The sequence below is a fragment of the Hymenobacter monticola genome (genome assembly GCF_022811645.1).
GTDB classification, from domain to species: Bacteria; Bacteroidota; Bacteroidia; order Cytophagales; family Hymenobacteraceae; genus Hymenobacter; species Hymenobacter monticola.
The window spans coordinates 284,332-340,748 of sequence record NZ_CP094534.1; the positions used below are offsets into that span (position 1 = coordinate 284,332).

Here is a 56,417-nt window from a genome sequence, read left to right on the forward strand (position 1 = left end):
CCGCGGCTCCTCCAAAGCCAGCGCCCAGCTGCTGCCCAACGGCACCGTGCTGCTGCAAAGCGCCGTCACCGACATCGGCCCCGGCACCGGCACAGCTATGACCCAGATTGCGGCCGACACGCTGGGCTTGGCGCCCGCCAAAATCCGGTTTGAGTGGGGCAATTCCGACTTTGCGCAGGCCCCCACCCAGGGTGGCTCGGCCATTGTAAACACCGTGGGCCCGGCCGTGCAGGAAGCCTGCCTGGCCCTGAAAGACAAGTTGCGTGAGCTAGCCAGCGCCGGCAATGCCGCCTTTGCCTCAGCTAAAAAGGAAGACGTGTTGTTTGCCGACAACCACCTCACGCTGAATGGCAACGACTCTGCCCGCGCCAGCTACACCGACCTGGTGAAGCAGGCCGGTGGCACTGCCGTCACGGTGCAGGCTAAGCCTGATGGCGAGAACAGCCAGAAGTATTCCATGTACTCGTTTTCGGTGCATTTTGCCCAGGTGCGGGTGCACGTCCTCACCGGCGAGGTGCGGGTGAGCAAGCTGGTGAGCTGCGCCGACGCGGGTACCATCATCAACGAGAAAACCGCTGGCAACCAGATGAAGGGCGGCGCCGTGGGCGGCATCGGCATGGCCCTGATGGAGCACGCCATCATCGACGACCGGTTCGGCCGCTACGTGACCAAGGACCTGGCCGACTACCACGTGCCCGTACACGCCGACGCCCCCGACATCCAGGTGGCCTTTGTGAACCAGCCCGACCCGTACGTGAACGCGCTGGGCACCAAGGGAATCGGTGAAATTGCCACCATCGGCGTGGCCCCGGCCATCGCCAATGCGGTGTTCAACGCCACCGGCAAGCGCGTGCGCGAACTGCCCATCACGCCCGACAAGCTGGTGTAGCGGCTGAGCCGGCTTAGCACCTGACAGCCATAAAAAACCAAGTCCCGCTGCGTGCGCGGGACTTGGTGCGAACACCTGCGCCCCCACGCCTGTCTGCAACGACCGGAGCTTCCGGGGAGGCAAGGCAGCCCAAAGCTCCGCTCAGCCAACCCGCACAGTCCGACGAGCAGCAACCGGGCGGTGCGTTGTGCTTTCCAACGTCTTGCTACGGTTTTGGGGCCCTGACGAAGACCAGCGTCGTGACCGTGCTCGAGGCAGTTGGAGTTCCGCTGAAGGTACTCTGCAAGGTATAGCCCGCTTGATAGAGCTTGAGCATTAAGCGGTGGCAACCTTCAGCGGAAGCCATCAGCGACTTATCCCGGACACCGTTGTCAAATTTCAGGATTTCCGTTTTGCCTTCCCCGTACGTGAGGGCCAATTGGGTGGAGGTATCATATTCATGAACCCGTACCACTGCGATATCCGGAGTTGCTGTCTGCGCCAACACCGGATTTACACTCAGCGCCCACAGGCACGCTCCCAGGAAGAGTAGTTTTTTCATGCCGGCGAAAGTAAGGTTGGTCCGACCTTCTGTTGTTCCCCACCGCCACGGCTCTTCGGGGCAGCAGTCTACCCAGTGCGTGCCGCTCACGCCGGGTTGTGCCCGCCGGTGAGCGGCCGTGGGGCACCGCGCTTGGCTTGTTCTCGGAATCATAACCTACGGTACTTGTGTTATACCGGCAGGGCAGCTACTATTGCATTAGTGGACACCAGCTGCTGGCCAAGCTGAGGAAACACCAGAGCCGTACCAAAAGGCCAGCCTCATCCGCTGGCCTTTTGTAATTTTTTGTAATTTTAATTTATGGAAGTAACCAACCACACCCTTGCCGAAGCCACGAGCACCGCGCCGTTCATCGATTACGCCGTGTGTGTAGACGACAGCAACCGCCCCGCCAAGCACGTAGGCGATTGGCCCGTCGAGGGCCAGGTTTACCCCGTGCGCGTCACGGAGGGCAAGGCCGAAGGAACGGACCTGGTGCACGTGCTGGGCTTTCAGGGCGAAGCGCCCTATTTCAACGCCTTCAGCCAGCACCGATTTGAAATCATCGAGCGGGTGTGGCTCAATTAGCCTTTGGCGCCCCGTACGCAAAAGCCCCGGCCGGTTGGTCGGGGCTTTTTGATTTTCTCTTGGAGAGTGGGCGTCACCAGTTCGGGCGCCGAACCTGGTCGGCGCAGACCATAGAATTTTGAGAGGTTGGGCCCATCACAGGAGCACCAGCGGCAGAACCGGGCCAGGCAGGCCAGCGCAATGGGCTGGGTAGCAAGGCGCGAGGCGAAGACACTTAGCGCATTCTTTGCCGCCCGCGCACTTCTCCACATGTTTAGTGAAACCGGGGGCAAAACCGGGCTCGCAAAATAAAAATGCCCAATACGTGATGTATTGGGCATTTTCGTGAAGCGTATTGGGCTCGAACCAACGACCTCCACCGTGTCAGGGTGGCGCTCTGAACCAACTGAGCTAACACTCCGGAATAGGCCTGCCTGAGCGGCGGCGCGGCCCCAAAGGTAGCGCCTGCCGGCGCTTGATGTACCAGCCGGGGCGGCTTTTTTTGCCGGGCGCTGGCAGCAGGGGCAACTTTGCCGGCCTCGGGAAAGTATAGGGGCAAACGGGAATAGTAATCTTCCCGGGCCACTGGCCTCATTTCCTTACCCTCTTTCACCATGAAAAAGATTTTTCTATTTCTGCTGCTTGCCGTGGCCTCCGGGCCGGCTGCTTTTGCCCAAGCTGCCCCCGGCGGCTCTCAATCATCGAAGGACTACACCGGTGGCGCCGTCACGGAATCCGGCAACACCGGCTTCGGCATCAAGGGCGGCTACAACCTCAACGGCCTGCGCGGCGACGGCGTGAAGGGCATCGACCGCCAAGCCCGTAGCGACTTCCATGCCGGTGTTTACGGCCAGTTTGGCTTTGATGACTTCTCGTCCATCCAGGCTGAGCTGCTGTATTCGCGCCAGGGTTTTGAGGCCAACACCGGCCCCAATGGCGGGAGCCAGCGCTTCCGCATGGACTATCTGATGCTGCCCGTGATGTACGTGGGCAACTTTACCGACAACCTGAGCTTCCACGTGGGGCCGCAGGTGTCGCTGCTCAACAACATCCGCAAGGACGAGCAGTCGCTCGACGCGAAAGACAACGGGTTTAACTCGTTTGACTTTGGCGGCGTGGCCGGCCTGGAGGCCCGCATCGGTCCGGCCCGCGTTGGCGCCCGCTACAACCTGTTCCTAGGCAAAGTTTTTGAGGACGGCCCCAGCAAGGTGACGACGGTGGCCAGCCAATTCGCCAACAGCAAGCTCTACAACAACATGCTGCAAGTGTACGTGGGCATCGGCTTCACGCAATAAGCAGCGCTATGCTTCGATTCTTCAAAAAGGAGGCCTTCGGGCCTCCTTTTTTTATTTCTGGTGCATGCCCCAACGGCAACCTTGGCCGAAGGGGCACGTTTCCTCAAGCATTCCAATCATTGCTTTTCGTCATGAAAACAGCCTTATTCACCCTGGCACTGGGCTTGGCGCTGGCCCCGGCCGTGCACGCCCAGCAGGGGCCCGGCGTGGGCTCCTCCACCGACTACGTGGCCACCGACGGCACCGAGTCGCGCAATACCGGCTTCGGCATCAAGGGCGGTTACAACCTGGCCAGCATTCAGGGCACGGGCGCCAGCCTGTTCACCAACCGCGACAACCTGAAAGATTTTCACGCGGGCGTGTATGGCCAATTCGGGTTCAACAACTTCGCCTCGCTGATGGTGGAGCTGCTGTACTCGCGCAAGGGCTACCGCACCGACTACCTCGGCACCGCCACCCGCGACACCCGCCTCGACTACCTGGAGCTGCCCATCCTCTTCGTGGGCAACCTCACCGAAACGCTCAGCATCCACGTGGGGCCGCAGGTGTCGCTGCTCACCAACGTGCGCAACGGCGATGCCACCGTGGACATCGGCGACAACGGCTACAACAGCCTCGACTACGGCGCCATTGCCGGCGCCGAGGCCCGCCTGGGCTTCGCCAAATTGGGCGCCCGCTTCGATTGGAGCCTGGGCAAGGTGTACAAGGACGGCACCGTGCTGCGCTACAACACGAGCACGGGCGCGGCCATCGGCGACAACAACATCCGCAACCAGGTATTCCAAGTGTACCTGGGGCTGGGCTTCAAGCATTAGCCCTGCCAATGCCCGCGCTCGACCTAGCGGCGCTGGACCACGCCCGCGAAATGCTGCTGGGCCGGGCGCTGGCCGTGCTGGCCGCCTGGGCCCTGCTCAATCTGCTGGTGAGCGGCACCTTTGTGAAGCAAGCCGACCGCCGCTTTGCGCCCTACTATTTCCACGGCATGAATGTGGGCTGGGGCCTGGTAAACACCGTGCTGGCCTGCTGGGGCATCCTGCACCTGCGGTTTACCTCCCCGCCGAGCCTGCGACTGGCCGAGCTGGTGGCCGCACAGCTCCACAACGAAAACTTGTTCATGCTAAACACCGGCCTCGACGTGGCTTACGTGATGACGGGGTTTTACCTGCGCGCGCTGGCGGCAACGCCGGGCCGGGCCGATGCCTCGCGCCTGGATGGCTTCGGCCGGTCGTTGTGGGTGCAGGGTGGTTTCCTGCTGGTGTTTGATGCGGCGGTGTGGGGCCTGTTGCACGGGCAAGGCCGGGCGTGGATTCCATTACTTTAACCGCCCGGTAACACATAGCTCATATCTCAATTTGGGAACGAAATCCAGATTGGAGAAAATACCGTTTCTTTCATCGGGCAATTAGGCCAGTAAGTCGGTCAAAGAGGCGGTTTCAACTTATTTATCTTTTAGTAATCACGCTGATAGATGAATTTTGGATTCCTATTAAGGGCACCGGCTTGATAACCATCATTTGCCAGTTAGTACATTTTAGGAATCGTTATGCGCCTTTTTACTCTCGCCGTTTTTTGCTTTTTGTCACTGGCTTCCCTTTCCGGGACGGTCGCCAGCACCCTCGACCGCTCCGAGGCGGTGGCCGTGACCAGCCCCGCCGGTGGCGTGCGCCTCAACGGCATCTTGCGGCTGCCCACAGGCCAGGGGCCTTTCCCGGCAGCGGTGCTGCTGCCCGAGCGCGGCGTGGATGCCAGCAACCCCCACTCGGCCGATAACCAGCTACTGAATGGCCTGGCCGACTATCTGGTACGCCAGGGCGTAGCGGTGTTGCGCCTGCACGAGCGGGGACGCGGCGGCTCGGGCGGCTCGGCGGCCACCACCACGCTAGCCGAGCGGTCGGCCGATGCCATTGCGGCCCTCAACTACCTGCGCACCCGGCCCCAGGTAGACGTTACCCGCCTAGGCCTCATCGGCCACGGCGAGGGGGCCAACGTGGCCCTGCTGGCTGGCGCGCAGCCGCTGGCGCCCACGTTTGTGGTGGCCATGGCCGCCGCGGGCCTGCCCGGCCGCGAAGTGCTGGCCACCCAGCCCGCTATGTACGGCAAGGTGCTGGGCAACGACTCGACCGACGTGCAGCGCGCCCGCAAGTATCGGCTCGACATGCTGGCTGCCGAGCAGGAAGCCGCCAAGATGCGCCTGAACGGCTCCAACGCTGCCCAGGTGCAGACCTACCTCGACCAGCAGCGCCTGCGCCAGAAAGCCGCCATGCGCCGCGACGAAGAAGCCCTCATCAAGCAGCAGCGGGCCATGCTCGAAATCGTGCGCCAAACCCCCGACAACGGCCAGGCACAGGCCATTCTGGGCAACATGCTGCGCCAGCGCTACCCCGGCATCGCCCCTACCGACCTGCAAGCCAGCGTGCAAACCCTTACCACGCCCGCCTACCGCAGCTACCTCAGCTTCGACCCGCAGCCCGATCTGCCCGGCGTGAAGTGCCCCGTGCTGCTGCTGCAGGGCGAGGCCGACCGGGAGGTGAACGCCGCCGCCAACCTCACGGCCCTCCGCAAAGGCCTGCGCAACAACGCCCGCGTGGCCGAGCTGCGCTACCCCAACCTCAACCACGCCTTGCAATTTGCCAGCGACACGCCCGCCGAAGCCGCTTCCGCCGCCTTCAACCCCGATACGCCGGCGGATGTCTACAAGTGGATAAGCAGTCAGAAGTAAGGCCCCGGCTGTTGTTACAGGACGGAACGCCTGTCATTGCGAGGCTGCAGGCCGTGGCAATCCGTCCTCTCAACACCAGACACGCTCTTTTACCAGAAAGCCCCAGTACTGCGCAGTACCGGGGCTTTTTCACTTTATATAGGCTAGTCGCTGAGAACAGGACGGATTGCTGCGCTGCGCTCGCAATGACAAGCGAGGCCTTGCTGCCTGCTTAGTTGTGGCCGCCGTGCTGGGGCTCCAACATTTCTTCTACGATTTTCTTGTTGAAAGCGGGGATGTCTTCGGGCTTGCGGCTGGTGATGAGGCCGTGGTCGGTTACCACTTCGGAATCCTCCCAGAGGGCGCCGGCGTTTTTGAGGTCGGTGTGCACGCTGGGCCAGCTCGTCACGCGCTTGCCGCGCACCACATCGGCCTCCACCAGCAGCCAGGGGCCGTGGCAGATGGCGGCCAGCACCTTGCCCGAGCCGGCAAATTCCTTCACGAAGCTCACCACGTCTTTGTTGGTGCGCAGGATGTCGGGGTTCATCTGGCCGCCGGGCAGCACCAGGGCATCGTAGTCGGCCGGCCGCACTTCGGTGATGACTTTGTCGACGTCGACTTTGCTGCCCCAGTCCTTGCTGGGGCCGTCCCAACCTTTGATGGAGCCGCTTTTGAGGGAGATGACGTGGGTTTCGGCGCCCTCGCCTTCGAGGTATTTTTTGGGTTCGTCGAGTTCGGCCTGCTCGAAGCCGTCGGTGGCGATGATGGCAATTTTCTTGCCTTTGAGTTTGTCGCTGCTGAAAATACTCATGGTGGAAAGGGAGGAGATAAAAAGAAGAAAGCCGGAAACGGTCCGGCTTATTCTGTACGCCCTTTCCAAGGCGGAGGTTGATACAAAATTCGGCCCTCAGCCTTCAAACCAATGGATGGTGAAGGCGGTGCCTTCGCCCACGGTGCTGCTTACTTCGAGGTGGCCGCCGCGGCTGGCCACGATGCGCTGCACGAGGTACATGCCCACGCCGGCCCCGGCAATGTGCGGGTGCTGCCGGGCAAAGGGCTGAAACACTGGCGCCCGGCGGCTGGGTAGCTCCATGCCCATGCCATTGTCCTGCACCACAAGCACGGGTTGGCCGGCGTCGGTGAGGTGGCTGCGCACTTGCAGGTGCAGCGGCCGGTCGGCATCGGCAAACTTGAGGGCGTTGCTGAACAGGTTGTGCAGAATGGAGCGCAGGTGGGCACGGCCATAGGTGAGGGTGGGCGCGGCTTCAAAGTCGAGGCTGACGGTAGCTTCGGCCTCCTGCACCTGGGCCCGCAAACCCAGCAGCACCTCGTCGGCCACGCTGCGTAAGTCCAGTACTTCGACCGGGGCCGACAGGCCCCGCTGCTCCTGCACGGTGGCAGCCAAGTCCAGCAAAGTGGTGTCCAGTTGGGCCAGGGCTTCGTCTACCATGCCCACAATTTCGCCTTCCTCAGGGTCGGCAAACGTGGCGGTGCGGCGCAGCTCGTCGAACAAGCCGCGCAGGTTGAGCACGGGCTGTTTGAGGTCGTGGCTGGCCGTGTACACGAAGGTGTCGAGGTCGCGGTTGGTGCGGGCCAGCTCGTCGTATTGCGTTTGGAGCACTTCGCGCAGGCGGTACTGGTCGTCCACGTCGGTGCAGGTGCCAAACCAGCGCGGGCCGCGCTCGTCGGTGAGCTGCCGCGCCCGGATGATGTGCCAGCGGTAGCGGCCGTCGTGCCGCCGCATGCGGAACAGCCCTTCGTAGGGCTGGCCGCTGGCAATGCTGTGTACCCAGCGCCGGGCCGCGCCGGCCTGCTCGCTGGGCTCCAGCAGGTTTATCCAGCCGGTAGGCCCCAGCTCTTCCTTGGTCAGGCCCGAATACTCGCCGGTGTAGCTATTATAATAATCAATAAACCCTTCGGCCGTGGCCGTCCAGATGAGTTCGGGGATGCTGTCGGCCAGGAAGCGCAGCTCGGCCTCGCCGCGGCGCAGGGCATCGGCCAGCTCGCGCTGGTCGTGCACTTCGGTGAGGGCGCCGTGCCAGAATACGGCCTGGTCGGGGGCGTGCAGCTCGGGCAGGGCGCGGCTCAGCATCCAGCGGTACTGGCCGTCGTGGCGGCGCAGGCGGTACTCGTAACTCCAGCCGATGCCGCTGGCCCGCGCTGTGTCGGACTGATAGAGCACGCGCAGGCGGTCGTCGGGGTGGATGAGCAGCGGCCAGATGGCGTTCAGGTCGGCTGTGGGTGGCTGGCCGGTGAAGTAGTACCACTGCGGGCTCACGTACTCAAACTTGCCTTCGGCGTCGACGGTGAACGTGATTTGGGGCACGGTTTCCGTGAGCACCCGCAGGCGCGTGTCGAGGCGGCGGGTTTCGATGGACAGGTGGTGGGCGCGCTGCCGGGCTTCTTCCTGCGCCGTCACGTCCACGGCGAAGAGCAGCAGGCCGCTCACGGGGCCGTCGCCTTCGCGCACGGGCTCCAGGGCAATGTCGAAATAGCGGGGCGTGGGGGCTTCGCCCTCGGCCGACGGCAGGGGCAGGCAGTAGGCCTTGGCCACGTAGGGCCGCCCGGAGCCGTACACCTGCTGCATCACCTCCAGCAAATCGGCCGGGAAGGCGCCGGCGTGCTCGGCCACGGCTTCGCCTTCCTGCACGGAAGTGCCCAGCACGGCCTGCATGGCCTCATTCACAAAACCATAGCGCAGCTCCTCCCCTTGCAGAGTGGCCACTCCGGCCGGCATGTGCCCTAAAATGTCCCGCAGTTGTTGCTCACGCATGGCCAAAGGTAGGCACGGGAACGGGCTGGGCACTGCCAGCCGGGCGGCTGGCGGAGGGAGCCGGCCGGCTTGTTTTTCCGTGTTTATACATGCTCCACTTCCGCCGCGGTCGGGTTTTGCTCGGCGCCAAATACGGCCAGCTTCACCAAATCGACCAGCATGGCATCGGCAATGCTGAGGGAGCTGGGGGACGGCGGCAAGTGTTGCGGCAGCAGAAAGCCCTGCAGGGCTTCAAACCCGCTGGATTCGATGGGGTGAAAGGCCATCGACCAATCCGAAAAGCTGCGGGCGGTGATGGGCTTGTCCACCAGCTTGACGACGTTGGAGTGGCGGCCGTCGCGGGAAATGACGTCGAAAAGCGGCTCCAACACCTCGGGCTCGCCCTCGATGAGTTGGGCAATGTTGCCGTGGCTATAGAAAAGCACGCCCGTGATGTTGCGCGCGGCGTTGTCGCGGCGGCACTGGTCGAGCAGTTCCTGCAGGTCTTGGTCTGAAAGTGGGCGCACGGCCCGGCTCATGATTTAAACAATGTGTATCATGCAGAACAGTATCGGAAGGCGCCTTGAGGGGGCGGCCTTGAGCAACACCCTACTACGTGCGCTTCCGCAGCAGGTTATTGGCTTTTTTCAAAAACGCCCCAAGGTATGGCTGAGGTTATAAAATGACCCAAAATAAAATATGAATAGGGCTTCGCCATTCAGCCAAGGGCCCCTGCCGCCCTACGGCCCACCGCATGGCACTGTAAAACCACTGTACAAGAAGACATTCCGCTTAGCGGGCCGCTAGCCTGTGCAGCAGGCAGCCAGCAAAAGGGGCGTGGGCACGGCGCCTTCTCCACAGCTCAGATACCGGCCGTGGTGAAGCCCAGCACCGCCGCATCTTCTCCCTCTCCCAGGTAAAACGAGGCCTCGGCCGCCGCCATTTCGTACCGCACAGTGATGTCGGTTTCGAAGGCCACGAAGTACTCGCACAGCAAGGCCAGGGCACTGGCCTGCCAGGTGCCGCTCAGGTAGCCTTCCAGCTCGGCCACGCTCAGGCCGTGCAGGCTGATTTCGAGCGCGGGCAGGGTTTCCTGGTAGTCGCCGCCCAGCGTCAGGTCGCGGCCCAGTTCCAGGTTGCCCAGGGTGTGGCCGGTGGCGGGGCTGCCGGCCGCGCCGGGCTCGGTGGGCAGCGGGTGCCGCAAGGGGGCCACCATGCGCAGCCGCACCGGCAGGCCCAGCACGCTCTCGAAGCACTGCTGCGTGCGCGCCAAATCGCCCACAATGCCGTGCGCCAGCGGCAGCAGATACAGCAGGTTGGTGAGCGGCTCGGGAGGCAGGTTGGCGTCGGCTATGCCCCAGAACCGGGCCATGGCGTGGTTGTACCAGCGGGCCGACAGGTTGGTGAAGTAGTGCCGCTCCTGCTGCTCGATGCGCACGCGGCTGCGAAAGAATTCCTGCTCGAAGGGCAGGAAGAACTGGCGGGTGGCTTTTTCCTTGCGGCGCTGCACCCGGATGTCTTCCACCATGGTGCGCACGCCGGGCGGGCCGTCGGTGCCGCTGCCGGGCTGGTGAAACACCTGCTGCGGCAGCGCGTCGTAGAGCCCTTCGCGGTGCATTTCGAGCACGGTGCGCACCACGGGGCGGTGTCCGCGCTCAAAGGTTTCGTCGCGCACGGTGCCCAGGTCGCGCCGGTAGCGGCGGGCAAACAGTCCCACGGGCTGCACCAGAAAATCGTCGAATGCATACCCGTAGTCCAGCAGCTCGGCTAGGATGACCTCCAGGCGCAGGTCGAACGGCTGGCGGCGCAAGCTGGCCAGCAGCGCGTGAACGGATGTGGTGTCAGGCATTGGTAAGGAAGTGAAAAGGACCGGGCGAAGATAGGAAATGTCCTTTCTAGCCCTTGCGTGTAGCCATTAGCGGATGAGCTTCGTACGAGAGTAAGCCGGTGGCCGACGTTGGCGCCGCCATAAAATTTGACGTACTTTGGGCACTTGCCAAGCACGGGAACGGCAGGCTCAACGACCCTTCCCGTGCGTGTTCCTTTCCACATGCTTCCCGACCCTTCTTCTCAGGCCCGTGGGGCCGCCAACAGTGCGTTATCCAACCTCAGCTCGCGGGTGCAGGGCAGCAAGGTTTTTTTGAGTGTATTTTTCTACGTGCTGGGCACGGTGCTCGCGTTTGGGCTGCTGGGGCTGGCGGCGGTGCGCAGCCCCTGGGGCTTCCCCCCCACCCTGGGCCTGCTCATGCTGGCGCTGGCGCTGCTGGGCTGGCTCTACGCAGCCCAACTGCCCAACTGGCTGAGCTGGCTCAGCGCCGAGCGCCGCGGCCCCATGGCCCTCACGCTGGTGCTCACGGCGGCGCTGGGGGCGGGCGCCATCCTAGCGCTGCGCTGGGTGCCGTGGGCCCGCAACTACCTGCCGCCGGCAGGCTTCACGGCGGCCGTAATACCGTTTTTGCTGCCTTATTTCTTTTGGGAATCGTATCGGGCCTGGCTGGCTATTCCGCACCGGCGCTACAAGCTGTGGCACTACAACCCTTTGGCGCCCAGCCCCGACCTGTCGCGCATGGACCTCAACAATTTCATGGTGGTGCACTTCTGGATGACGCGCCGCTTCGGCGAGGCCCTCTACCACGACTTTTCGTCGAAGGCGCCCTACCAGATGCGGCTGAGCGACCTGTTCGCCATCTTCCTCTCCGACTATAACCAGCTCAAGCCCGACCAGGCCTTGCAGTACCTCGACAACCAGGGCCAAGCATTTGGCTGGCTGTTTTACGCCAAGCAGCCCTGGTGGCGCCGCCGCAAGTACTACGACCCCGACTTCACTTTTCAGGACAACTTCCTGCGCCAGGGCAGCATCATTGTGGCCCAGCGCGTGCCGGCCACGCCCGCCGAGCCCCGGCCCGAATAAGGCCATTTACTTCCCGGGCTGCTCCTTTATTCCTTTCCCTTCTCTTTTGCGCTTATGCTTCCTGAAATTACGCACTACCCGGTGAACTGGGTGGACGGGATGAAAATAGCCCGCCGCCATTTTGCCGAGGCAGACCATTTCACTACCGACCACCTGCGCGATGCCACGGCGTTGCACCTGCGCCCCGACTACTACGGCCTGCTGCCCACCAGCAACGAGCTGGGCAGCCCGGCCTTCGAGCTGCTGCTGAGCGTGGATGCGCAAAACGAAGTGCAGGCCCGCCTCACGCAGTGCCGGGCCGTCACGGCCGGCGGGGTGCGCATCGAGATTACGGCCACCAGCACGCCCCTCAGCGCCCGCACCAACCTAGTGCAGCTGCTGAACACGTTTGGCTTGCCCGCCACCGAAGGGCTGCGCTTCAGCGTGATGCTCACGGTGAACCCCTTTGAGCGGGTGCCCACCGGCACGCCCTCGCCCGACGAGCTGCCGCCCCGCCACCCCTACACCCGCCCGGCCTACGCCCTCAGCTTCGTGCCCACGCAGCAGCTGAACAGCACGTTTGGCGGGGCCTTCGCCCTGCCGGTGGGCGAGCTGCTGCTCACCGAAGGCGAGCTGCGCCCCGTGAGCCACTTCATTCCGCCGAGCACGGCCCTGGCCAGCCACCCGGCGCTGCTACAGGCCCTGCACCAGATTGATTTCCAGCTCAATGAGCTGGAAACCGACGCGTTCAAGATTATTCACAAGGTGAAGCTGCGCACCGACAAGCGCAGCCACCTGGCCGACCTGGTGCGCGAGCTGGCCGAGCGCACGGCCTTTGCCCTGGCCCAGCAGCTCACCACACTGCGCCTGATGGCGGCGGCCCAGCCGCCTATCTACTTCCTCGACGCGCTGCTGCGCGTGGCCAAGCAGTTCAAAACTTCGCTCGACAGCCTCACCGAAGCCGAGCGCGAGGAACTGCTCAAGTACTTTGAGCAATGGTCGGAAACGCTGCCCGCCACGCTGCTTTCGGCCCTGCAAACGGCCGTCACGCTCAGCTACAACCACCAACTGGTGCACGAGCACCTGCGCCAGCAGCAGTATCTGTGGCAGCTGATTGGCAGCATTTTCCGGCAACTCAGCCAGCTGGAGTACATTGGCAAAAACAAGGAGGGCTGGCAGACCTTCATCAACGAAAACCCGGTGGCCGGGTCGGGCCCGGCTCTGGCTCCCGAGCCGGAAAACCGCCCCAGCAGCCCGGTGCGCTGGAATCCTTTTACTTAAGAAGCTGCCGCCCGCTCTTCCCCACCCGCCCGCATGAAACCCCTCAACCAACCCGAACGTCGCACCCGGCTGTGGCAGTTTTCGTTGCTTTACCTCCTGGCGCTGCTCGTGCCGCTGGGGGCCTCGTACTATCTGTTTTCCAACTCCAGCATTGCCGACGAAAATGCCCGACTCAAGCGCGAGCTCGACCAGACCCACCAGGAGCAAGCCCTGCTTACCACCCGGCTCGATACGCTGACCCAGCACCTGCAGCGCATCGACGGCATCGACCTGCGCATGATGGCCGAATCGAACCCCAACGTGCGCAGCGTGCTCTTGCTCAAAAACCAAGACTACAACAACGCCATTGCCGCCCGCCTGAGCGAGCTGCGCAACGACACGGCCCGGATGCAGGTGCCGGCGCACCGCCTAGTGGCCCGCAACGTGCTGCGCGATTTCGACATCTACCGCTCGACCCGCAACTCCATCGACGTGCTGCGGCAGGAAGTAACTAAATCCGGCGAGGGCGCCCGGGGCAGCGAGCGGCTGGTTTCGGAGCTGGCCACCGCCAAGCAGGAAGCCTCGTCGGCCAAGCAGCAGGTGGTGACGCTGCAGGCGGCGCTGGCGGCCGCGTCGGCCCGGGGCGGCGGAGGTGGCGGGGGCGGCGCTCCCGTAGTGGCGCCCCCCAGCAACAACGCAAAGCTTCAGATTGAGCTTCTGCGCGACCAGGTGGCTTTTGCCGAAGCCGATTGCCAGCGCCAGCGCGCCCTCGACCACAAGCCCCGCAGCAAGGAGCGCCGCCAGCTGCTGGAGAGCTCCCGCACGGCCTTTATTCAGATTCTGCAAGACCCCGCCACCGACGACCTCAAGCAGAGCATCGAGCAAACCCTGGCGCCCATCAACGTGGAGCTGGGCCGGGAGCCGCGCTTCTTCGGGCTGCTGCGCTAAGCCAGCACCAAGCTCAGCAACAGCCGTCTAATTCTCGTCGAAGAGTTGCACCTGGGTTTTTAGCAGGGGAATCTGCTGCCGCTCGTTGCGCAGCGTGAGGGTGCCTTTCTTGAAATCCTTGCTTACGTCGACGAACAACGTAATCGGACTTTGTGGATTGGCGCGGCTCAATTGCTCGAAGGCGGCCATTGTTTCGGCTTCGTCAACGGGGTTGAGCCGCACCTGGTAGCGGGCGCCGTGTTCGGCTTGCCCGTAGAGGTGCAGCTTGCAGGGCACCGGCTTCGGGCTGGCGGCTAACAGCTGCTGCCGGTAGGGGCCCAGGTCACGGCTGAGCGGGTCGCGCGTGCGCTCGGCATTCACATAGCTCACACTGTATTTATACAGGGTCATGGGCTGGCTGATTTCAATTTTCCAGGGATAGCGGCGTAGATACTCGTCCCAAGTTCCGGCGCCGGTGCCAGCGGCTGTTTGTTGTTGCGCACCAGGCGGCATCTGCGCCTGCACCTCCTGCAGCAGCTTCGCGCGGTTGGCGGGGCCGTAGAACTCCTTGAAATCTACGTTGGCCGGGTGGCCCTGGAAGCGGCCGATGAGCGTCTGGTTAGTACCACCGAGCCAGAGCACCACCCCGCCCTTCGGAATGGTGCACACAACCAACATATTATAAGTAGCCGGACGCTGTTTTTCCATGTCCCAGTAGCCTTGTTGCAGCAGCTCGTGAATTTTAGCTTGCGGCAGCGCAAAATCGCCTTCGTAAAACTTGTCTTCGGCGTAGGAAAACCATAGCATTCGCAGGTGCGTGGGCGCCGGCTGCTGCTCGTCGCCCACGGCCCAACGCGTGCCCGACGCGCCCCAGCTGCCTTCCAGCAGGTGGCCCGTCGGCACCGGAAAGGTGCGGCCGTCGGGGCGCACGAACTCGCCCGCGTGGATGGTGACAAAGTAGCCGTCGGCGGTGCAGGGCGCGGCCGAGAGCGAAAACAAGTCGGTGGCGGAAGCAGGCAGGGCGGGGACTTTCTGGGCTTTGGCCCCGGCTGGAGCCAAGCCGGGGAGCAGCAGAAGCAGGCGCACAAGCAGGTTCATAGACAAGGGTGTACGCACGCCGCCCTACTCCTGGCTCAACGCGTCAACCTTCGTTTTGGCCAAGGGAATCTGTTTGGCTTCGTTTTGCAGCGTCATCGTGGCTTTTTGAAACGGCTTGTCGAGCGTGAAAAGCAGGGTAAGGGGGCTAGTCGGGCTGGCCGCGGAAAGCGGACAATCTCTCGGCCTCGTCGTAAGCAGCAAAAAAAGTACTACGCAGGAATACTCGATTAGCACCTCAACCCTAATTTGAACCAAAGAATTTACCCGTTATTCGGCGGCAAAGATTTCAGGGGTTGTCTTGGTCAGTGGCAGTTGCTTCAAGCCATTGTCCAGTACCAGTTGTACTTTCCGCACGGGTTTGTCTAGCTCCACCCGCAGCGTGATGGGGGCTTGGGCATCGGCTTGGTGCAATGCTTCAAAGGCGGCCATCGTCTCGGCTTCGTCGAAGGCCACCACCCGGATTTCGTAGCGTTGCCCGGCTTCGGTTTCCACGAACAGGTCCAAGTCGCGCGGAACGGCTTTGGGACTGGGCTCAAGAATGCCCCGGGCATACTGGGCCATATCGCGCGTGGCGGGATAGTTGGTGCGTTCGGCGTTGAGGTAGTCTAGCCCGTAGTTGTAAAGCTTCAACGGTTGGTTGAAGGCCAGCTTCCAAGGGTAGACGCGCAGGTAGTCTTCCCACTTCTTGGCGCTGATGGTGCCCGCGCGGATTTGCTGCTGCACGGCCGACGGCAGCTCGGCCCGTTCTTCCTGCAGTATCTCGGCGTGCTCCTGCGCGCTTTGGTTCGGAAACCGGCTGGTGGTTTCCTGGGCCTGAAAACGGCCGATTAGCACCTTGTTTTTGCCGCCGGCCAGCCACACCACGGCCATGCCCTTAACGCCCACCAGCACGGTTAGCTCATCGTAGGTTTGCTGCTGCTGTTCCTCCGTATTCCAGAAGCCGGTTTTCAGCAAGTTGTAGATGCGCTGCTGGGGCAGGAGGAAATGCCCGGCGTAGAATTTGTCCTCCGTGGTGGAGTACCACACCAGCGACAGGCTGTCGGGGGCCGGCTGTTCGGCGTCGCCCACGGCCCAGGAAATGCTGGAGCTCTCCCAGCTGCTGATGAGGCGGTGGCCCGAAGGCACGGGAAACGTTTCGCCGTCGGAGCGGTGAAACAGGCCCTCGAAAATCACCATCTGATAACCGTCGGGCGCGGCCGGGCTGGCCGACAGCTTGAACTTCTCGGTTTTGTAGTCGCTCATAGTAGAGTGCTGGCACGCAGAAAACGCCCAAGTGCCCGCCAAGAGCCCCCCGAGCAAGAATAAGATGGAATAAGACCGGCGGGCCCAGGCGCGGCCGGCTGGCGAGTGCGGCGGGTGCAGGCTAGCCATCGGTGTCGCGGATGATGCGCCGTTTGGGCAGGCCGTCGACGTATCGGGCGCCTTTGCCAATGGAACCACTGGCCGAGCGGTGCAAGTATTTATTGCGCAGCCATTTTATCTGCGGCACGGTCACGCCCAGGCTGCGGGCGCCGTCGTGCTGCAACGCGAAGTTCAGCAGCTCGGCTTGCACGGGCTTCAGGTCATCGGGCACCGTCACCCGGATTTGGCGTTGCGGGTCGGTCCGGGAAAAGGCGGGCTTGCCGTAAAAGCTCTGCTTTTCAGCCAGCGCTATCATGATGGCCAGCGGGATAAACTGGTAGTTGTACGGAACGGTGCGCAAGCCCACCTCGCGGTCGACCTGGTACGAAGTGCCGCCGTAGCCGTAGGGCGTGGCAATGTAGCGGGTTTCCTTCCAGTGCTTGATGTCTTTTTCGCGGCCGTCGGGCCCCGCGTACCAGCCTTGGTCAATGAGCCATTTTCGCTCCTTGGCGTCGCCCAGCTTGCGTTCTTCTTTCTCCACCTCGGCGTAGCCCCCACCAATGTCGGAGTGCGCACCGGGCATGCGCAGCTCAAAGCCTTTGCCGGCCTGCACGGTGCTGCCAATGGTGGTGAGGGCAAAATTGCTGCGGTATTCGTCGCCAGCGGTGAGGTGCACGGCCTTGCGCACCGTGCCCCCCATGGCCAAATCCAGCTCCGACACGTCGTTGTTGAAGTTGTGGTAGCCCAGGTTGTCGGCAATGGGGTGGCCTTCCTGAAACGAAGAAACCGTGTCGAACAGCCCCACAAACCGGAAGACGATGTCGTTGGGGTCTTCTATTTTGAGGCTCTTGCCCAGCGTGGTGCGGAAGATTTGGAACCGGTGCAGGTTGGTTTTGCGCGACACAAAGTGCCGCGCCGCCGCCGCCCCGCGGCTGAAGCCGTACACGTCGATGACGACGCGCTCGATGTATTCATTTTTTTTCAGCGGCAGTTTTTTCAGTCGCTCGGTGAGCAGGCCAATGCCCTTGATGACCCGCTCGATGACGCCCGTGAAGCCTGAGCCAAAGGCGTAGCCCTGCATGTCGTCGCCGCGGTCGTTGATGGTGCCAATGCCCTCCACGTAGATGGAAACCTGGCGCTTGTTGGCGTCAATGTTCTTGTTGAGAAACTCCAGAATGGCCACGTTGGAGTAGTAATTGGCGTAGCTGTTGTCTGCTTCGCCGTAGCGCTTGTAGATGGCGGCCGCCTGGGCGCTGGGGCGGGCGGCCCCCACGCCGGTGCGGCGCTCGGTGTTGTTGCGGTTGTTCAGGGTGCCGTCGAAAAACACAGCGGCTTCCACGGTTACGCCGGTTCGGTTGGGCCGCTCGGGGGCCTTGCCCACTACCATTTTATCGACGCCCACGCGCTGGGCGGCAAGCATGCTGGAATAGGGGGTAATCATGGGGCGGGTAGTTGGTGAGCAAAAAGGAGACGGGGCTACGCGGGGCCGGCCGAATTAAGCCGGATTGAAAAGCAGCGGGCACAGGCTCATGCTGGCCGTGCGCACGCCTTCGGCCTGGGGCGGCGGCGGCGGCAAGGGCACCGATATCTGCAAGGTGCTCACGATGCTCACCGTGCCGCCCAGCGCGCACTTGATGGTGCTTTTCTCGAGCAGGGGGTGGCAGCCGGGCGCCACCAGGCTCACCTTGTCGAAGTAGTCCTGCCACATCAGCAGCATGGGCACGCAGGGAAGGTTGTTCTTCATCATGCACGTGCCGAACGGCATGAACAGCTTGTCGAGGGTGGTGGCCACCGTCTTGCCCTGCAGGTGCACCGTCTGGTTGGCCACCACTTGCAACATGCTGGGCAGGGAGCCCTTGTCGCAGCGGCACACGGCGTTGTTGCACACGTATTCTTGTCCGGTTTGGCTCATGATGCAGGCAGTTGCTCAAAACGTAAAAAATATTCTTTGCTGTACGCCGCCCCGGCCCGGCAAATCACCGACGCCTCCACCGTCACGGGCCAGCCCGTATCCGGGTTCAGGTCGAAGGAGGCTTCGTAGGTGCCGCTCAGGGCAAACGGGGCGGTGGGCGGGGCGGTGAGGCCGGCCGCGGTAAAAGCGGCGTCTACCTGCCGGGCCACAGTGTCCAAATCGGTGCGTTGGGCATCCAGATTTCCACTGGCCCGCAGCCGGGCTTGCCCCGCGGCCGTGGGCTCCGCCACCTCCAAACGCTCCCGGAACCACAGGCTGGTGTCGGTAAAAAACAGCGGGAATTCCCGGGCTTGTTCGTAGTAGAAACCGCTCTCGAAGCGCTGCTGGTACAAATCGGGCCACAGGAAGGCGAAAGCATAGTCGTGGCGGAGCGAAGCCAGCAGGGCATCGGGCCGCTCCAGCTGGGCGCCCACTGATTGCAGCAGTACCTGCGTCACTTCGTCCTCGCCCCCCGACCGTCGGATTAGCTCTGCCTGCACCTCGGCCCAGGTTTTCAACACCTCGGCGTGGTTGCGCAGCGAAAGCAGCTGCCCGGCGGGCGTGGCGTCTATCTCGAGGCGTTGGTAGAGAGAAGCCAGCAGCAGCAAGGCCTTTTCCAGGGCCGTGAGGCTGGGTTTTTGCAGTACGGGCGGCGCGGTTTCGTACGTTAGAACAGCTTGTTCCAAGGCCGCCGGTTGCGCTTTCCAATGCAGGGTGATGGTTTTGTCGATGGTGGTGCGCTTCACCGCGCCCGCGCAACGCTCCTCCCAAAACGAAACCAGCGCATACCGCAGCCCCTCCGGCGGCGTGGCCTGCCGCCGCAGCTGCACCGGCTTCTGTAGCTGCCGGGGTCGGGCGTGCGAAATAGCTTCTCGCAAGCCTTCCGCCGCCTTTTCAGGCGCGGCACGACGTCCGGCCTCAGGTAAGGAATGATGTTGTACCATAGCAGAAAATGTGCGTCACCGGTCCGCCGCCAAGCAGCGCCCCGACTACTCCCCACAACGAGCGAAACGTTAGCCAGGGTTGTTCAGCTTCACGTCTTGGCCGCTTACCTTGACCACCGCCGAAGAAGTAATTTCGACATTGCTAGCGGCTTGAATGGTCAGTTTCTTACTGGCCGATTCTACGGTAACGTCGTCCGTTACGGCCGTTAGCAGCAGTTCCTTGTGCGCCTGCAACGTGACGTTTTCCTCCTGCGTGGCCACGTTGATGTTCTTCTTGGCTTCAATTGAAATGCTGTCGCCGGCCCGCATGGTGATGTCCTTCTTGGCTTCAATTGAAATGCTGTCGCCGGAATTAATCGTTATCGGGCCGTTGGATTTGATTTCAATGCTGCCGTCGCCCTTGAAACTAAGCTTGATGGCCGTGTTCTTGTTGTTGGAGTTGGAGAGCAGGATGCTTTGCGCCCCGGCCACCTCGCTCATCACAAACTTGTTGCCGCCCGAAGTCTGCATCCCCTTGAGGTTGTTATTCGGCGGGCTGTAGGACTTGCCTTGCTTGTTTTGGGGGTGGAACAGGTTGCCCAGTGCCACCGGGAACTCGGCCAGGCCGTGCTCGTAGCCGATGAGCACCTGCGAGCCCACTTCGGGCGTGAACATCTGCCCTTTGCCATCGCCGCTATACGGCGTGCTCACGCGCAGCCACGCCGACTCGGCGTCGGCCGGCTGGGCCACGGGCCAGTAATAGCGCACCCGCACGCGGCCCAAGCGGCGTGGGTCGTCCAGGTCGATGACTTCGGCCAGCTCGGGCTGGGCGTCGGAGGCGGCGTAGAGGGGGTTGGGCGGGGGGGCCGGGGCCGCGTCGGGCATGGCCTCGAAGTGGTTGGTGTAGTTGCCGTCGCCGTCTACCTCGTGGCGCACGGCCAGCACCCGGAACTTGCCGTAGGCCGCGCCGGCCGCGTCCTGCACGTCGAGCACGCAGCCGGGCACGGTGTCGAAGGCTTCGCCGCTGCCTTCCAGGCTCACCTGGTTGCCGGCGCGCTTGGCGGCCAGCCCGTCCAAGGCGCGCTGCAGCTGGGCCTGGTCGTTGTGCTGGGCGCCGGCCTGCAGGCGGTGGGGCTGGGTGAACAGCTCGTCGGATTTCTGCACGGCAAACTGCCCGAACGGGTGGCCCCCCGCGGGGGCCGCCGCCTTGCCTTTGAGCGGCGCGTGGGTGCGGTAGTTGTAGTGGGCGCCTTCGGTTTTGCCCGGCTGCAGGTGCATCGAGAGCGTGAACACCTGCGCGCTGTTGCTCCGGAACGGAATGGTCTTGCCCGCGCCCCGGCCCAGCTGCAGGGTGGTGCCGTCGTAGTACAGCCACTCGCCCTGCTGCGCGGCCAAGCGGCTCAGGAAGTTGAAGTTGGTTTCGTTGTACTGCACCACGTAGGGCAGCACGTCATTGCCCTGGGCTTTGAGCTGCTTCTGGAGCGGGTTGCCGGGGTAGTCGCCAAGCACCTGCTGGAAGATGGCCTGCAGCGTTTTTTTCACAAACGTGCGGTTCTGGGTGCCGTCTTCCAGCAGGAAAGTGGGGCTGTAGCCGCTGATGTGGTAGTAGTTCACCAAATCGGCATCGGTCTGGATGCTGATGTTGGTGATGATGCCTTTGAACTCGAACGAGCGGCCCGCATCGGCTTGCGCGCCACTGGTCCAGCCAATGGTGATGCCTTTGCCGCTCAGCTGCTCGTGGGCCTGCGAAAACAGCGTTTCGGGCTTGATACCTAAGGCCTTGCCTAAGGCTTCGAACGAGAAGTCGAGCGCGAACGAATGGTGCGTGAGCACGTGCTGGCTTAGCGTGAGCTTGTTGTAGTCGGCCAGGGCAGTGCCGCCTTCAACATGCACGCTAACGTTTACCGGATAAGACATGCGGCAAGGAAAGGGTGGAAAGGAGTAGTTGTAAAAGTAACCCAATTAACCATACTTCGTTACGTAACCCACGCCTTCTAAGGTTGAAGCCCCCGCATCTTGTTCGGCTAAAGGGGCGACGGCCCGCCAACAAATTCAGCGCGCGGCGCTGTATCTTGTTCTGAAACTACTGCTTCGCCCATGAATCCAGGATTTCAAGAGGGCCGCCGGCCCCGCGCCAATGCCGTGGCCTCGCTGGCCAGCACGGGCCATGTGAGCCCGCTGGGCCGCCGCCCCGGCGCGGGCACCGTGCAGCACGCCCACCAGGCGGCAGCTGGCCGGCCGGGGCCCCGGCCCATGTCGGCCCGGCAAACGGCCAGCGTCAACGCCGCTCAGAGCCGCGTCAAGCGCTCGGTCAACCAGTTGGTGCAACTCACCAAGGAGGAAGCCTGGCGCCAGGAATCGGACGCGCGGCTGCGGCGCCAGATGGAGGCGCTGCCTTACGCGAAGTACAACGCCAATAAAATAGACCCGCGCGCCAAAACCGACGTGGTGGACGCCTACGGCAACCCCATGGGGCAGGAGCGCTACGTGGTGGGCCAGCTATGGGTATTTGCCAGCACCGTGAACGATGCCTACGGCACGCGCAGGTATTGGGTATACAACACGCACACGAAAGTGCTGGTATCCTTCGAGCCGGAATACGGTATTGAGGCCAAAAGCCGCACCTACATGTCGGAAAAGGCGCAATTCCAGAACATGGCGGCCGGCACCGGCGTGGTGGGCGGCTACATGGAAAAGGGCTTTCTGGGCATCAGCGCGGGCATGCTTACGGGCGGCCTGCTGTACGAAGTGGGCGCCCTGGTGCCGGTGGCCACGGCCGTGCGGGCCTACGCGGTGAAAGCGGCGGAGGGTGCCGGCACCCGCGTACTGGTTGACCTGACCACGCAGTTTGGCGTGGGCGCCGTGACAGGCAAAGGCTCGTGGAGCCAGCGCGCCCAGGCGTCGTTTATGGACATCAACTGGATGTCGACGCTCGGCGCCGCGGCCGTGAATGCGGAAGGCCTGAAGTGGTACGCCAAGCTGCTGGTGGCCTTTGGCTCGGCGGCGGGCACCAACGCGTACACCGTCAAATTCAACAACCAGGAAAAATATAAGGGCTTTGGCCACCTGGTGAACCTGAACGACGCCAAAGAAACCAAAGACTTCGTCATCAATATCATTGCCGGCACTGTGTTCGACCAGGTGAAGGAATACGGAGCCCCGATAATGGAAAAAGTCATGCGGACGCCCAACACGATGGGCATGCTGACGGCCCTGCGCCACCACCGCGTGATGCCCACGCCCAACCTGAAACTGGTTGACCAAAGCATGGTGGCGTCCCTGAGCTTCCACATCGGGGCCACGCTCGAAACGATTAAGAAAACCGTAGAAAATTATTACGCCGACGAGGACGAAAAAGAAAAGGCCGCGAAAGCAGCGGCTAAGAGAGCAGCCCTGCAAAAGGTGGCACCCAAGTCACTGAAAAAATGAGCCTGTTTGTCTGGATGCAGAAGTATTTGGTTTACATCGTGGTCATTGTTTGCCTGGCGGGCGGCTGGTATGGCATGCGCGCCAAGCAGGCCATGCACACCCGCCCCCGCTACACCATCGGCTATCTCACCGGCGGCATCTACCGGCCCAAAAGCGGCAAAAGCTACAGTTACTACTACCTCGTGAACGGCAAAAAATACGAGGCCACCGACATCAGCGAAACGGGCATGAATACCGAAAATGGGGCACGCTTTGTGGTCGAGTTTGACCGGCTGGACCCCGAAGTCAGCACCGGCCATTTCACGCTCGCCGTGCCCGACAGCATTCAGAGCAGCCCCCCTGGCGGCTGGGAGGTATCGCCGATTCCCCTGCCGGCCCGGTAGCCCGGCTAGGGCTAGGCAAAAGCGGTGCCGCCAGGGCTTGCACCCGCTATTTCGTCGAGCCACAGGCCTCACGCAGCCGAAAACCACACGCTGGCTTCCCCTCGCTGCCACTCCGCCGCCCAAGCATTTTTAGCAATAATGAAACAACGCCTGCTCTTCTTTCTGCCGTTGCTAGCGGCCTGCTCGTCGCCCACCTCGCCCCCCGGCGAAGTATCACAGGCTACTGCGCCCGCGCCGGAAGCCGCCAGCCCCGCTCCTAACGCCATAGTAGATGCCCAGAACGGCTACGGCGGCCACCACCTTGGCGACTCGCTGGGCAGCATCACCGACGTGCAGCTGCAGCTGGTGCCGCGGCCCTTGCCCGCCACCATGTACACCATTCCCAGCCACAGGCTGCGCCTCGACACGGTACCCGTTAATGGCATCAGCTACGAGTTTTGGAAAGATAAACTTTACCGCATCGACTTCAACTCCAAGCGCCCCGGCTTGCTCGCGGCGGGCAAGCGCCTCTACGGCGAGGGCGTGCAGGTGAGCCCCACCGAATACCGGTGGCCGGGCACGCATGCCTCGGCCAGCTACTCCGAAAACGGCGAGTGGACCTACCTGCGCATCTTCGACAACCGGGCCGCCGCGCAGGTTGATTCGGCAACGGCAGCCGCCACGCCTGGCCCTGAATAGGCAGCTGTTTCAAAAAGCAGGCGACAGCGCGCTAGCGCGTCTGCACCCATGCGCTGTCCTTCTCGGTGATGCCCAGCATGAGTTTGGCGGCCGAAATGTGCAATACGCATTGGTAAGCGCCCGCCGTGTTGGAGCCCGCTACGAAAATCTCATCATAGGCCACGCAGAAGCCGTCCTCAAACGTGAGGACTTCGCGGGCAATGGGCCGGTCGGTTTGCTGAAAGGTGAGGTAGCCGCTGTGCTTTTTGTGCGGGTCGGTGGCCCAGGCCAGCAGTTGGTCGCCGTCGGGCACGTCGAGGTGCAGGGTGATGAGGCCGCTGCGCACCTTGGCCGACACCCGGCCCCGCTCGCTGGTGGTTTGGCTAAACTCGTAGGCGCAGTGCACCACCGGATAATCCTGGCCGGCCAGGGAGAGTATGCAGCGAAAAGATGCCATAAAAGGAACCGGGCAGCCCCGGCGAGCTAAGGATTAAGCGGGCCACTTGTTGTCGAGCGTCACCTCGCCACTGCTGAGCCGGTTAGCCGACAGCGTGAGCGTCATGGTCATGCCCATTTCCGAAGCCGAGCCGTCGAATTGCTTGCCCAGGCCCACACAGTAGGCATCCTCGAAGCGGATGGTTTTGCGGCGCGAAAGGCGGTTATGGGCCGCAAACACCACAATTTCCCCACTCATTCTTTTGGTATCGTCCAGGGCCCAGTGGTGCAGCGCCTCGTCGGGCTCCGAATCCAACTCGACCTGCAGCCGGCCGCCCTGCACGCGGGCGTCGGGACGGCCCACCACGTCGGTGTTTTGCTGCACGCCCCAGCTAAAGCGCCGGACGGAATACTGTTTGTTGTTGACGATGAGCGCGGCGCTGAACGACATAAGGGTAGCAGTGAGTGGACGCGTAAACCAGAGAACCAACAAGTCAGCCCCTGGCTTAGGATACGATGGAAGGAAAATAAAGATAGAAGAAAGCGCCAACTCCGCAGGCGCTTTGATGCCGCCGGCCACTTCCGGCCCCGGCCCCCACCCGCATTGCCCCAGCCTTGGAGGCAGGGAAAATTTGCGGCCGCCGACGGCCATAGTGGCCGGAAAACCGTTTATTTGGCCAAACAAAGCAGCCAGCTTCGGCATTTGCCTGGCCACCTGCGTTCGCACTGCCGTATCGTTTTGTATGAGTGCCACCTACTACCGTCTGCCGCTCGATTTGGAAGGGATTCTGGAGCGCCGCCAGCTGCCGCGCTGCTCGGTGCAGGAATCCATTGCCCAGCACCTGTACCTGATGCTCACCACCCACTTCGGCGAGTCGCGCTACGAGCCCGAATTCGGCTGCCAGGTGTGGGAGCAGGACTTTGAAGCTATGACCACCATGCGCTGGAAGGACAGCGTGCAGAAATCCGTAGAGCAAGCCATTCGAGAGTTTGAGCCCCGCCTGGTGCGCGCCCAGGCCCAGGTGGCGGTGATGGATTTTGAGCTCAAAAACGTCAACCAGCGCATTCGCAAACGGCTGGAAGTAACCATCAACGCCGCCCTGCACCGCACCGACGAGCCCTTTGCCTTTCAGGCCAGCCTGTTTGTGGCGCCGCTCTCAGTCGATTAGCTGATTCCTTCTACTCCCCGTTTTTTCACGCCTTCCGGTTCTTTCCCGTGCTGCCTCCGCCGTCTTTCCCCACGCCCGCCGCCACCGATTTCAGCAAAGCCAGCATTAAGAGCCGCCTCACCCGCCAGGCGGCCGAGCTGTGGGGCTACGGCGAGGCCGACCTCGACGGCTTCGACCCGCTGGTGCACGTGCTGCTCGAAGCCTGCGCCGTGGAATTTGAGAAAATTGGCCAAGAGCTGCACAGCACGCAGGACCGGCTGGTGGAGCGCCTGGCCACCCTGCTGAACCCCGACGTGGTGGACGCCCCGCACCCGGCCCACGCCGTGGCGCAGGCCCGCGCCCGCGAGGCGCTGGTGCAGCTGCCCAACGACGCGCAGTTTGTGTTTGCGCCGCCCACCGTGGGCCGCCAGGCCGCCGGCCAGGAACTGTTTTTTTCGCCGCTGCAAGGCACGCGCCTCGTGAGCGGGGCCGTGCGCTGCCTGGCCACCGATGCCACCGTGTGGCAGGTGGAAGCCAACGGCCAGAAGCGCGTGGTGGCCCAGGCCGCCAGCCCCGCCCCCACCGAGCACCGCCGCCTCTGGATAGGCCTGAGCCTCCCGGCCGAAGGCGTCAAAATCAGCGACCTGACGTTTTACTTCGACTGGCTGAACGAGCCGCGTCGGGCCGCCTACGCCGCCTTTTTGCCTGGCGAGCAGTGGCTGCTGGGCCGCTATGAATTGCAAGCCAGCCAGGGCCTGCCCGAGCCGCCCGCCGGCGTTGGCGCCCCGGCCGGCTCCCTCAACGGGGAGTATGATTTCCTGCAGCGCGTAGAGCAGCAGGTGCGGGAGCTGTACGCACCGGCCTTTGTGCAGCTGAGCGGCCCGGCAAGCGCGCTGGCAGCCTACGCGCCCCGCCCCTACCCTGCCGAGCTGGCCGATTCCTTTCAGGCTGCCACCGAGCTGCAGGGCCTCACGCAGCCGCTGACGTGGCTGGAAGTGCGCTTTGCCCACGCCCTGCCGCCCGAGGCGTTCGAGCAGCTGGTGTGTGCCCTCAATTGCTTCCCGGTGCTCAACCGGCGCCTGCACAAGGTGCTGTTTCGGCTGCAGCCGGCCCTCAACCTGTTTCCGCTGGTGAGCGAGGAGCCGTTTCTGGCCATTCGCGACGTCTACAGTCTCAGCAACGTGGCTTACCGCCCCACCACCCTCAGTGACCTGAGCGAGGGCGCCACCGATACCTACACGCTGCGCACCCACGGCGTGGGCCGCTTCGACACCCGCACCGGCCGCGAAGCCCTGCGCGAGCTGCTGGAGCTGCTGCGCGACGAAAGCAGCGCCTTCACGGCCGCCGGCACCGATTTTGTGGGCTCTATCCTGCGCGAGCTCGACCAGAACCTGGCCCGTCTTGAGGAGCGCCTCGACCGCACGCGCGCCGCCGAGCAGCCGGTGCCTTACGTGCTGTTACGCCCCAAAAACGTGAACGACAGCGTATACCTCGAATACTGGTCGAGCAACGGCGAAGCGGCCAACCGCCTGGCTGCCGGCAGCCAGCTGCGCATCCACGACGGCCATTTTATTGACGAAGTGCGCCTGCTCACCACCACCAGCGGCGGGCGCGAGCGGCCCCGCCCCGAGGAACGCACCCACGCCCTGCGCCGCAACCTGCTGGCCCGCAACCGCCTCGTGACCCTGGCCGATATTAAGGCCGCCTGCTGGGCCGAGCTGGGCCCGCAGCTGGCCGCCGTGCACGTCGAAAAGGCTTTCCAGACCGGGAGCACGCCCACGGCGGGCTTTGTGCGCTGCATCCGGGTGATGCTCACGCCGGCCGAGCCCACCCGCCTAAGCGCGCCCGAGTGGCAGCGCGCCAGCCAAGAGCTGCACACGGTGCTATCGGGCCAGTCGGCCCTGAACATGCCGTACGAGGTGGTGGTGAAAACGGCGGGTTGAGGTAATAAACCGGTGGCTACAAGCAAATAGCTTGTAGCCACCGGTTTATCTGTCACAGAACTAAAAATTGCAAATCAGGCATCTGCGGGAGCGATGGCGCTGGCCGGCTCAGCAGGAGCTGCGGTGGCCATGGCCTCATCGGTAGCGTCGGTTTGCGTAGTAGTCCACGTCACGGCGTCGCTGCCTTCGGGTTTGTCCAGGGTGAGCACGGTGCCGGGCCGGGCTTCGCCGCTGATGATGAGCCGCGAGATGGGCCGCCGCAGTTGCTGCCGAATCACGCCGGTGATGGGCCGCGCCCCGTACTTGGGCGTGAAGCCCGACAAGGCCAGGTGCTGCCGGGCCTCGGGGCTGAGCGTGAGCGTGATGCCCTGCCGCCGCAGCTGCTCGGTGAGGGGGCGCAGGTGAATGTCGAAAATGCGGCCCACGTTTTCTTCCGAGATGGGGGCAAAGGGCACGATTTCGGTGAGGCGCGCCAGAAACTCGGGCCGGAAAAAGCGGGCCATGGTTTCCATCAGGTCGGTGGAGGCGGGCACGTTGCCGGCCGCGAAAGACGCCGCAATCTGCTCCGAGCCAATGTTGGAGGTGAATAGAATCACGGCGTTGGAGAAATCGCCCTCGCGGCCCAGCCGGTCGCTGAGCCGGCCCTCGTCCAGAATTTGCAGGAAGATGTCGAACACCGACGGGTGGGCCTTCTCAATCTCGTCAAACAGCACCACCGCGTAGGGCTTCTCCCGGATTTTATTTACCAGCAGGCCGCCCTCCTCATAGCCCACGTAGCCGGGAGGCGCCCCGTAGAGCAGCGCGGCCGAGTGCTCCTCCTTGAACTCCGACATGTCGAAGCGAATGAGGAAGGACTCGTCGTTGAACAGAAAATCGGCCAAGGCCTTGGCCAGCTCGGTTTTGCCGGTACCGGTAGGCCCCAGCAAAAAGAACGAGCCAATGGGCTGTCCGGCCTTGGTGAGGCCCGAGCGCGACTCCAGAATGGCCGCGCACATGGCCTTCACGGCGTAGTCCTGGCCCACCACGCGCTTCTGCAGAATCTGGTCCATGCGCAGCAGCTTTTCGCGCTCGTTGCTTTGCAGCTTGCCCAGCGGGATGCCGGTTTTGCCCGACACGATGGCCGCGATGTCCTGCTTCTCCACGCTGGTTTTCTTGGTATCGGCCAGGCCCAGCACCGCCGTCAGAATCTCGCGCAGGTAGGTTTCCAGCTCGGCGCTGGTTTCCAGGGTTTCGGGCTGCTGCTCGTTCTCCAGCTGGTTGAGCCAGAGCTGGCTCACCTGGCTTTGCACCTGGTACAGAAACCAGCGTAGCTCGCGCAGGTAGTCGGCTTCTTCCAGCTCCTCGCGGCGCGCAGCCAGGGCCTCAAACTCGGTTTGCAGCTGCGTGAGGCCGGCCACCGCCTGCTCGTCCAGCATTCGGATGGCGGCCATGGTTCGGTCCACCAGGTCGATGGCCGAATCGGGAAGCTGCCGGTCTTTCAGGTAGCGCTTGGCCAAGCGCACGGCCTCGCCAATGGTGCCCTCGCCGATGAGCAGGTCGTGGTGGGTGGCGTAGATGGGCAGCACGCGCTCCAGCATGCGCTCCGCCACCACCATCGTGGGCTCCTCCACCCGCACGATGTCGAAGCGACGGTTGAATGCCTCGTCCTTTTCAATGTACTGCCGGTACTCGTCGTTGGTCGTAGCGCCGATTACCGTGAGTTCCCCGCGGGCCAGCTCCGGTTTCAGCAGCTGCGCAATGCCGCTGCCGGCGCTGCCCTTGGGGTCGAGCAGCACGTGGATTTCATCAATGAATAAGATGGCGCGGGTGTATTGCTTGATTTCGGTGAGGACCTTTTTGATGCGGTCTTCCACCTCGCCTTTGTAAGAGGCGCCGGCCACCAGCGTGCCCAGGTCCAGCTCAAACAGCGTCACCTCGCGCAAATGCACCGGCACCAGCCCTTGCGCAATCTGCTGGGCAAAGCCCTCCACCAGCGCCGACTTACCCACGCCCGGCTCGCCGATGAGCAGCACGTTGGGCTTGGTGCGCCGGCCCAGAATCTCGGCCATGAGCCGCACTTCGCGGTCGCGCCCCACAATGGGGTCGAGCTGGCCCGCGCGGGCCTGGGCGGTTTTGTCGGTGCAGTACGTGGCAATGGCGCCGCCCTTGCCGCCGGCAGCGGCGGCCGGTTTGGCGCTGGCAGCATTATTGTCGTCGGTTTCGGTGGCCGCCGGGGCCGGCATTTCGGCCTGGGCCGCGTCCAGCACCTCCTTTTGGGTGAGCGGGAAAGATTTCAGCTGCTCGGCCGTGAAGGCCAGGCCCGGCCGGAGCAGGGCGGCCAGCGCCGCCAGCGGGTCGGTTTGGTCGCGCGAGAGCTGCAGGGCCACCAAATCGGCCATTTCCAGCACCTGCTGCACCCCAGGGTCGGGGGTGGGCATTTCGGGTGGGCGGGCGGCCTTGGGCTGGTCTTCGAGGCGCACCTCGGCCCACTCACGCAAGTAATGGATGTCCTTATCCAACACGGCCACCAGCCAGGAGGCCAAGCCTATCTCGTTGTGCAGCAACGCCGTGAGCAAGTGCGGAGCCGCGTAGTATTGCTGACGGTATTCGTGGGCCACGGCCTGGGCGATGTGCAGGCTGCGTTTCAGATTGTCGGAGTACGCCATAGAAGCGGGAAAGGGGACGAGAAGTGGAAAGGAAGAAAAAACCGGCGGGCCTAAAGCCAGAGGGGCGCGCCCGTATTGGTTGGGTGGTGCTGGCCTTGGGTGGGCAAGGTGCATACGCCCCGCCGTAGGCCCTGGTTTAAGCCGCCGTAGCAGTGTTATGTAATTGTTTTGTTCTACATTAGCCCAACTCAAGTGCGGACCTGGCCGTAACGCTAACGGAAGCCCTACTTCAGTTGAAAACCTTCATTGGCTGGTTGCTGCGTTTTACCCCGCGCGTAACCACACCTCCTTCCCTTCCTCCCATGTACTCCTACGGAATTGGCGGCCAAGAGCGCAAGCTCGACAATGCATCCGAAGCCATCTCGGATATCCCCCTCAACCGCACGCTGCTCGTACAAAAGCTCACCACCAACGCGCCCCTGCGGCCGGTGGTGGTAGAGGGGCTCAAAACCCCCGAAGCGGTATTCGCGCACTTCAAGCCCGAAGTAGCCGTCGAGTTCGAAAACGCCCAGGGCGGCACCGTGGCCGAAAAGCTGCATTTCGCGTCGTTGGGCGACTTTGGCAAGAAGGGCATCATCAACCAGAGCAACTTTCTGCAGGGCCTGGCCTCGGAAACCGACGATATGCAAAAGCTGCTGCGGCAGCTCAAGTCGAACAAGATTCTGAAAACGGCCCTCGAGAACCCCGAAACCAAAGCCGCTTTCCTCGCCGCCATTCAGGCCATGATGGATGAGCTAGAATAAGCCCAGGCATCCTTTCCTTTTTATTGCCGCATAGCGAACCTACCTATGGCTCCCGAACAGCAAGACACCGCTGCCAATTACCGTGCCCGTGAGGGTGCCGCGCCCAGCCTGGAACAAAGCACCCAGGCGCTCCTGAAAGTGGGCGGTTTCGACTTGCTCGAAACCACCATCGACGGGGCTTCAAACCTGAATCCGGAGAAGAAGGCCCGGAAAAAAATCTTCCTTTCCGAAGAAAACAAGAAAGCCGACCGCGCGCAGCTCAAGAAGCGCCTGGCGCTGTGGCACTCGCTGCTCAGCGAGGCCGATACCGTGGCCGATGCCATTGAAAAAGGCTCGCAGCGCGTGGAAGACACGCAGCAGCAACTGACGGACAACCTGAAAACGGCCGTGGAGGCCACCCACGAGTTGGAGCAGGCTTACCGCTCGGTGGCGCTGTTTTTCCGCAACACCGACCAGGATGAGGTGAAAAACGTGTCCATCCTCAACGCCGACAAAGACCAGCTGAAAGACCTGGACAACACCACCTTCGTGGATGCCGTGGCCGACGAGCTGGAACAGAACTACGACCGCCTCGACCTGCGCGACAACTACTCCCTGCTGGTGGTGCCCGGCTACCTGGGCTCCAACAAAGTGGTGGACAAGTGGGCCAAAATTGCCCACAAAAACAAGGTGATGCTCGTGACCGACTTTGAGCATTACGACACCCCCGAGGACGTCATCGAGCTGTTCGACGAGGCCAACCTGACGGGCGCCGAGCCCCACAAGGCCAACGTGGTGATGGCTGCCAACTGGCTGGTGGGCCGGGGCAAGATTGAGGAAATCGGGGAAGAGGAAGACATGTTCGTGCCGCCTTCGTCGGCGCTGGCAGGCCGCATCTATTCCACGCTGGCGTCGCAGGTCACGGCCGGCCGCAAGCACGGCACCCTGAACGAGGTGGAAGGCGTCAAGTTTCCCCTGCGCAAGAGCGAAATCGCCAACATGGAGAAAATCGGCCTGGTGCCGATGGTGAACGAGTACGGCCGCGTGATGGCTTTCTCGGCCAAAACGCTCTTCAACGGCGACAACATCGGCCTGCAGACCTACTCCGTGGTGCGCGTGTTCGACTACGTGACCAAGGTGCTGATTGACTTCCTCAACCGCCGCGCCTTCGAGAACTGGGACCACAACATGCGCATGGACATTCAGAACCAGATTGTGCGCTTCCTCGACGGCATCGCGGGCCCGGGCAAACTGATTGAAAAATTCTCCATCAAGAAATTCGAGCGCGACCCCGACCAAAAAGACCGCATCAACCTCGATATTCACATGGTGCCTTATTTCCCGGCCAAAACCTTCCTGGTGTCGCTGGATGGCACAAAAGGCGACGACCCGGACAACCCCGGCCGCGACTGGAGCGCCGAATATGCTCAACAATAATGCCCTGAGTGGGCACTTATTTCCCCTTTCCCCTTGTCTTTCAGAGACTACTCCTGATTGCCTCGGTTGAATAACCGATATTTTTTTGCCTTTCCTTTTTTTTCACCAACAACCAAATTTACCCTATGGCCTCTTTCAGTGCTGTTTTTGACGCTGCTGGCAGCGAAAATTGCGAAGTAGTTAGCTGCAGCTACTCCTTCAACCAGACCACCGATGACAAGGGTCGCCCTTCGTCTGTTGTGCAAGGCGGTACCATCAAGGTGACCATTGTGTCGACTGATAGCGTGAAGCTCATCAGCTGGATGCTGGACCCCTACAAACGGGCCGATGGCAAAATCGTGTTCAAGCGCGGTGACCAGGATTCGAAAATGAAGGAGATTTCCTTCAAGGAAGCCTACTGCGTGGGCTACAGCGAAAGCTTTGATGCCCGGGGCGGCGAAACGCAGGCTTCGATGCTTCTGAGCCTGGTCATCTCGGCCAACAAGATTGATGTCAATGGCGCATCGCTCGATAACAAGTGGGTATAACCCCCAATAAATAGATTTGGAAAGCCCCGCCGGTGATACCGGCGGGGCTTTTTTTATGAAATAGCCCCGGCGTGTGGGTGTTTTCCTGCTTCTGATTTTGAGTGTGGTGAGCTATTACCAGGTCCGGAGGCAATGCACCTACGCTTGAGGCCGCAACCGGTCGACACTGACAGCCCAATGCCAACTGCGCTTTCGAAGCTTCTTTCGGTTTACCGTTTTTCCTTCAGCCCCGTCACCAGCCGCTGCATGGCGTGCTGCCGGAAGGGCGAGGGCGAATCGAGGCCCGTAGTGAAATTGTAGCGCACCATCACGATGTCCAGATTCCGAAAACGGTCCAGATACGACGGCACGGCCCGAAACAGCGCCAGCACCTCGTAGCTCTCATACACCAGAAAGGTGCGGCGCTGGCTGCCGTGAAACAGCCGCTCTTTTTTGGCCAGGTCGAAGTAGCCGGTGAGCGGCGAGGAGTTGAAGGCGAATACCTTTTCGATGCGCGGGCAGGTGTAGCCGGCGTGCTGGGCCAGCCCGCCGCCCAGCGAGTGCCCCGCCGCCATGATGCGCGCCCGGCCCCCATAAGCCGCATCGAGCCGGGCCACCACGGCGGGCGTGAGGGCGCGGGCTTGCTCGTACTGGTCCCACAGGGCGGGCCAGTTGGTAACGGGCCGCGTGTTAGCCACCCAGTCGGCAAACTCCAGGTAGTTGGTGCCCCGAAACACCAGCACCGCCAGCGGCCGGGCGCCGGGCCGCTGCTGCACCCACACGTCGTACACCATGCCGCCCAGCCGATGCTGCCGCGCCGGAGTGGCCAAGGTGTCGGTGAACGGAAACGGCTGCCAGCCGCGCCGGGCCAGTTCGCGCCGCTCCACGGCGTACTTGGCGGTGTCCTGGCGGTAGTTGGGGCGGTGGTTGGTCGTTTTTACGCCCGAATAGACGATGGCGCTGAGCATGGCCATGTCGCTTACCAGCTGGTAGTCGGCATCTTTTAAACGGGGCGTGAGTTGGCCCTGCGCCAGCTCGGCCGGAGTGCGGTGGTATTGCTGGCCTTTGATGCTGACCACCGCGTCATCGGGCCGCTGGCAGGTGGCAAGGAACGGCATTAGAAACAGCCAGCCCGGAAACCAGGCCCCGGCCCTTCGTTTTGAAAACCGCATGCGCATAAGGAAGCTGCCGGGCAGGTTAATGGCCTTCACCGGCTGGCGGGGGTGTGGGCGCGCCGGCAGGTACCACGAAAGTAGCAGTGGCTCGTTTCCTCAAAAGGCCCGAGTCGTTGTCTTAGCCCGCGGTTAGCTTCGGGCCGAGGATGCGGCAACCGTTGGCCACGTGAATTTTCTGCGCGTCGTCGAGCGTGGCGGTGGGCGGCAGGGCCGCCAGCTGCTTGAACAGCATTTCGGTGCCGGCGCTTGGGTGCGTCATGAACACCATGCGGCCCGTGTCGCTCAGCGTGAGGAAGGCGTGGGGGATGTTGCGCGGCAGGAAAATCAAATCGCCGACGCGCAGCGTGAACTTCTCCTCCCCTACTTGCACCAAGAATTCGCCTTCGGTGATGTAGAACTCCTCGTCCTGCTCGTAGTGCACGTGCAGGGGCGGGCCGTCGTGCTTGCGGTAGGCGCCCGAGAACATGGCCAGCTGCCCGTCGGTGTCCTTGCCCGACACTTTCAAATACAAGTCAAAGCCCATCATGTGGTAATGCTCGGCGGCGCGGGCATCGGCGTGCCGCACCACGAAGGGCTTTTTCTGGGCCGCCGGGGCCGCGCCCAGCGTGTGATGAGGAGAGAGGGCCATACCAATTGCCGTAGCTGAAAGAGTTTTGAGGGCCGCGCGGCGCGATGCTGTATCCATGGCGTGTACTGAAATAGCGAATTATTTCAGCAAACCTATGCTTAGGCAGCACCGGCCCGGTGGTCAAAAAACGACAACTTTAGCGCAGCAGCAAAATGTGCTCCGGCGAGCGCGCCTCGGCCTCCACAAAAAGCGTGGGCGTGACGCCGGCAAACTGCTTAAAATCCTTCACCATGTGCTGGTAATCGGCGTAGCCGCAGGCCAGCGCAATGTCGAGCCAGTCGCGGGCCGGCGTTTTTTCTTTCAGCGCATACGCCCGGTTGAAGCGCGCAATGCGCATAAACAGCTTGGGGCTCACCCCCATTCGCTCCCGAAACTTGCGCTCGAACTGCCGGAAGCTCAGGCACGACTGCCGGGCGAGGTAGTCGAGCGATACGGCCGGACTGCCCGCCTGCAGCCAACGCCCCAGCTGGTCGATGGGCTCGCGGCGCAGGCGCAGCCGCCCGAACTTCTGCACCAGATATGCGTCCACCACCGCCAGCATCTTGGCGTAGCGCGCCGTGTTCATCAGCTGCTGAATGACCTCGCCCATCTCCTTGCCAAACACGCTTTCCGCGTCGATGGCCGCGTCGGTAAACTCGGCCATCGGGGCGCCCCCCAGCAAATGAAACAGCCCGCCCGGCTGAAAAATCACCTTCACCAGGCTGAACGTGCGCGGGTAATGGTGGTGCCACACCGTGAGCGGCTGGCCCTGCATCAGGGTGTGCGGCATCAGACGCCGCTGGTTCCGGTCGGGGCTGACTTTGGTAAACGCCTCGCCGGGGTAAAAGATGATGCTTTGCTCGGCCCGCGCCGGCAGCAGCTTGGTCGGAATTTCGCGCAGCCCCCTGAAATCGAAGTCGCAGAGCAAATACTCCTTCACGTAGGGCTGCAGGGCGGGGTGCGGCTGCGTTGCCTGGTATATCATACGGATAGCAAAGGGGGACCGTGACGCCGGTTGCTTTCAGCAAAAGCTTTGGCCGAGGTTAAGATACGTAGCGGCCCGTGCATCCCAACGCTACATCATTCCCCGGCAAACGCTGTCACCAGTGGGTAGCCGGCAGCCTGCAACCCGGCCGTCAGCTGGCCCTTGACGCCGACCACCGCGTCGTCGGGCCGCCGGGCAGTTTTTTGATGGCTGGATGAGGCTACGGGGCAAGGTAGGCGCCCCGGAGCCTCAGCCTCTAGCTCAGCATCAGCCCCTCGGCCGTGAAGCGGCGGTAAATGCCGGCCAGAATCTCGCTCTTGGTGAGCTGCTCCTGCCGGATGTTGGTAATCCAGAACAGCACTTTGAGCTCGTACACCTGACCGTTGATGCTGCTGAGCAGGATTTCGGGCGCCAGGTTGTGCAAAGTGTAGGGGCTGGTTTTGATTTCTTCTTGGATGAGTTCGCGGGCGGTTTGCAGGCTGGCCTGCAAATCGGCGGTGCCGGGCGTCATTTTCAAAGAGAGGTCGGTGCGGATATGGTCGTTGGTGCGCGTCCAGTTGATGACGTGGTTGGAGAGCAGGTCGCCGTTGGGCACGATGATTTCGGAGCCCGTGAGCGAGGTGAGCTTGCTGGACCGGATGCCGATGTCGTGCACGCGGCCCGATTTGCCGGCCACCTCAATGTAGTCGCCCACGTGAAAAGGCCGCTCGAAAATCAGGATGATGCCCGATACCAGGTTGTTGACGATGCTCTGCAAGCCCAGGCCGATGCCCACGCTGAGCGCCCCAAACACGATGGCGATTTTGCTCAGCGGCAGGCCCGTGGCGGCCGTGGCCAGCGCAAAACCCACCAGCACCAGCAGCAGCCGCAGCGCCACCAGCCACGAGCCCCGCTGCCGCGCATCCACGCTGTCGTCGTTGCCCACATCGCCGAAAAAGTAGCCGATGTAGCGCTGCAGCAGGGCCGAAACGTAGAGAATGACGAAGAACAGCAGGATGTTGCCGTAGGTGAATTCGGTGCTGCCAAGCACGTGCGTGGTGGTGAGCAGGCGCTCGAAGAAGCCGTAGATGAGGCTGTAGATATTGAGGTTGGAAGTAAAAACCACCAGCCACAGCGCCCCGGCCAGCACCGTGAGCAGGCGGAGCAGGTTGGCTTCAATCTTGTCGTAGTCGAAGGCCGAAGCGGCGCCCGTGGCGCCCCGGCTGCACAGAATCTGCAGGTGGAAGGCTTCGGTGAACAGCTCGATGAACACCGCCAGCCCGATGCCCTGCGTGAGCCCGAAAATGGCCGCCGTGCTGCACATCTTGGCCAGACTCAGGCGCCCCACCACGTTGCAAAACACGGCCAGCGCATTGAGCCCGATGAACAGGCCCGTCACCGGAATCAGAAAGCGCAGCTTGGCCAGCGTTTGGCGCAGCCGCCACAACAGCCAGACGCCAATGCCCACCGCCAGCGCGTTGAGCCCCAACAGGCCCCAGCGGGCCAGCAAGCCGGTGGTGGCGTTGGCGTTGGTGATGCTCAGCCACACAAAAAACGCCACCAGCCCCAGCCACCCAAAGAAATGCCGCCGCGGCCAGCTCCGCGCAAATACCGCCGTGAGTGCCACCAAGAGCAGCAGCTGCAACAAGGCTAGGTAGATGGGAGGCGGGTGCAGCTCCAGGGCCGGCGCCAGGCTGAACATGACCACCAGCGTGGCCGCCACCGGCCCCGGCCGCAGGTAGCGAAACGGCTCGGTGATGACCAGCCCCTCGGCCCGCGCCCGGCGGTAGTTGAACGTGACCCAGCCGTAGAACACCAGCCCGATGAGGGCCATGTAGGCCCAGTTGTCCCAGTTGTGGGCGAAGTAGAAGGCGATAATTTCGCGGCGGTACTGGCCGGCTTTGCGGGCTTTGGGGTCGGGCGGCACGGGGGGCGTGGCCGCGGCATCCCACAGCGGCGGGTAGTTGAGCTTGGCGCTGGTGCGGCTGTAGCGGCGCATCTGGTCGCCCACCTCGTCCTGCAGTTCCATGCCCTGGATGTAGCTGGCGGCCACCTGCGTCTGCAGCTGCTTCACCTTGAGATAGCGCTTTTCGAGCAGGCCGGCAATGCGCTGGCGCCGCGCCCACAGCGCCGAGTCGGAGCGGGCCAGGGCCAGCGCGGTGGCATCAAGCGAGGCTGCCCGGGCGGGCGGCGGGGCAATGGTTTTAAGCCGGGCCTGCATGGCGGCCAGCTGCTGGTTGGCCTCGGCCAGTTCAGCGCGCCACTCCCCCAGCTCGTCCTGGATGGTGCTGAGCATGAGCTGGCACATCTGTAGCTGCTTGATGTCGACCACCTGGCCCTTCTGCTTGAGCGTGTACTGAATGGCCTTGAGGTTCTCCACTACGTCGGGCAGCTCCTCGGCCAGCCCGCGCGTGTCGAATACCTTGCGCACCTGCCCCGAAATGCTGCTGAGCGTGGTATAGCCCACTTCGAGGCGGTAGGAGTCGTCGCGGGTGGCAGTGGTGTCCACGGCCATCGTGTCTTCCTTCGTCACGGTGGTTTGGGCCGCGGCGGGGGCTAGCAGCAAAACCCAGCAAAGCAGGCTGAGCCAGGATGTTTTCAGATTTGGAACGGGCATAGAGCAGCTTTAAGCCGGAAAAATACGGGCGTAGCGTTGGCCGGTTTTTTAGCAAAAGATGCAGCCGGGCGTTGTGCCGCCGAATGGGGGCATTGCATCGACCGAGCATGTAGCGTGGACTCTGCGAGTCCGCGCCTGGGCGCACGTCCTCCGGATGCGCGGACTCGCAGAGTCCACGCTACATGCAACGTCCGTCTCATTCCCTGCGTCTGTCCCTGCTATGATTAAACCCCTCCTCACTGCGCTCCTGCTCGCCGGCCTGGCCGATACGGCCGCTGCCCAAACCACGCCGCTCTACATGCCGCGCGACATCAAAGCCGCCTTCGCCAAAGGCACTCGCAGCCCCGACGGCCGCCCCGGCCCCCGCTACTGGCAAAACCGCGCCCGCTACGACATCACCGTGCAGGCCGCCCCGCCCGCCCGCGACATCCGCGGCCGCGAAACCATCACCTATTACAACAACAGCCCCGACACGCTGCGTCAGGTGGTGCTGCGCATCATGCAGAACATCCACAAGCCCGGCGCCTCCCGCGACGGCGACGCTTCGCCCGACTACCTCACCTCCGGCGTGGTGATTGACACGTTTCTGGTGGCGGGCCAGTCGAAGCCCCTACCCCAAAACCTCGGCACTGCGCCAGGCGTGCGCCTGCCTAAGGCGCTGGCCCCGCACGATTCGGTGAAATTTGCTGTAGCCTGGCATTTCCCCATTTCCAAGGAAAGCGGGCGCGAGGGCATGATTGACCCCACCACCTACTTCTTGGCCTATTTCTACCCGCGAATTGCCGTGTACGACGACTACGCCGGCTGGGACCGCCTGCCCTTTGTCGACAGCAAGGAGTTCTACAACGACTTTAACGACTACACCTTGCGCGTGAAAGCGCCGGCCAACTACATCGTGTGGGCCACTGGCACCCTGCAAAACCCCGACCAGGTGCTGCAAAAAGCCGCCGCCAAGCGCCTCAAGCAATCGATGACCAGCGACGCCGTCATTCACGTGGCCACGGCCGCTGATTTGGCCAAGAAGAGCATTACGGCCCAACAGGCGATAAATACCTGGGTGTGGACGGCCAAGGACATCTCGGACGTGACCGTGGGGCTGAGCGACCATTACGTGTGGGACGCCGCCAGCGTGATTGTGGATGCCAAAGCCAAGCGCCGCGCCAGCATGCAGGCCGCCTACGCCGACTCGACGGTGGACTTCCGCGAATCGGTGAAGAACGGGCAGTTTGCGCTGGGCTGGTTTTCAAACCCCAAAAACTGGCCGGGCGTGGCCTATCCGTTTCCCAAAATGACGGCTTTCCAGGGCTTTGCCGACATGGAATACCCGATGATGGTGAACGACAGCCCACAGAAAGACCCCAAGTTCGCGCAGTTTGTGCAGGACCACGAAATCGCGCACACTTGGTTCCCATTCTACATGGGCATCAACGAAAGCCGCTACGCCTACATGGACGAGGGCTGGGCCACCACGTTTGAGCGCCTCATCAACACGGCCGAAAACGGGGCCGAAACGGCCGACAGGTTCTACAAGCAGTTCCGCGTAAGCAGCTGGATTAACAACATTGCTACGCCCCAGGATTTGCCCATTATCACGCCCAGCAGCGAGTTGAAGTCGGGCTACGGCAACAACGCCTACGGCAAGCCCTCGCTCAGCTACTTCGCCCTGAAAGACATGCTCGGCGACGAGCTATTCAAGAAAAGCCTGCACGAGTACATGGACCGCTGGCACGGCAAGCACCCCATTCCGTGGGACTACTTCAACTCGATGAGCAGCGCCAGCGGCCAGGATTTGAATTGGTTTTTCAACAACTGGTTTTTCACGAACGGCTACATCGACCTGGCCGTGACGGCCAGCGGCAACACGGTGACGGTGCAGAACATCGGCGGCTTCGTGGTGCCCTTCGATATGCTGGTGGAGTACGCCGACGGCAGCAAGGCCACCCTGCACCAGTCGCCCGCCGTGTGGCAGGCCAACCAGAAGCAAGCAACGCTCACCCTGCCCAAGGCCGTGAAATCGGTGCGCGTGGACGGCGGCATTTTCATGGATGCCAACGAGAAAGACAACGCCACCGCAGCGCGCTGATAACCCGGCGGGTAGTGGCGCCAGCGGCGGCTCTCGGGTAATGATTTCTTAACACTGACGCATCAATCGCCCAAAGCCGACCGTAATTTGTACTCCAAAGCCCCGGGCTGCTGGTCAGCGCGGGGCTTTTTGCAACCCTCCGCATTCAACGCGCCCGGCCTTTTTGGCCGGCGCCGGGTGCGGCAAGCAGCCGGGCGCTGGCCCGGCTATTCTGTTCGCTTTCTCCCACCGCTACGGCCCGCCCCGCTGTAGCTACCTGCCTTTCCGTTTGATGTTATCAGTACTACCGCGTAGCAGCGCCGCTCATTTCTCCAAAGCCGTTCTTCTGGCCTTGCTGCTGGGGGGCACCGGCCCGGCCGTGGCCCAGGTGGCGCCTACGCTCCCGCCGCCCACGGTGCCGCCGGGCATCCGCGACGGCCTGAAAACCTACCTCTCGCCCGACAGCAGCACTTACCTCAAGCTCAACTTCCTGGCCCAAACCTGGGCGCGCCTCAACGAAAGCAACCCGGGCACCACCGTGAACGGGGAGCCGGAGCCGCATACCGTGGACGTGGGCATCCGGCGGGTGCGCCTGGTGCTGAGCGGGCAGCTCACGCCGCGGCTCTACGTGTTTCTGCAGTTCGGCCAAAACAACTTTTCGTACCTGTCGCCGCGCAAAACGGGCGCGTTTTTTCACGACGTCACGGCCGATTACGCCCTCATCAAAAAGCACCTGAGCCTGGGCTTCGGCCTCAACGGCTGGAACGGGCCCTCGCGCTTTGCCAACTCGTCCACGGCCTCCATTCTGGGCCTCGACCTGCCCGTCTTTCAGGAAGCCAACATCGACGTGAACGACCAGTTTTTGCGCCGCATGGGCGGCTACGCCAAGGGCAAGCTGGGCAAACTCGACTACCGGGCGTCGGTGGGCCAGCCTTTCATCACGCAGACGGCTTCGGCCGTGCCCGAGCCGATTTCGCGCAACTCCACATACTCGACGCGCAACCCGCGTGCCGCCGTGCACAGCTACCTGATGTACCAGTTTCTGGACCAGGAAAGCAACGCCGGGGCCGGCAACGCGGGCTCGTACCTGGGCAAAAAGCGCGTGCTCAACCTCGGCGCGGGCCTGGTGCACCAGTCCCGCGCCATGTGGCACCGCGGGCCCGCGGGCGACACCATCAGCACCGACATGAACCTGTGGGCGGTCGACGTGTACTATGATGCGCCGGTAAGCCGCGCCGCCGGCACGGCCATTACCGCGTACGGTGGGTACTACCGCTACGATTTTGGCCCCGGCTACATTCGCAACGTGGGCGTCATGAACCCGGCCAACGGCGTGCGCGCCGGCCAGGGCTCCTTCAACGGGCCCGGCAACAACGTCCCGCTCACCGGCACCGGCCACATCCTGTACGCCCAGGCCGGCTACCTGCTCCGGCAGGGGCTCCTCGGCGGGCTCGGCACGCTGCAGCCCTACGCCCAGGCCCAATGGGCGCGCTACGAGCGCCTCGCCGACCCCCTGATGGTGTATAACGTGGGCGTGAACTGGCTCATCCTCGGCAACCTCAGCAAGCTGTCGGTGAACTACCAGAACCGGCCCATTTACACCGCCCAGTCCAACGGCGACGTCAAGGCCACCAGCCGGCGCGGGGAGTACATACTGCAATATCAGGTGGCGTTTTAGAGGAGCATCAAAAACGGTCATGCCGAGCGCAGCCGAGGCATCTCGCGTGCGATAGTAATCCGGATGTTAGGGTTTACTTTCACACGCGAGATGCCTCGGCTGCGCTCGGCATGACCGTTTTCGCTTTACTCGTCGCTGCCCGCGTTGCGGCGCTGCTTCTTCAGCTCCTGGCGCACCTCTTTCACCCGCTCGTCGAAGCCGTCGGGGTCGTAGTCCACGGTATCCACGTCGAGTTGGTCGAGCAGGTCCATCATGGCGTTGGAGTGGTCGGTGCGGGTGCCGGCGGGCATGCTCACGAAGGCCATTTCCGACCACAGCAGGGCCAGCAGGCGCAGGCCGTCCTCGCTGCGCATCTGCATTTCGAGCACCAGGTTGGAGTTGTCGAAATGGATGAGCTGGCTCAGGATGCGCACCCGCGCGCCCTGCCGCGCCGGCTTGAGGTAGCTGATGTGGTGTTTGGTGATGACCCAGCCAGCCTTTTGCTCGCGGGCAATTTCGCCCATGTTCAGCTGGTAATGCTCGGTGGTGTGGTCTTCGCGGGCGTTGAGGAAGTAGTCGAAGTAGCGCGCGTTGTTGAGGTGGCCCAGCATGTCGCAGTCCTGAAAATGGACGCGGTAGGTGGTTTCGGGCGTTTGGATGAGCTTGGGCATGGGGTGCTTTAGGGCAGGAGGATATGGGGCAAAGGTCGGCACATTGAACGTGATGCAGCGTCAGGCGCCGGAACCCCACCCCGGCCCTCTCCTTGGGTACAGGGGCCGGGGTGAGGTTCCACCGTCCGAACTACTCGGCACGCCTAACACTTTGCGGAAAATTTCCTACCTTTTACCACCCAAATTCCCGCCGCATGTTTTCGCTCACGCCCAACCGCTCCCTCGTTCTAAAAGCTCTGGCTGACACCTTCATCCCCTCTCTGCCCGACGGCAGCCCGCCCGGCTCCGAAGGCGTGAACCTGGAGAAGCTTGAGGCCGCTATTAGGGAGCAGCCCGAGGGCGCGCAAAAAGAGTTTGGCCAGTTGCTCGATTTGCTGGAAAAGCCACTGCTGGGCCTCACCTGGTTTGGCCCCCTGAAGCCTTTTCGTAAGCTCGATGCCGCGCACCGCGAGCAGCTGCTGCAAAGCTGGGCCGCCAGCAACGTGCCGCAGCTGCGCAAGGGCTTTCAGGCGCTGCGCAAGCTGTGCACGCTGCTCTACTACGGCGGCAGCATGGCTGAGGTGCCGGCCGCCTGGGACCTGCTGGGCTACCCCGGGCCCGACGAAATGCCCGTAGACTCGCCCAAGCCCATTCGCACCCTGAAGCCCACGGAGGCCACTACCTACGAGTGCGACGTGCTGGTGATTGGCAGCGGCGCGGGCGGCGGCGTGGTAGCCGGCGAGCTGGCCGAGGCGGGCTTCGACGTGCTGGTGCTGGAAAAAGGCCCCTACTGCCACGGCTGCGACTTTACCCAGCGCGAAGTCGACATGCTGGGCACGCTCTACGACGCCAAGGGCACGCTCTGCACCCAGGACGGCAGCATCGGCATCCTGGCCGGGGCTTGCCTGGGCGGGGGCACCACCGTGAACTGGGCCGGCGCTTTCCGCACGCCCGACTACGTGCTGCAGGAATGGGCCCGCGAGCACGCCGCGCCCCATTTCATCACCCCCGAATTCAAGGCCAGCCTCGACGCCGTGGCCCGCACCATCGGCGTGAACACCAACTACACCCGCCACAACGGCCAGAACCAGGCCCTCTGGAACGGCTCAACCAAGCTGGGCCAGGAAGTGAAGCTGATTCCGCGCAACGAAAAGGGCCTCACCGATTCGGATGCCCACTTCCGCAGCCTGGGCTACACCACCCTGGGCGATGCCCACGGCATCAAGCAGGGCACTCTGAATACCTATTTGCTCACCGCCTTCGAGCACGGCGCCCGCATTCTGGCCGACACTAAAGTAGACCGCGTCACCATCAGCCAGGACCGCGCCACCGGCGCGGAGGCCGTGCACACCGCCGCCGACGGCCGGCAAATCCCCATTACCGTGCGGGCGAAGCGCGTGGTGGTGGCCGGCGGCGCCATCCAGACGCCCGCGCTGCTGCTGCGCTCGGGCCTGAAGCACCCGCACCTGGGCCGCCACCTGCACCTGCACCCCACCGTGGTGGTAGGCGCCCGCTATCCGCAGGCCATGAACTCCTGGCACGGCCCCAGCATGAGCGTGGTGAACGACACCTACACCCGCCTGCACGACACCAACTTCGGCGCCAAGCTCGAAACGCCCCCCACCCACCCCGGCCTGCTGAGCATGGTGCTGCCCTGGCGCTCGGGCCGGCAGCACCACGAGCTGCTGCGCGACGCCAGCCACCTGGGCTCCTTCATCGTCCTCACCCGCGACCGCGACGGCGGCCGCGTAACCATCGACAAAAACGGCGCCCCGCTGATTGACTACGTGCTGTCGGATTTCGACCGGGCCAACATGCTGGAAGGCGTGCGCGCCGCCGCCGAAATCCACGTGGCGGCCGGGGCCGAGAAGGTGTACCTGCCCCACGGCACGCTGCCCACGCTGGAAGCCCAGGACGGCGTGCTGCTCAACCCCCAGCTGCTCGACCAGTTGCCGCACCTGAGCTGGAAGCCCAACCAGTTCGGCCTCTACAGCGCCCACCAGATGAGCACCTGCCGCATGGGCGGCGACGCGGCCACCCACCCGCTCCGAACCACCGGCGAAACCGTGGAAGTACAGGGCCTTTTCGTGGCCGACGGCTCGGCCTTCCCGGCCTGCAGCGGCGTCAACCCCATGCTCACCATCATGGCCCTGGCTCACTTCACGGCGCAGGGCATCAAGGCCGGCCGGGCGGTAGCAGCGCCGGCGGCAGTGGAAGCCTGAGGGGCCCCGTCGGGTCCTACCTTTGAAGTCAATTTTAGGCACTTCATGGGGAAGCTTGACGATAGAAGACGGCGGATTGCGGCCGGCCTGTTTTTCGGAATTTTGCTGCTGCTCGGCCCGCTGCTGGTGCGCGATTACGGCATGGGCTGGGACGAGCGCGCCGACCGCATGGTGGGCTATATGAGCCTGCGCTATGTGGCCCAGGTGCTGGCTCCGCAGGTGCTGGCGGCCGGCCACTTCACCAACATTCACGAGCTGGCCACCCACGGCGACGCCGACCACGGCCCCGTATTCCAGATGCTGCTGGCGGTGCTGGAAATCGCCTTTTTTCGCCACGACCCGCGCGGCGCCGGCTGGATGCGGCATCTGCTCACCTTTGGCGTGTTTGTGGCCGGCGCGTGGGCCGTGTACCGGCTGGGCCGGGCGCGCTTCACCAGCTGGCGGTGGGGGCTGGTGGGCGCGGGGCTGCTGGTGCTCTCGCCCCGCATCTTCGCCGAGGCGTTTTACAACTACAAAGACATTGTGTTCATGAGCCTGTTTGCGCTGGCCGTGCTCACGCTCGGGCGGCTGCTGCACCGGCCCACCGCGCGCGGCGCGCTGGGGCACGCGCTGGTGTGCGCGCTGGCCACCGACGTGCGCACGATGGGCATTCTGCTGCCGGGCCTCACCGTGGCCTTCGGGGGGCTGGAAATGTGGGCGCGGCCGGCGCGGCGGGCGGCCCTCACGCGGGCGCTGGGGTGGTACCTGGGGGCACTGGCCCCGCTGGTGGTGCTGTTCTGGCCGTTTTTGTGGGAAGCGCCGGTGGCGCGGTTCTGGGAGTGCTTCGGCAGCTTCCGGCGCTACCGGCAGACCATGAACGTCTTTTACCTGGGCGAGTTGACCTCCTGCCAGCGGCTGCCGTGGCACTACCTGCCGGTGTGGCTGCTGGTGACCACGCCGGTAACCCACACGGCGCTGGCCCTAAGCGGCGCCTGGGCGGTGCTGCGTGGGCTGCTGGCCCGCCCCACGGCCTGGCTGCGCCACACCACCAACCGCCAGGACCTGCTGTTTGGGGCCTGGCTCTTGGGGCCATTGGTGGTAATAGTTGCCATTAAATCAGTCGTCTACGATGGCTGGCGGCACGTTTATTTCATCTACCCGGCCTTCGTGCTGCTGGCCGTGCGCGGGCTGCGGGCGGGCGTGCAGGCTTGGCAGGCTGCCCCTGCCGCCTCGGGAGGCCGGCGCCTGGGCTGGCTGGCCGGCGGGCTGCTGGTGTTGGGCGGCGTGCACACGCTTGTGCGCCAGGTGCACGACCACCCCTACCAATACGGCTACTTCAGCTTTCTGCCCGGGTCGGTGGCGCAGCGCTTGTTCGAGCGCGACTACTGGGGCGTCTCGGGCCGCGACGGCCTGGCCTGGGTGCTGGCCCACGACCCCGGCGCCACCGTGGCCGTCAGCGATACGCTGTCGCAGCAAATTGCCCTGCGCAATAACTCCTTGCTGCTGCCAGCCGCGCAACGCGCCCGCCTGCGCTTTGTGCCTCACGCGCAGGCCCGGTATTTTCTGGGCATCTACCGCTGGCATCCCGGGCCCTACGAGCCGCCGTTTGGCACGCCGGTGCACGACATCCGAGTCAATGGCATGACCATTCTGACCATTTTCCAGCGCGCAGCTAATTAACTCAAAGCTTGTTACTTTAGGCAGATGAAACAGTCATCGTCGCCCACGTATCTACTGTTGCTGCCGCTGCTGGCGGTACTGCTGTTTGGCAACTGCGGCGGGGGCGGCGTGCGCGGCGTGGTGACAGCCATGACCACGGAGCGCCACCAACGCTTTCGCGCCATTGTGGCGCAGCAGCAGGCCCGGCGCGCCCAGGCCCGACAGCAGCTGCGCGGCGGCGCCCGGCGCACCCAGCTCCGCCGCATCGACTCGCTTCGTACGGCCCGCATCGACAGCTTTTTCCGCCCGGCTCCGTCTTCGCGCTACGAAGAATACATCTACCCCGGTGCGCAAACGGCCCGGGAACGAGCCAAGTACCAGCACCGCCGCCGCAAGATGACGCGCCAGCTGCTCTCCCCCGACAACCGCCCGCTCATTCCGCCCATCCGCTTCAACATTGACACGCGCTAAGCCGGCTGCCCTGGCCATGCCGCCGCTTTTTGCGTACTGTGGAAATATTGCCGTTTCCCAATTATGCGCGCTTCCCGTTTTTCCCTGCTGCTGTCCCTGAGCCTGACCGCCGCTAGCTGCTCCCTTTTCCACCGCGACAAGCCGGCCCCGGTGGTCGAAACCGTGCGCACCGCCGACTCGCCCGCGCCGCCCACTGCCGCCCGCGACCTGGCCGACGTGATGGGCTCCGAACTCAAGCTCACCCCCGACCAAACCGGCCGCGTCCGCACCATCCTCAACGGCACGCTCAGCGAATCGAATGCTGCCAAGGGAAAATACGCGCCCAAGTCGCCTCAGCTGCTGGCCGAGCTCAAACGCATCAACACCAAGTCTCAGCGCGAGCTGAGCGCCGTGGTGGGCCCCACTAAATTCAAGCAGCTCCAAACCAAAGCCACTCAGCAAAAAATAGCTACGGAGATGCAGCAGCGGCAGAAGTAGCAGGCGGCTAGCGCGGTGCCACATCCAATTTCATCGTCAGTTGCAACCAGCCCCTAGTGCCGCCGCTGATACGTTTCTTGCGTTTCCCACAGCCCGGCGTAGCGGCCCACTTGGCGCGCTTGCTCCCGCGATGCGGGGGTAAGCCAAATGGAAGTCAGCGCCCCCTTTTCGCGGTGGTAACGCACGGTGCCAGGAGCCAGGACTTGTAAGCGCAGAGTGTCGGTGCCAAGGGTTTGCCAGTTGAGTCCCAGGCCGTCAATTTCCAGTCGCTCCACTTTCCACTTGTCTTTTAGGTCAGTGGGACTGTTGAGATAATACCGTCCCTGGAAGCGACGCAGCTTACCGGCTTCGGTACCCGCGAGGGTGAAGATGGTGTCCGTCCACAGCCAGCTGTCGCGCACCGAGTCGCGGCCCACCAGGTGCACGTAGTGCAGACGCCCTTCCTGCTCGTAGGTTGTGTCGGCACGCAAATGGTAGCGCAGCGCCGAATCGGCCTGCCGCCGGGTGCTCATCACCCGCTGCAACTCTTGCCGCCACACCGCCGTGCGGCCAATGCACAGCGACTTACCCACATCGGCGGCCGTGTACACGCCGCGGTGCCGGGCCGGAAAAACCGCCATATCCGCCGCCTGCGCCGGAAATGGCTGAACAAAGCGCACTTCCGGGCCGTCGTCGCAGGCGGCCAGCAGCAGGCCGGCGGTCCCCAGGCCCCAGCTACGCAATCGTTGTGAAGTCATCATGGCTGTTCATGCGGCTTCATCCCAAAAAGTAACCTTGCGCAGGCCGCGCGGCTACAAGTACTTCACCAGCAACCCAATCAGCCGCTGCACCTTGCCAGTGTAGGGCGGGTACATGGCCTTGATGCCGGTGAAGCCCACGCGCTGCCGCAGCACGCCCTTCTCGTTGCTGAAAGCCAGGAAGCCCGAATGCCCGTGTGCCTTGCCGAGGCCTGAGTTGCCCACGCCGCCGGTAGGCAGCTCGGGGTGGGCAAAATGCAGCACGGTTTCGTTGATACCCGCGCCGCCAGCCGACACATTTTCGAGCAGGTAGCGGCGGTTTTCGGTGCTGGTGCTGAACACGTACTGCGCTAGCGGCTTGAGGCGGGCGTTGATGTAGGCTGTGGTTTCGGGCAGGGCTTTAAAAGTCAGCACGGGCAGCAGCGGGCCAAAAATCTCCTCTTCCAGCACGCGGGCGCCGGCCGGCACGTTGGTGAGCAGGGTGGGCTCGATGTAGTTCTGCAGGGCGTCGACGGTGCCGCCGGCAGCCACGGTGGCGCCGCGGGCCTGGGCGTCTTCGAGCAGACCGGCGAGGCGGGCAAAGTGGTGCTGGTTCACGATGCGGGCCAACGATTCGGAGCGCTCGATGCCCGCGCCGCCGGGGTTGTAGGCCCGCTGGATGGCGGTGGTGAGCTCCTGCAGCAAGGCCGGCTGCACGCTTTCCTGCACCAGCAGGTAGTCGGGCGCCACGCAGGTCTGGCCGTTGTTGAGGAATTTGCCCCACACGATTTTCTCGGCGGCGTCGCGCAGGTCGGCGGTTTCGTCCACCACGGCGGGGTTCTTGCCGCCCAGCTCCAGCGTGAGGCCACAGAGGTGTTCAGCGGCGGCGCGCATCACAATCTTGCCCACCTCGGGGCTGCCGGTGAAGAAAATATGGTCCCAGGGCAGCTTCAGCAGCTCGGTGGCCACCTCCTTGTCGCCTTGCAGCAGCAGCACCTCGTCGGGCTGAAACAGGTCCTGCACCAGCTTTTGCAGCAGCGCCGAGGTGGCCGGCGTCTGCTCGGCCGGCTTAATGACCACGGCGTTGCCGGCCGCAATGGCCGAAATCAGCGGACCCACGGCCAGGTAAAACGGGTAGTTCCAGGGCGAGATGATGAGCACCACGCCCTTGGGCTCCACCTGCACCCAGGCGCGAGTGCCCAGCAGGGCCATGCTGGTGCCTACCGGCCGCGGCGCCATCCACTTTTTCAGGTGGCGGCTGGTGTGCTTGAGCTCCACCAGCGAGGTCCAGATTTCGGTGAGGTCCGTCTCGGCGGCGGGCTTGCGGAAGTCAGCCAAGAGGGCCTCATGAATGGCGGCCCGGTGCGCGTGCAGCCAGTCGCTGAGCTTTTGCAGGCGGGCCCGGCGGGCGGCCACGCCTTCCTGGCGCAGGGCCGGCGTGCGCTGGCGCAGGGCTTCGAAGGCGGCTCCGTAGCGGTTGGCGGCAATGGCCGTGGCGGGCGAAGCAAGGCTTTCCAGGGGCGCAGCAGCAGTTTCGGGCATGAGTATATTGGGATGACGAAGGCAGATAATACGACTTGCCGGCGGCCCGGGGTTGGGCTTGCAGAAAGATACGCGGCTAACCTAAAATATTTAATGCCGCCATCCGTCAGCGCTAGCCGGTGCCGCGGCGGTTAGCCCAACGTGACGCCGGTGTTACCTTTGTGGTTCGTTATGCGAGCCGCGGCTTGCCCGTTTTCCCATCTGGTTCCCCCTCGCCCACCCCCTGCCGCGAGGCCGCACCGCCGATATCCGCTATTTCTCCTCGTTCGTGAATTCTTATTACCCTCGCCGCGCCCTGCGGCTGTTTGTTGCGCTGTCTTTCAGTTTGGGTTTTGCCACCCGCAGCGCTGCCCACGCTGCCCCGGTTCCCTCCGATTCTACCGGCTTCGCCGCCGATTCGATAGCTGCCCCTCCGCCCCCCGCCGACACCACCAAAGCCCAATCTGCCGCGGCCAAAGCCGCCCCTGCCGACTCGCTGGTGCGCATTCACCCGCGCGGCGCCGACGGCCGCATCAGCGACTACACCGTGGCGCCGGGCGTGACCTGGCACTACGAAAAAACCAAGCCGTTCCGCTGGCTTTTCCACATTCCGCGCGACCTGGGCCAGGCGCCGGGCTACATGTTCCGCAAGGAAAACAAGGAGACGTTCATTGGCCTGGCCACCGCTTCGGTGGCGCTGTGGGTGGCCGACCAAGCCATCATCGAGTGGAGCCAGGACTTCGGCAAGTTCGTGGGGCTGAAAGCCGCCAGCACCCAGAAAACGCTGGTGTACATCCCCTTCCGCGTGGGCTCGGCCAACCTGCCGTTCGAGTTCAACGTGCCCGACAACCTCAACAGCACGTTCTATTTTCTTGGCGACGGCTGGACGCACCTCACCGTGGCCAGCAGCTTCTGGGTATACGGCGGCATTAAGAAGGACAACCGCGCCCTGCAAACCTCCAGCCAGCTCGGCGAGGCCATTCTCAGCACCGGCCTGGTCATCCAAACGCTCAAGCGCCTCACCGGCCGCCAGAGCCCCTACGTGGCCACCAAAGACCGCGGCGAGTGGCACCTGTTCCCGTCCTACAGCCGCTACCAGAGCTTCGTGCCCAACTACGACGCCTTTCCCACCGGCCACCTGGCCACGGCCATGGCCACCGTCACGGTCATCGCCGACAACTACCCCGAATACCGCTTCATTCGCCCCGTGGGCTACTCGCTGATGGGCTTGCTGGGCTACTCCATGCTCAACAACGGCGTGCACTGGGCCTCCGACTATCCCGTGGGCATCGCCATCGGCTACGCCTTCGCCAAAATAGCCGTGCGCAACGGCCGCACCCGCGTGGAGGCCACCCCCAACGGGCCGGCCGCCCACGGCACCGGCCTGGTGCCGCCGCGCAAGCCGCGCCCCTGGTACCGGCAGGGCCAGTTCTCGCCCTACACCTACGGCCCCTTTACCGGGGCGTCGTGGTCGCTGCGCTGGTAGATTAACATGACAAAAAAAGCCCGTTCCTGATGCAGGAACGAGCTTTTTATATAGTGTATTGAAACAGCATGCCGAGCTTAGCCGAGGCATGACGGTCTGTTTCGACCTTGTCAGGGCTTATTTAAACAGGCCTTTTTTCACGGTGCGGTTGCCGTCTTCGTCAATCTTGATTTTCGTGCCATCGGCGCGTTTGATTTTCACCGAGCCGTCGTCGTCGCGCTTCACCTTGGCGCCGTTCATGTACTTGGTTTTGCTGTCGCCGTCGTTTTCGCGCTCCAGCTTCTTCACGCCCGAGCCCTGGCCCACGCTGCCGCCGGTGCGGCGGGCAGTTGTGGTCGTGGTCGTTACCACCACGGGGGTTATCGAATAAGGGCCGTCGCCGTAGTTGGCGCGGTTCGAGGAGTATGTGTTGTAGTAGCCATCGTTGTTGAGGTCGGTCCGGATTTGCGCATCGGCGTCGTCGTTGGCCTGGCGAATGGCGGCGTAGCGGCCGGTGGTGTCGGCGGTGTACTGCGTTTCGAGCTCGTTGATGCGGCGGCCGCGGTTGTAGTAGGTGCGCTCGATGCGGGTGGTCAGGGCCGGGTCGCTCAGCTTGAGGTCCTCAGCCACGCGGGCGGCCATGCGGCGGGCGTCGTCGTGCAGCGCCACGGTATCCACGGTGGTGGTGGTCGTGGTGGTTGTGGCGGGCGCAGTGGTGGTTTCGGGCGTGGTCGTGGTGGTGGTTTCCACCTTTTTATCCTGTTGGCAGGCGGCGGTGGCCAGCGAGGCGGCGGCCAGCAGGCCGAGCAGTTTCGTATTCATGGTAAGCGGTTAAGTAATTAGAAACGGCGATGTAGCCATTTTAAAGAGGCTGATACGGTGGCGCTTGCAGTGGGGTTATTGCCATATGGCCCGAGTACCCCGAAGCTCCTGCTTCGGCCCGCGTTGGCGTCGTTCACCGGGCCGAAGCAGGAGCTTCGGGGTACTCGGCCTTGCGGTGCACCCAGCCCTAGGCGTTCACCACCGAGCCGCCGTTGGGGTGCAGCGTCTGGCCCGAGAAGTATGAGGCGTCTTCTGACGCCAGAAACACGTACGCCGGTGCCACTTCCGAAGGCTGGCCGGCGCGGCCCATGGGCACGTCGTGGCCAAACAGCGGCAGCTTCAGCAAGCCCACGCCGGTGATAAACGGCGTCCAGATGGGCCCCGGCGCCACCGAATTCACCCGGATGCCCTTCTTCACGAGTTGCAATGACAGCGCCCGCGTGAAGGCCGTGATGGCGCCTTTCGTGGAGGTGTAATCCAGCAGCATCTCGTTGCCCTTGAAGCCGTTCACCGAAGCGGTGTTGATGATGGAGTCGCCTTCCTTGAGGTGCTTGAGCGCAGCCCGCGAGATGCGGAACATGGCAATGATGTTGAGGTTGAAGATGCTGTCGAGTTCTTCGTCCTTGATATCCTCCAGCGAGTCGTGCCAGTTTTGCTCGGCGGCGTTGTTTACCAGCACGTTCAGCCCGCCCAGCTCGGCCACGGTGCGGTCCACGATTTCCTGGCAGAAGGCGGGCGACTTTAGGTCGCCGGGCAGCAGCAGGCAGCGGCGGCCGCGGGCCTGCACCAGCTCCTGCACCTTCTCGGCGTCCTGCTGCTCGGTGGGGAAGTAGCTGATGGCCACGTCGGCCCCTTCCACGGCGAAATGCACGGCCACGGCCCGGCCGATGCCGGAGTCGCCGCCCGTGATGAGGGCCACTTTGCCCTTGAGCTTGTCGGCGCCCTTGTAGCCTTCGCGGATGAATTCGGGCTCGGGGGTCATCTTATATTCGAGGCCGGGTTTGCCGGCGCCCGCGTCCTGGCTTTGGGGCGGGAAAATGGTGGGCTTGTCAGACATGGAAATAGAAATAGGGAAAGGTTGAGCTTACCCTAACGGCCCGGCCCGGCCCGGGTTGCGACCAGCAGCGCGGAATTGGCTGCTAACCCGTTGCAGTCAAGCCCGTAAAGCCCTGTACTGCACCACCAGCTTGTTCCATGAATGCCCCTGCCAAAAATACTGCTTTCGGCGCCCTCCTCAGCGGCTTGATGCTGGTAGCCCCCACCCTCTGGGCGCAGAACCTGGACGCCATGCCCCAGCTGCAATACACCCAGGCGAGTTCGCAAATTGCCAATCTGGCCCTGGGCGAGGTGGCCCGCGGCACCGCCCGCTCCGGCACCAAAGCCGGGCGCCCGGGCAGCGCGGCTTCGTTTGCGTACACACCGTCGGCAGCGCTCAAGGCCCAAACCGTGCAGAACTACGTCGACCGGCTCAAAGCCACCAACCCCGCCGCTTCGCGGGCTGTGGCAAGCACATTGGGGCCCGGCAAGTACGACTACGGCCAGATTTACCGGGGCATCATCGACGGTACCGGCCTGGCCGACAACGACGCGGCCGCGGCCATGAGCTCGTTTATGATTATGGGCTGGATGACAACGAATAACGTGCTGGACGACAAAGCCATCACTCCTGCCATGGCCGGGGGCGTGCGGGCCCAGCTGGCTTCCCAGATGGCGGGCAACGCCCAACTGGCCGCCCCCGGCGTGGCCGCCAAGCTGGGCGAGGAAATGAAGCTGCAATGCGTGGTGGTGCAAGGCGGTTGGCAAGCTGCCGTGCGGGAACGCACCCTGCCGGCCTACCGGCAAAGCATTGCCGGCATGTTCAAAAACCAGTACGGCATGGACATGGCCCGGTTCCGGCTCACACCGCAAGGCTTTGCCCCTAAGGCCGGTGCCACCACCACCGCAGCCGCCACCCCAGCCAAAGCAGCCACGGCCCCGGCCGCTCCCAGCGGCACGGGTGCTGCGGCCGGGGCGCAGTGGTTCTTCCGCTCGGTGGGCGATGCTTACGGCAGCATCACCTTCGAGCCGGTGGCCTTGCTGGCCAATGGGCAGTACTGCGAAGTAGGCGAAAGCCCTCTGGAATCCCTCAACCCCGCCGCCGACAAAGCCAAGCGCCCCGCCGCCTGGGGCACTTGGCGCAAAAACGGCTCGGGCGTGGTACTCACCAACTATAAAAACCAGTCGAACGACTACAAGCTGGGCACGGGCAGTTGGTTTCCGGCCTACGCAGCGGGCGCCGTGCCGCTGAAGCGCGCTTACAAAAACAGCAGCGGCGGCAGTATAGGCGGTGCCACGTCGCTGGTCATTTCGAAGATTACATTCCTTGATGGCAGCCATTTCAGCGAGGGCGCGGACGGCGGCGTCGTCACCGCCAATGCGGCGGGCGGCAGCCGCCGCAGCGCCAGCGGCACCTACCGCCTGCAGGGCCACACCCTCACCCTAACCTACGCCGACGGCCGCACCGTGCGCCAGTCGTTCGCCATCGGAGCGGCCGGCACCCCGGCCCACGCCGACAATAGCATGATTTTTATTGGCGGCGACGCCTACATCGAGGATAAGTAACTTCCCTCCGCGCGGCGCCAGACTGCCACCCTAGGGGGTACCTTTGCCTTCTTGCCCATGCAGCCCGCGCCAGCCAGGCTGTTTTCCCCGTTTAGCTTCCGCCCCATGCCGCTCACCTCGCTTACTCGCCTCAACAAATTCATCAGCGAAAGCGGCCTGTGCTCGCGCCGCGAGGCCGACCGCTACATCGAGCAGGGCCTGGTATTGCTGAACGGCAAGCCCGCCCAAGTGGGTGACCAGGTGGGCCCGCGCGACCGGGTGAGCGTGAACGGCCACAAGCTGGAACCGAAACAGGCCGAAGATGCCGTATACTTGGCCTTCAACAAGCCGGTGGGCATCACGAGCACCACCGAGCCGGGCGTGCGCGGCAACATCGTGGACTACGTGAACCACGCCGCGCGCGTGTTCCCCATCGGCCGGCTCGACAAGGACTCATCGGGCCTGATTTTCCTGACCAGCGACGGCGACATCGTGAACAAGATTCTGCGGGCCGGCAACCAGCACGAAAAGGAATACGTGGTGACGGTAGACCGCGTGCTCACTGACCGTATGCTCGACGAAATGGCCAACGGCATCCCCATGCTGGGCACCGTCACCAAAAAGTGCGTCATCCAAAAGGAAACGCCCTATATCTTCCGCATCACGCTGGTGCAGGGGCTCAACCGCCAGATTCGGCGCATGGTGGAGCATTTCGGCTACGAGGTGGTGAAGCTCGAACGCGTGCGCATCATGAACGTGACGCTGAAAGGCTTGCCTGTGGGCGACTGGCGCGAGCTGACGCCTGCTGAGCTGGCCGGCATCATGAAAATGGTGGCCAATTCGAGCGGCACCGAGGAAGCTTCCGGTGGCCGCAGCCGCAGCAAAGCGCCGGCCCGCAAAGCCGCCTCCGCTCCCGCCGATGCCCCGGCCGCGCAGCCCGGCAAGCCCCGACCGCGCAAGCCGGGCCCGCCCTCCATGTTCAACCCCTCGGGCACCGGCTGGTGGGGCCCGCGCCCCGAAAAAGACGCATCCGCGGGCAAGGCCGCGCCCGGCAGCAAGCGCCCCGCCAAGGCCGGCCCGGGCGGGCCCGCGCGGGCCAAGAGTTCGGCCCCGTCGCCCCAGCGGCCCAAAAGCGCCGGCCCCGGCAGTTCGGCGCGGCCCCAGAGTGGCCGGCCCGGCACTGCCGGCGGCCGCCCGGCGGGCCCCGGCAAGAGCGGAAGCCGGGGCCCGGGCCGGCCGCGCTAGTGCCGACGGCCGGAATCATTGCCCCGCCCGCTGTCGTTAGCTGCCGAATGAATCACCTGTTCCTGCTTTTTGGCCTGTGGCTGCCGGCCGCGCCCCCCGCCGCCCCGCCCCTCGCGCCCCTCCAGATTGCCGAGCAGTTTGTGGCCCCTCTGGGCTGGGCCGACATGAAGGACTACCTCTGCTGCGAGGCCGCCGGGCAGGCCAAGCGCGAGACCCTAGGCCAGCAGATTCCGCCGCAGCTGCAGCGCACCTGCCAGCTCGTGGCGCAGGGCGACAGCACCGCCGTGGTGGCCGTGGAGCTGCAGGGCCCCGCCGAGCACCGCGACTTCTACCTGCACTTCCGACACGAAGCCGAAGGCTGGAAGCTGGGCGCCATCCGCAACCTGGCCATGACGCACCTGGGGCCGCCCATGGTGGAACTGCTCTCGGCCCTGCCGCCCGCCGAAGTGGCCGACTACGACCGCAAGCACCCCGACGCCAGCCACGCCTTCACCATCGGCAACCTGCGCCTGTGGACCGCCGCCGACGCCGACATTGCCGCTCATTTTCGAAAAAACCGGGCTGATTTTCGCAAGGTGCTGCGCTTGGTGCAGAGCGGCCAGTACTTTGCCCGCGTCGATAGCTTGGCCGCTGGCGAGAAAGCCGCCAATGCCAACCCGGCCGTGCACGCCCTGCTGCGCAAGCTGTACCTGAGCCGCGTGACGCGCCGCGAAACCGGCTGCGCCAGCTGCCTGGAGTTCGTCATCGGCGGCAAGGTGAACAGCACGGTGGGCCTGCTCTACCAACCCGAGCCCGCCCAACTGCCGGCCATGACGCCCGAGCACCTCATCGTGCTCAAGCCGCTGGGCGAGGGCTGGTACCTGTATAAGACGACTTAACGCAGCTCGAACGACGTAGGGGCGGGGCTTGCCCCCGCCCGCTGTTGAACGATACACCTGGTTCGGCGCAAACGTCCGGGCGGGGGCAAGCCCCGCCCCTACGTCGTTCAAATTTTATAAGTATATCCCATGAAAAAACCCGCCCCCGCCACGCCCACCGAAAAGGAGCAACTGCACCCGCGCAACCCGCACCGCGCGCCCTACGACTTCCCGCAGCTCAGCCAGGCCAGCCCG

At 63.6% G+C, this 56,417-nt stretch carries 51 protein-coding genes and 1 tRNA gene (2 of these 52 only partly in view); 28 read left to right on the top strand and 24 right to left on the bottom strand.

Features of this window, described 5'->3' with window-relative positions; translation table 11 throughout:
- Positions 1-889: the end of a xanthine dehydrogenase family protein molybdopterin-binding subunit gene (locus MTP16_RS01270; RefSeq protein ID WP_243515192.1), read on the top strand. It extends 1,349 nt beyond the left edge of the window; 889 of the gene's 2,238 nt are visible here — the last part of the coding sequence; its start codon lies off the left edge, out of view; it ends in the stop codon at positions 887-889.
- A 205-nt stretch (positions 890-1,094) separates the two neighbouring features.
- Here the strand turns inward: MTP16_RS01270 and MTP16_RS01275 are convergent, their stop codons facing one another.
- A complete protein-coding gene (locus MTP16_RS01275; RefSeq protein ID WP_243515193.1) occupies positions 1,095-1,430 on the bottom strand; it encodes a hypothetical protein in 336 nt (111 codons plus the stop codon).
- A 300-nt stretch (positions 1,431-1,730) separates the two neighbouring features.
- Here MTP16_RS01275 and MTP16_RS01280 point away from each other — a divergent pair, with 300 nt between their 5' ends.
- Positions 1,731-1,997, top strand: coding sequence for a hypothetical protein (locus tag MTP16_RS01280; RefSeq protein WP_243515194.1), 267 nt, complete (start codon positions 1,731-1,733; stop codon positions 1,995-1,997).
- Positions 1,998-2,322: 325 nt separating this feature from the next.
- Here the strand turns inward: MTP16_RS01280 and MTP16_RS01285 are convergent.
- Positions 2,323-2,397 (bottom strand) — tRNA-Val (locus MTP16_RS01285).
- Positions 2,398-2,590: 193 nt separating this feature from the next.
- Between MTP16_RS01285 and MTP16_RS01290 the strand changes: the two genes are divergently transcribed.
- From MTP16_RS01290 to MTP16_RS01305, 4 genes are all read left to right on the top strand, one after another.
- Positions 2,591-3,271, top strand: a complete 681-nt coding sequence (locus tag MTP16_RS01290) for a porin family protein (protein WP_243515195.1) — start codon at positions 2,591-2,593, stop codon at positions 3,269-3,271.
- A 131-nt stretch (positions 3,272-3,402) separates the two neighbouring features.
- Complete coding sequence (locus MTP16_RS01295; protein ID WP_243515196.1) at positions 3,403-4,086, top strand: porin family protein; 684 nt, start codon at positions 3,403-3,405, stop codon at positions 4,084-4,086.
- 8 nt (positions 4,087-4,094) lie between these two features.
- Positions 4,095-4,592 (top strand): DUF6992 family protein, encoded by a 498-nt coding sequence (locus MTP16_RS01300; protein WP_243515197.1) that lies wholly within the window; start codon positions 4,095-4,097, stop codon positions 4,590-4,592.
- A gap of 255 nt (positions 4,593-4,847) precedes the next feature.
- A complete protein-coding gene (locus tag MTP16_RS01305) occupies positions 4,848-5,990 on the top strand; it encodes a CocE/NonD family hydrolase (protein ID WP_243515200.1) in 1,143 nt (380 codons plus the stop codon).
- 211 nt (positions 5,991-6,201) lie between these two features.
- Here MTP16_RS01305 and MTP16_RS01310 read toward each other — a convergent pair whose 3' ends face one another.
- From MTP16_RS01310 to MTP16_RS01325, 4 genes are all read right to left on the bottom strand, one after another.
- Positions 6,202-6,780: a type 1 glutamine amidotransferase domain-containing protein gene (locus tag MTP16_RS01310; protein ID WP_243515202.1), complete on the bottom strand. Its 579-nt coding sequence runs from the start codon at positions 6,778-6,780 to the stop codon at positions 6,202-6,204.
- A 96-nt stretch (positions 6,781-6,876) separates the two neighbouring features.
- The gene (locus MTP16_RS01315) at positions 6,877-8,742 is read right to left on the bottom strand and encodes a PAS domain-containing sensor histidine kinase (RefSeq protein WP_243515204.1); all 1,866 of its coding nucleotides are present in this window, start codon (positions 8,740-8,742) and stop codon (positions 6,877-6,879) included.
- 83 nt (positions 8,743-8,825) lie between these two features.
- Positions 8,826-9,248 carry a BLUF domain-containing protein gene (locus MTP16_RS01320; protein ID WP_243515206.1) on the bottom strand — a complete coding sequence of 141 codons (423 nt, stop codon included), beginning with the start codon at positions 9,246-9,248 and terminating at the stop codon, positions 8,826-8,828.
- A 335-nt stretch (positions 9,249-9,583) separates the two neighbouring features.
- Positions 9,584-10,570 (bottom strand): type VI secretion system baseplate subunit TssG, encoded by a 987-nt coding sequence (locus MTP16_RS01325; protein ID WP_243515209.1) that lies wholly within the window; start codon positions 10,568-10,570, stop codon positions 9,584-9,586.
- 201 nt (positions 10,571-10,771) lie between these two features.
- Between MTP16_RS01325 and MTP16_RS01330 the strand changes: the two genes are divergently transcribed.
- The 3 genes from MTP16_RS01330 to MTP16_RS01340 are packed head-to-tail and all read left to right on the top strand — an operon-like array spanning position 10,772 to position 13,819.
- The gene (locus tag MTP16_RS01330; protein WP_243515211.1) at positions 10,772-11,632 is read left to right on the top strand and encodes a TssN family type VI secretion system protein; all 861 of its coding nucleotides are present in this window, start codon (positions 10,772-10,774) and stop codon (positions 11,630-11,632) included.
- A 54-nt stretch (positions 11,633-11,686) separates the two neighbouring features.
- The gene (locus MTP16_RS01335) at positions 11,687-12,892 is read left to right on the top strand and encodes a hypothetical protein (protein ID WP_243515213.1); all 1,206 of its coding nucleotides are present in this window, start codon (positions 11,687-11,689) and stop codon (positions 12,890-12,892) included.
- 33 nt (positions 12,893-12,925) lie between these two features.
- Positions 12,926-13,819 (top strand): hypothetical protein, encoded by an 894-nt coding sequence (locus MTP16_RS01340; RefSeq protein WP_243515216.1) that lies wholly within the window; start codon positions 12,926-12,928, stop codon positions 13,817-13,819.
- 27 nt (positions 13,820-13,846) lie between these two features.
- On the opposite strand, the gene MTP16_RS01345 is transcribed toward MTP16_RS01340, so the two are convergent.
- From MTP16_RS01345 to MTP16_RS01370, 6 genes are all read right to left on the bottom strand, one after another.
- Positions 13,847-14,896 carry a DUF2931 family protein gene (locus tag MTP16_RS01345; protein WP_243515219.1) on the bottom strand — a complete coding sequence of 350 codons (1,050 nt, stop codon included), beginning with the start codon at positions 14,894-14,896 and terminating at the stop codon, positions 13,847-13,849.
- A 267-nt stretch (positions 14,897-15,163) separates the two neighbouring features.
- Complete coding sequence (locus MTP16_RS01350; protein ID WP_243515222.1) at positions 15,164-16,138, bottom strand: DUF2931 family protein; 975 nt, start codon at positions 16,136-16,138, stop codon at positions 15,164-15,166.
- Between the two features lie 121 nt (positions 16,139-16,259).
- Positions 16,260-17,678 carry a T6SS phospholipase effector Tle1-like catalytic domain-containing protein gene (locus MTP16_RS01355; RefSeq protein WP_243515225.1) on the bottom strand — a complete coding sequence of 473 codons (1,419 nt, stop codon included), beginning with the start codon at positions 17,676-17,678 and terminating at the stop codon, positions 16,260-16,262.
- 54 nt (positions 17,679-17,732) lie between these two features.
- Positions 17,733-18,149, bottom strand: a complete 417-nt coding sequence (locus MTP16_RS01360) for a DUF4280 domain-containing protein (RefSeq protein WP_243515227.1) — start codon at positions 18,147-18,149, stop codon at positions 17,733-17,735.
- Positions 18,146-19,132 carry a hypothetical protein gene (locus tag MTP16_RS01365; protein ID WP_243515231.1) on the bottom strand — a complete coding sequence of 329 codons (987 nt, stop codon included), beginning with the start codon at positions 19,130-19,132 and terminating at the stop codon, positions 18,146-18,148. Before MTP16_RS01365 ends, MTP16_RS01360 begins: the two co-directional genes overlap by 4 nt.
- 69 nt (positions 19,133-19,201) lie before the next feature.
- Complete coding sequence (locus MTP16_RS01370; RefSeq protein WP_243515233.1) at positions 19,202-21,028, bottom strand: type VI secretion system Vgr family protein; 1,827 nt, start codon at positions 21,026-21,028, stop codon at positions 19,202-19,204.
- Positions 21,029-21,208: 180 nt separating this feature from the next.
- Here MTP16_RS01370 and MTP16_RS01375 point away from each other — a divergent pair, with 180 nt between their 5' ends.
- The 3 genes from MTP16_RS01375 to MTP16_RS01385 all read left to right on the top strand — a co-directional run bounded on the left by MTP16_RS01375 (position 21,209) and on the right by MTP16_RS01385 (position 23,601).
- Positions 21,209-22,540, top strand: a complete 1,332-nt coding sequence (locus MTP16_RS01375) for a hypothetical protein (protein ID WP_243515237.1) — start codon at positions 21,209-21,211, stop codon at positions 22,538-22,540.
- Positions 22,537-22,923: a hypothetical protein gene (locus MTP16_RS01380; RefSeq protein ID WP_243515240.1), complete on the top strand. Its 387-nt coding sequence runs from the start codon at positions 22,537-22,539 to the stop codon at positions 22,921-22,923. The genes MTP16_RS01375 and MTP16_RS01380 overlap by 4 nt, the downstream gene beginning before the upstream one ends.
- Before the next feature lie 138 nt (positions 22,924-23,061).
- Positions 23,062-23,601, top strand: a complete 540-nt coding sequence (locus MTP16_RS01385) for a hypothetical protein (protein ID WP_243515242.1) — start codon at positions 23,062-23,064, stop codon at positions 23,599-23,601.
- A 31-nt stretch (positions 23,602-23,632) separates the two neighbouring features.
- Here the strand turns inward: MTP16_RS01385 and tssD (MTP16_RS01390) are convergent, their stop codons facing one another.
- Together tssD (MTP16_RS01390) and tssD (MTP16_RS01395) are read right to left on the bottom strand one after the other, a co-directional pair.
- Positions 23,633-24,037: a type VI secretion system tube protein TssD gene (gene tssD, locus MTP16_RS01390; protein WP_243515245.1), complete on the bottom strand. Its 405-nt coding sequence runs from the start codon at positions 24,035-24,037 to the stop codon at positions 23,633-23,635.
- 33 nt (positions 24,038-24,070) lie between these two features.
- Positions 24,071-24,466, bottom strand: coding sequence for a type VI secretion system tube protein TssD (gene tssD, locus MTP16_RS01395; protein WP_243515248.1), 396 nt, complete (start codon positions 24,464-24,466; stop codon positions 24,071-24,073).
- Between the two features lie 292 nt (positions 24,467-24,758).
- Between tssD (MTP16_RS01395) and MTP16_RS01400 the strand changes: the two genes are divergently transcribed.
- A complete protein-coding gene (locus tag MTP16_RS01400) occupies positions 24,759-25,184 on the top strand; it encodes a GPW/gp25 family protein (RefSeq protein WP_243515251.1) in 426 nt (141 codons plus the stop codon).
- Positions 25,185-25,231: 47 nt separating this feature from the next.
- On the top strand, positions 25,232-27,106 hold the full coding sequence (locus MTP16_RS01405; protein WP_243515253.1) for a type VI secretion system baseplate subunit TssF: 1,875 nt from the start codon (positions 25,232-25,234) through the stop codon (positions 27,104-27,106).
- Positions 27,107-27,180: 74 nt separating this feature from the next.
- Here the strand turns inward: MTP16_RS01405 and MTP16_RS01410 are convergent, their stop codons facing one another.
- Positions 27,181-29,751, bottom strand: a complete 2,571-nt coding sequence (locus MTP16_RS01410) for an ATP-dependent Clp protease ATP-binding subunit (RefSeq protein WP_243515255.1) — start codon at positions 29,749-29,751, stop codon at positions 27,181-27,183.
- Between the two features lie 302 nt (positions 29,752-30,053).
- On the opposite strand from MTP16_RS01410, the gene MTP16_RS01415 reads away from it, so the two are divergent.
- The 3 genes from MTP16_RS01415 to tssD (MTP16_RS01425) all read left to right on the top strand — a co-directional run bounded on the left by MTP16_RS01415 (position 30,054) and on the right by tssD (MTP16_RS01425) (position 32,437).
- Positions 30,054-30,494, top strand: coding sequence for a hypothetical protein (locus MTP16_RS01415; RefSeq protein WP_243515257.1), 441 nt, complete (start codon positions 30,054-30,056; stop codon positions 30,492-30,494).
- 45 nt (positions 30,495-30,539) lie between these two features.
- Complete coding sequence (locus MTP16_RS01420) at positions 30,540-31,910, top strand: DUF5458 family protein (RefSeq protein WP_243515260.1); 1,371 nt, start codon at positions 30,540-30,542, stop codon at positions 31,908-31,910.
- A gap of 125 nt (positions 31,911-32,035) precedes the next feature.
- Complete coding sequence (gene tssD / locus MTP16_RS01425; RefSeq protein WP_243515261.1) at positions 32,036-32,437, top strand: type VI secretion system tube protein TssD; 402 nt, start codon at positions 32,036-32,038, stop codon at positions 32,435-32,437.
- 209 nt (positions 32,438-32,646) lie between these two features.
- Here the strand turns inward: tssD (MTP16_RS01425) and MTP16_RS01430 are convergent, their stop codons facing one another.
- The 4 genes from MTP16_RS01430 to MTP16_RS01445 form a co-directional block, all read right to left on the bottom strand.
- On the bottom strand, positions 32,647-33,534 hold the full coding sequence (locus tag MTP16_RS01430) for a lipase family protein (RefSeq protein ID WP_243515262.1): 888 nt from the start codon (positions 33,532-33,534) through the stop codon (positions 32,647-32,649).
- A 175-nt stretch (positions 33,535-33,709) separates the two neighbouring features.
- On the bottom strand, positions 33,710-34,219 hold the full coding sequence (locus tag MTP16_RS01435) for a cupin domain-containing protein (protein ID WP_243515263.1): 510 nt from the start codon (positions 34,217-34,219) through the stop codon (positions 33,710-33,712).
- A 136-nt stretch (positions 34,220-34,355) separates the two neighbouring features.
- Positions 34,356-35,183, bottom strand: coding sequence for a helix-turn-helix domain-containing protein (locus tag MTP16_RS01440; RefSeq protein WP_243515265.1), 828 nt, complete (start codon positions 35,181-35,183; stop codon positions 34,356-34,358).
- A 256-nt stretch (positions 35,184-35,439) separates the two neighbouring features.
- Complete coding sequence (locus tag MTP16_RS01445; RefSeq protein ID WP_243515266.1) at positions 35,440-37,779, bottom strand: mechanosensitive ion channel domain-containing protein; 2,340 nt, start codon at positions 37,777-37,779, stop codon at positions 35,440-35,442.
- A gap of 220 nt (positions 37,780-37,999) precedes the next feature.
- Between MTP16_RS01445 and MTP16_RS01450 the strand changes: the two genes are divergently transcribed.
- Together MTP16_RS01450 and MTP16_RS01455 are read left to right on the top strand one after the other, a co-directional pair.
- On the top strand, positions 38,000-39,862 hold the full coding sequence (locus tag MTP16_RS01450) for a M1 family metallopeptidase (protein ID WP_243515267.1): 1,863 nt from the start codon (positions 38,000-38,002) through the stop codon (positions 39,860-39,862).
- A gap of 271 nt (positions 39,863-40,133) precedes the next feature.
- Positions 40,134-41,519: a hypothetical protein gene (locus MTP16_RS01455; protein WP_243515269.1), complete on the top strand. Its 1,386-nt coding sequence runs from the start codon at positions 40,134-40,136 to the stop codon at positions 41,517-41,519.
- 125 nt (positions 41,520-41,644) lie between these two features.
- On the opposite strand, the gene MTP16_RS01460 is transcribed toward MTP16_RS01455, so the two are convergent.
- Positions 41,645-42,169 (bottom strand): acyl-CoA thioesterase, encoded by a 525-nt coding sequence (locus MTP16_RS01460; RefSeq protein WP_243515271.1) that lies wholly within the window; start codon positions 42,167-42,169, stop codon positions 41,645-41,647.
- Between the two features lie 194 nt (positions 42,170-42,363).
- Here MTP16_RS01460 and MTP16_RS01465 point away from each other — a divergent pair, with 194 nt between their 5' ends.
- The 4 genes from MTP16_RS01465 (at position 42,364) to MTP16_RS01480 (ending at position 46,956) form a co-directional block, all read left to right on the top strand.
- On the top strand, positions 42,364-44,370 hold the full coding sequence (locus tag MTP16_RS01465; RefSeq protein WP_243515275.1) for an FAD-dependent oxidoreductase: 2,007 nt from the start codon (positions 42,364-42,366) through the stop codon (positions 44,368-44,370).
- A gap of 102 nt (positions 44,371-44,472) precedes the next feature.
- On the top strand, positions 44,473-46,029 hold the full coding sequence (locus MTP16_RS01470) for a glycosyltransferase family 39 protein (RefSeq protein ID WP_243515276.1): 1,557 nt from the start codon (positions 44,473-44,475) through the stop codon (positions 46,027-46,029).
- Positions 46,030-46,053: 24 nt separating this feature from the next.
- Positions 46,054-46,479: a hypothetical protein gene (locus tag MTP16_RS01475; protein WP_243515278.1), complete on the top strand. Its 426-nt coding sequence runs from the start codon at positions 46,054-46,056 to the stop codon at positions 46,477-46,479.
- A gap of 63 nt (positions 46,480-46,542) precedes the next feature.
- On the top strand, positions 46,543-46,956 hold the full coding sequence (locus MTP16_RS01480) for a hypothetical protein (protein WP_243515280.1): 414 nt from the start codon (positions 46,543-46,545) through the stop codon (positions 46,954-46,956).
- Positions 46,957-47,009: 53 nt separating this feature from the next.
- Here MTP16_RS01480 and MTP16_RS01485 read toward each other — a convergent pair whose 3' ends face one another.
- Together MTP16_RS01485 and MTP16_RS01490 are read right to left on the bottom strand one after the other, a co-directional pair.
- Entirely contained in the window at positions 47,010-47,696 is a 687-nt protein-coding gene (locus MTP16_RS01485) for a hypothetical protein (protein ID WP_243515282.1), read from the bottom strand.
- Between the two features lie 51 nt (positions 47,697-47,747).
- Positions 47,748-49,214 carry an aldehyde dehydrogenase family protein gene (locus tag MTP16_RS01490; protein ID WP_243515285.1) on the bottom strand — a complete coding sequence of 489 codons (1,467 nt, stop codon included), beginning with the start codon at positions 49,212-49,214 and terminating at the stop codon, positions 47,748-47,750.
- A 268-nt stretch (positions 49,215-49,482) separates the two neighbouring features.
- On the opposite strand from MTP16_RS01490, the gene MTP16_RS01495 reads away from it, so the two are divergent.
- Complete coding sequence (locus MTP16_RS01495; RefSeq protein WP_243515289.1) at positions 49,483-50,679, top strand: phosphatase PAP2 family protein; 1,197 nt, start codon at positions 49,483-49,485, stop codon at positions 50,677-50,679.
- A gap of 117 nt (positions 50,680-50,796) precedes the next feature.
- On the opposite strand, the gene MTP16_RS01500 is transcribed toward MTP16_RS01495, so the two are convergent.
- On the bottom strand, positions 50,797-51,480 hold the full coding sequence (locus tag MTP16_RS01500; RefSeq protein WP_243515292.1) for a carbohydrate-binding protein: 684 nt from the start codon (positions 51,478-51,480) through the stop codon (positions 50,797-50,799).
- Positions 51,481-51,667: 187 nt separating this feature from the next.
- Positions 51,668-52,537: an SDR family oxidoreductase gene (locus MTP16_RS01505; RefSeq protein WP_243515296.1), complete on the bottom strand. Its 870-nt coding sequence runs from the start codon at positions 52,535-52,537 to the stop codon at positions 51,668-51,670.
- A gap of 137 nt (positions 52,538-52,674) precedes the next feature.
- Here MTP16_RS01505 and MTP16_RS01510 point away from each other — a divergent pair, with 137 nt between their 5' ends.
- The 4 genes from MTP16_RS01510 to rlmF form a co-directional block, all read left to right on the top strand.
- Positions 52,675-54,081, top strand: coding sequence for a hypothetical protein (locus tag MTP16_RS01510; RefSeq protein ID WP_243515298.1), 1,407 nt, complete (start codon positions 52,675-52,677; stop codon positions 54,079-54,081).
- Between the two features lie 105 nt (positions 54,082-54,186).
- Complete coding sequence (gene rluF / locus MTP16_RS01515; protein WP_243515301.1) at positions 54,187-55,305, top strand: 23S rRNA pseudouridine(2604) synthase RluF; 1,119 nt, start codon at positions 54,187-54,189, stop codon at positions 55,303-55,305.
- A gap of 47 nt (positions 55,306-55,352) precedes the next feature.
- A complete protein-coding gene (locus MTP16_RS01520) occupies positions 55,353-56,183 on the top strand; it encodes a hypothetical protein (RefSeq protein WP_243515304.1) in 831 nt (276 codons plus the stop codon).
- A gap of 129 nt (positions 56,184-56,312) precedes the next feature.
- Positions 56,313-56,417, top strand: partial view of a 23S rRNA (adenine(1618)-N(6))-methyltransferase RlmF gene (rlmF, locus tag MTP16_RS01525; RefSeq protein ID WP_243515309.1) — the beginning only. 885 nt of this gene lie beyond the right edge of the window; 105 of the gene's 990 nt are visible here — the first part of the coding sequence; its start codon is at positions 56,313-56,315; its stop codon lies off the right edge, out of view.

Coding starts and splice junctions, on each gene's coding strand:
- MTP16_RS01275 (WP_243515193.1), bottom strand. CDS start 1,430: ATGAAAAAACTACTCTTCCTGGGAGCGTGCCTGTGGGCGCTGAGTGTA.
- MTP16_RS01280 (WP_243515194.1), top strand. CDS start 1,731: ATGGAAGTAACCAACCACACCCTTGCCGAAGCCACGAGCACCGCGCCG.
- MTP16_RS01290 (WP_243515195.1), top strand. CDS start 2,591: ATGAAAAAGATTTTTCTATTTCTGCTGCTTGCCGTGGCCTCCGGGCCG.
- MTP16_RS01295 (WP_243515196.1), top strand. CDS start 3,403: ATGAAAACAGCCTTATTCACCCTGGCACTGGGCTTGGCGCTGGCCCCG.
- MTP16_RS01300 (WP_243515197.1), top strand. CDS start 4,095: ATGCCCGCGCTCGACCTAGCGGCGCTGGACCACGCCCGCGAAATGCTG.
- MTP16_RS01310 (WP_243515202.1), bottom strand. CDS start 6,780: ATGAGTATTTTCAGCAGCGACAAACTCAAAGGCAAGAAAATTGCCATC.
- MTP16_RS01315 (WP_243515204.1), bottom strand. CDS start 8,742: ATGCGTGAGCAACAACTGCGGGACATTTTAGGGCACATGCCGGCCGGA.
- MTP16_RS01325 (WP_243515209.1), bottom strand. CDS start 10,570: ATGCCTGACACCACATCCGTTCACGCGCTGCTGGCCAGCTTGCGCCGC.
- MTP16_RS01330 (WP_243515211.1), top strand. CDS start 10,772: ATGCTTCCCGACCCTTCTTCTCAGGCCCGTGGGGCCGCCAACAGTGCG.
- MTP16_RS01335 (WP_243515213.1), top strand. CDS start 11,687: ATGCTTCCTGAAATTACGCACTACCCGGTGAACTGGGTGGACGGGATG.
- MTP16_RS01340 (WP_243515216.1), top strand. CDS start 12,926: ATGAAACCCCTCAACCAACCCGAACGTCGCACCCGGCTGTGGCAGTTT.
- MTP16_RS01345 (WP_243515219.1), bottom strand. CDS start 14,896: ATGAACCTGCTTGTGCGCCTGCTTCTGCTGCTCCCCGGCTTGGCTCCA.
- MTP16_RS01350 (WP_243515222.1), bottom strand. CDS start 16,138: ATGAGCGACTACAAAACCGAGAAGTTCAAGCTGTCGGCCAGCCCGGCC.
- MTP16_RS01355 (WP_243515225.1), bottom strand. CDS start 17,678: ATGATTACCCCCTATTCCAGCATGCTTGCCGCCCAGCGCGTGGGCGTC.
- MTP16_RS01360 (WP_243515227.1), bottom strand. CDS start 18,149: ATGAGCCAAACCGGACAAGAATACGTGTGCAACAACGCCGTGTGCCGC.
- MTP16_RS01365 (WP_243515231.1), bottom strand. CDS start 19,132: ATGGTACAACATCATTCCTTACCTGAGGCCGGACGTCGTGCCGCGCCT.
- MTP16_RS01370 (WP_243515233.1), bottom strand. CDS start 21,028: ATGTCTTATCCGGTAAACGTTAGCGTGCATGTTGAAGGCGGCACTGCC.
- MTP16_RS01375 (WP_243515237.1), top strand. CDS start 21,209: ATGAATCCAGGATTTCAAGAGGGCCGCCGGCCCCGCGCCAATGCCGTG.
- MTP16_RS01380 (WP_243515240.1), top strand. CDS start 22,537: ATGAGCCTGTTTGTCTGGATGCAGAAGTATTTGGTTTACATCGTGGTC.
- MTP16_RS01385 (WP_243515242.1), top strand. CDS start 23,062: ATGAAACAACGCCTGCTCTTCTTTCTGCCGTTGCTAGCGGCCTGCTCG.
- tssD (WP_243515245.1), bottom strand. CDS start 24,037: ATGGCATCTTTTCGCTGCATACTCTCCCTGGCCGGCCAGGATTATCCG.
- tssD (WP_243515248.1), bottom strand. CDS start 24,466: ATGTCGTTCAGCGCCGCGCTCATCGTCAACAACAAACAGTATTCCGTC.
- MTP16_RS01400 (WP_243515251.1), top strand. CDS start 24,759: ATGAGTGCCACCTACTACCGTCTGCCGCTCGATTTGGAAGGGATTCTG.
- MTP16_RS01410 (WP_243515255.1), bottom strand. CDS start 29,751: ATGGCGTACTCCGACAATCTGAAACGCAGCCTGCACATCGCCCAGGCC.
- MTP16_RS01415 (WP_243515257.1), top strand. CDS start 30,054: ATGTACTCCTACGGAATTGGCGGCCAAGAGCGCAAGCTCGACAATGCA.
- MTP16_RS01420 (WP_243515260.1), top strand. CDS start 30,540: ATGGCTCCCGAACAGCAAGACACCGCTGCCAATTACCGTGCCCGTGAG.
- tssD (WP_243515261.1), top strand. CDS start 32,036: ATGGCCTCTTTCAGTGCTGTTTTTGACGCTGCTGGCAGCGAAAATTGC.
- MTP16_RS01430 (WP_243515262.1), bottom strand. CDS start 33,534: ATGCCGTTCCTTGCCACCTGCCAGCGGCCCGATGACGCGGTGGTCAGC.
- MTP16_RS01435 (WP_243515263.1), bottom strand. CDS start 34,219: ATGGCCCTCTCTCCTCATCACACGCTGGGCGCGGCCCCGGCGGCCCAG.
- MTP16_RS01440 (WP_243515265.1), bottom strand. CDS start 35,183: ATGATATACCAGGCAACGCAGCCGCACCCCGCCCTGCAGCCCTACGTG.
- MTP16_RS01445 (WP_243515266.1), bottom strand. CDS start 37,779: ATGCCCGTTCCAAATCTGAAAACATCCTGGCTCAGCCTGCTTTGCTGG.
- MTP16_RS01450 (WP_243515267.1), top strand. CDS start 38,000: ATGATTAAACCCCTCCTCACTGCGCTCCTGCTCGCCGGCCTGGCCGAT.
- MTP16_RS01455 (WP_243515269.1), top strand. CDS start 40,134: ATGTTATCAGTACTACCGCGTAGCAGCGCCGCTCATTTCTCCAAAGCC.
- MTP16_RS01460 (WP_243515271.1), bottom strand. CDS start 42,169: ATGCCCAAGCTCATCCAAACGCCCGAAACCACCTACCGCGTCCATTTT.
- MTP16_RS01465 (WP_243515275.1), top strand. CDS start 42,364: ATGTTTTCGCTCACGCCCAACCGCTCCCTCGTTCTAAAAGCTCTGGCT.
- MTP16_RS01475 (WP_243515278.1), top strand. CDS start 46,054: ATGAAACAGTCATCGTCGCCCACGTATCTACTGTTGCTGCCGCTGCTG.
- MTP16_RS01480 (WP_243515280.1), top strand. CDS start 46,543: ATGCGCGCTTCCCGTTTTTCCCTGCTGCTGTCCCTGAGCCTGACCGCC.
- MTP16_RS01485 (WP_243515282.1), bottom strand. CDS start 47,696: ATGATGACTTCACAACGATTGCGTAGCTGGGGCCTGGGGACCGCCGGC.
- MTP16_RS01490 (WP_243515285.1), bottom strand. CDS start 49,214: ATGCCCGAAACTGCTGCTGCGCCCCTGGAAAGCCTTGCTTCGCCCGCC.
- MTP16_RS01500 (WP_243515292.1), bottom strand. CDS start 51,480: ATGAATACGAAACTGCTCGGCCTGCTGGCCGCCGCCTCGCTGGCCACC.
- MTP16_RS01505 (WP_243515296.1), bottom strand. CDS start 52,537: ATGTCTGACAAGCCCACCATTTTCCCGCCCCAAAGCCAGGACGCGGGC.
- MTP16_RS01510 (WP_243515298.1), top strand. CDS start 52,675: ATGAATGCCCCTGCCAAAAATACTGCTTTCGGCGCCCTCCTCAGCGGC.
- rluF (WP_243515301.1), top strand. CDS start 54,187: ATGCCGCTCACCTCGCTTACTCGCCTCAACAAATTCATCAGCGAAAGC.
- MTP16_RS01520 (WP_243515304.1), top strand. CDS start 55,353: ATGAATCACCTGTTCCTGCTTTTTGGCCTGTGGCTGCCGGCCGCGCCC.